Annotated in this window: 45 protein-coding genes, 1 pseudogene and 2 CRISPR repeat arrays (2 of these 48 cut by a window edge); of the genes and pseudogenes, 25 read left to right on the top strand and 21 right to left on the bottom strand. The window is 69.4% G+C overall.

The features are described from left to right. The 5 genes from ABD191_RS04430 to ABD191_RS04450 form a co-directional block, all read left to right on the top strand. Positions 1–462 carry the 3' portion of an alpha/beta fold hydrolase gene (locus ABD191_RS04430; protein ID WP_344077085.1) on the top strand. Its footprint begins 429 nt before the window's first position, so only the last 462 of its 891 coding nucleotides appear in the window; the start codon falls outside the window, past its left edge; its stop codon occupies positions 460–462. A 170-nt stretch (positions 463–632) separates the two neighbouring features. Beyond that, positions 633–1,505 carry an alpha/beta fold hydrolase gene (locus ABD191_RS04435; RefSeq protein ID WP_344077086.1) on the top strand — a complete coding sequence of 291 codons (873 nt, stop codon included), beginning with the start codon at positions 633–635 and terminating at the stop codon, positions 1,503–1,505. 44 nt (positions 1,506–1,549) lie between these two features. Further along, a complete protein-coding gene (locus ABD191_RS04440) occupies positions 1,550–2,380 on the top strand; it encodes a 2-keto-4-pentenoate hydratase (RefSeq protein ID WP_344077088.1) in 831 nt (276 codons plus the stop codon). Beyond that, positions 2,377–3,687 carry a M20 family metallopeptidase gene (locus tag ABD191_RS04445; protein ID WP_344077090.1) on the top strand — a complete coding sequence of 437 codons (1,311 nt, stop codon included), beginning with the start codon at positions 2,377–2,379 and terminating at the stop codon, positions 3,685–3,687. Before ABD191_RS04440 ends, ABD191_RS04445 begins: the two co-directional genes overlap by 4 nt. Before the next feature lie 49 nt (positions 3,688–3,736). Further along, positions 3,737–4,513, top strand: coding sequence for an IclR family transcriptional regulator (locus ABD191_RS04450; protein WP_344077092.1), 777 nt, complete (start codon positions 3,737–3,739; stop codon positions 4,511–4,513). A 123-nt stretch (positions 4,514–4,636) separates the two neighbouring features. Here the strand turns inward: ABD191_RS04450 and dmpG are convergent, their stop codons facing one another. From dmpG to ABD191_RS04470, 5 genes and pseudogenes are all read right to left on the bottom strand, one after another. Continuing rightward, a complete protein-coding gene (dmpG, locus tag ABD191_RS04455; protein ID WP_344077094.1) occupies positions 4,637–5,659 on the bottom strand; it encodes a 4-hydroxy-2-oxovalerate aldolase in 1,023 nt (340 codons plus the stop codon). Beyond that, complete coding sequence (locus tag ABD191_RS04460) at positions 5,656–6,603, bottom strand: acetaldehyde dehydrogenase (acetylating) (RefSeq protein WP_344077096.1); 948 nt, start codon at positions 6,601–6,603, stop codon at positions 5,656–5,658. The genes dmpG and ABD191_RS04460 overlap by 4 nt, the downstream gene beginning before the upstream one ends. Then, on the bottom strand, positions 6,600–7,418 hold the full coding sequence (locus tag ABD191_RS04465; RefSeq protein ID WP_344077099.1) for a 2-keto-4-pentenoate hydratase: 819 nt from the start codon (positions 7,416–7,418) through the stop codon (positions 6,600–6,602). Before ABD191_RS04465 ends, ABD191_RS04460 begins: the two co-directional genes overlap by 4 nt. Positions 7,419–7,521: 103 nt before the next feature. Continuing rightward, complete coding sequence (locus ABD191_RS29200) at positions 7,522–7,968, bottom strand: hemerythrin domain-containing protein (protein ID WP_425560652.1); 447 nt, start codon at positions 7,966–7,968, stop codon at positions 7,522–7,524. Beyond that, positions 7,969–9,813 (bottom strand): annotated as a pseudogene (locus tag ABD191_RS04470) (heavy metal translocating P-type ATPase); the annotation flags it as partial. Positions 9,814–10,202: 389 nt separating this feature from the next. Here ABD191_RS04470 and ABD191_RS04475 point away from each other — a divergent pair. Then, the gene (locus tag ABD191_RS04475; protein ID WP_344077103.1) at positions 10,203–10,547 is read left to right on the top strand and encodes an STAS domain-containing protein; all 345 of its coding nucleotides are present in this window, start codon (positions 10,203–10,205) and stop codon (positions 10,545–10,547) included. 12 nt (positions 10,548–10,559) lie between these two features. On the opposite strand, the gene ABD191_RS04480 is transcribed toward ABD191_RS04475, so the two are convergent. Further along, positions 10,560–11,564, bottom strand: coding sequence for a PP2C family protein-serine/threonine phosphatase (locus ABD191_RS04480; RefSeq protein ID WP_344077105.1), 1,005 nt, complete (start codon positions 11,562–11,564; stop codon positions 10,560–10,562). A 400-nt stretch (positions 11,565–11,964) separates the two neighbouring features. Here ABD191_RS04480 and ABD191_RS04485 point away from each other — a divergent pair, with 400 nt between their 5' ends. Further along, the gene (locus tag ABD191_RS04485) at positions 11,965–12,546 is read left to right on the top strand and encodes a vWA domain-containing protein (protein WP_344077107.1); all 582 of its coding nucleotides are present in this window, start codon (positions 11,965–11,967) and stop codon (positions 12,544–12,546) included. On the opposite strand, the gene ABD191_RS04490 is transcribed toward ABD191_RS04485, so the two are convergent. Beyond that, a complete protein-coding gene (locus tag ABD191_RS04490) occupies positions 12,543–13,724 on the bottom strand; it encodes a hypothetical protein (RefSeq protein WP_344077109.1) in 1,182 nt (393 codons plus the stop codon). The two genes, ABD191_RS04485 and ABD191_RS04490, sit on opposite strands and share 4 nt — an antisense overlap. Before the next feature lie 288 nt (positions 13,725–14,012). Here ABD191_RS04490 and ABD191_RS04495 point away from each other — a divergent pair, with 288 nt between their 5' ends. The 6 genes from ABD191_RS04495 to ABD191_RS04520 are packed head-to-tail and all read left to right on the top strand — an operon-like array spanning position 14,013 to position 21,234. Next, positions 14,013–16,559 carry a hypothetical protein gene (locus ABD191_RS04495; protein WP_344077110.1) on the top strand — a complete coding sequence of 849 codons (2,547 nt, stop codon included), beginning with the start codon at positions 14,013–14,015 and terminating at the stop codon, positions 16,557–16,559. Beyond that, the gene (locus tag ABD191_RS04500) at positions 16,556–16,960 is read left to right on the top strand and encodes a hypothetical protein (protein WP_344077112.1); all 405 of its coding nucleotides are present in this window, start codon (positions 16,556–16,558) and stop codon (positions 16,958–16,960) included. The genes ABD191_RS04495 and ABD191_RS04500 overlap by 4 nt, the downstream gene beginning before the upstream one ends. 29 nt (positions 16,961–16,989) lie before the next feature. Next, positions 16,990–17,547: a hypothetical protein gene (locus ABD191_RS04505; protein ID WP_344077113.1), complete on the top strand. Its 558-nt coding sequence runs from the start codon at positions 16,990–16,992 to the stop codon at positions 17,545–17,547. Beyond that, positions 17,544–19,274 carry an Hsp70 family protein gene (locus ABD191_RS04510; RefSeq protein ID WP_344077115.1) on the top strand — a complete coding sequence of 577 codons (1,731 nt, stop codon included), beginning with the start codon at positions 17,544–17,546 and terminating at the stop codon, positions 19,272–19,274. The genes ABD191_RS04505 and ABD191_RS04510 overlap by 4 nt, the downstream gene beginning before the upstream one ends. 14 nt (positions 19,275–19,288) lie before the next feature. Next, on the top strand, positions 19,289–20,230 hold the full coding sequence (locus tag ABD191_RS04515) for a hypothetical protein (RefSeq protein WP_344077117.1): 942 nt from the start codon (positions 19,289–19,291) through the stop codon (positions 20,228–20,230). Then, positions 20,227–21,234: a hypothetical protein gene (locus tag ABD191_RS04520; protein ID WP_344077119.1), complete on the top strand. Its 1,008-nt coding sequence runs from the start codon at positions 20,227–20,229 to the stop codon at positions 21,232–21,234. Before ABD191_RS04515 ends, ABD191_RS04520 begins: the two co-directional genes overlap by 4 nt. Before the next feature lie 33 nt (positions 21,235–21,267). Here ABD191_RS04520 and ABD191_RS04525 read toward each other — a convergent pair whose 3' ends face one another. From ABD191_RS04525 to ABD191_RS04570, 10 genes are all read right to left on the bottom strand, one after another. Continuing rightward, the gene (locus tag ABD191_RS04525) at positions 21,268–21,840 is read right to left on the bottom strand and encodes a hypothetical protein (RefSeq protein ID WP_344077121.1); all 573 of its coding nucleotides are present in this window, start codon (positions 21,838–21,840) and stop codon (positions 21,268–21,270) included. Then, complete coding sequence (locus ABD191_RS04530) at positions 21,833–23,071, bottom strand: hypothetical protein (protein ID WP_344077123.1); 1,239 nt, start codon at positions 23,069–23,071, stop codon at positions 21,833–21,835. The genes ABD191_RS04525 and ABD191_RS04530 overlap by 8 nt, the downstream gene beginning before the upstream one ends. 4 nt (positions 23,072–23,075) lie before the next feature. After that, a complete protein-coding gene (locus tag ABD191_RS04535; RefSeq protein WP_344077125.1) occupies positions 23,076–25,451 on the bottom strand; it encodes a hypothetical protein in 2,376 nt (791 codons plus the stop codon). Between the two features lie 151 nt (positions 25,452–25,602). Further along, positions 25,603–26,289 (bottom strand): protein DA1, encoded by a 687-nt coding sequence (locus ABD191_RS04540; protein WP_344077126.1) that lies wholly within the window; start codon positions 26,287–26,289, stop codon positions 25,603–25,605. Then, complete coding sequence (locus ABD191_RS04545; RefSeq protein WP_344077127.1) at positions 26,270–27,286, bottom strand: hypothetical protein; 1,017 nt, start codon at positions 27,284–27,286, stop codon at positions 26,270–26,272. The genes ABD191_RS04540 and ABD191_RS04545 overlap by 20 nt, the downstream gene beginning before the upstream one ends. Before the next feature lie 2 nt (positions 27,287–27,288). After that, a complete protein-coding gene (locus ABD191_RS04550; protein WP_344077129.1) occupies positions 27,289–28,383 on the bottom strand; it encodes a protein phosphatase 2C domain-containing protein in 1,095 nt (364 codons plus the stop codon). Beyond that, positions 28,383–29,090 (bottom strand): vWA domain-containing protein, encoded by a 708-nt coding sequence (locus ABD191_RS04555; RefSeq protein WP_344077131.1) that lies wholly within the window; start codon positions 29,088–29,090, stop codon positions 28,383–28,385. The genes ABD191_RS04550 and ABD191_RS04555 overlap by 1 nt, the downstream gene beginning before the upstream one ends. Further along, positions 29,087–30,163: an AAA family ATPase gene (locus tag ABD191_RS04560; RefSeq protein ID WP_344077133.1), complete on the bottom strand. Its 1,077-nt coding sequence runs from the start codon at positions 30,161–30,163 to the stop codon at positions 29,087–29,089. The genes ABD191_RS04555 and ABD191_RS04560 overlap by 4 nt, the downstream gene beginning before the upstream one ends. Further along, positions 30,160–30,474, bottom strand: coding sequence for a hypothetical protein (locus ABD191_RS04565; protein ID WP_344077135.1), 315 nt, complete (start codon positions 30,472–30,474; stop codon positions 30,160–30,162). The genes ABD191_RS04560 and ABD191_RS04565 overlap by 4 nt, the downstream gene beginning before the upstream one ends. A gap of 19 nt (positions 30,475–30,493) precedes the next feature. After that, positions 30,494–31,882 carry a hypothetical protein gene (locus ABD191_RS04570; protein WP_344077137.1) on the bottom strand — a complete coding sequence of 463 codons (1,389 nt, stop codon included), beginning with the start codon at positions 31,880–31,882 and terminating at the stop codon, positions 30,494–30,496. A gap of 109 nt (positions 31,883–31,991) precedes the next feature. Here ABD191_RS04570 and ABD191_RS04575 point away from each other — a divergent pair, with 109 nt between their 5' ends. After that, the gene (locus ABD191_RS04575) at positions 31,992–33,773 is read left to right on the top strand and encodes a hypothetical protein (protein WP_344077139.1); all 1,782 of its coding nucleotides are present in this window, start codon (positions 31,992–31,994) and stop codon (positions 33,771–33,773) included. A gap of 7 nt (positions 33,774–33,780) precedes the next feature. Here the strand turns inward: ABD191_RS04575 and ABD191_RS04580 are convergent, their stop codons facing one another. Further along, on the bottom strand, positions 33,781–34,464 hold the full coding sequence (locus tag ABD191_RS04580) for a CHAT domain-containing protein (protein WP_344077141.1): 684 nt from the start codon (positions 34,462–34,464) through the stop codon (positions 33,781–33,783). Between the two features lie 39 nt (positions 34,465–34,503). On the opposite strand from ABD191_RS04580, the gene ABD191_RS04585 reads away from it, so the two are divergent. Next, positions 34,504–36,114 (top strand): caspase family protein, encoded by a 1,611-nt coding sequence (locus ABD191_RS04585; RefSeq protein WP_344077143.1) that lies wholly within the window; start codon positions 34,504–34,506, stop codon positions 36,112–36,114. A 456-nt stretch (positions 36,115–36,570) separates the two neighbouring features. Here ABD191_RS04585 and ABD191_RS04590 read toward each other — a convergent pair whose 3' ends face one another. Both ABD191_RS04590 and ABD191_RS04595 read right to left on the bottom strand, forming a co-directional pair. Next, positions 36,571–37,773: a trypsin-like serine peptidase gene (locus ABD191_RS04590; protein WP_344077145.1), complete on the bottom strand. Its 1,203-nt coding sequence runs from the start codon at positions 37,771–37,773 to the stop codon at positions 36,571–36,573. A gap of 399 nt (positions 37,774–38,172) precedes the next feature. Further along, positions 38,173–38,690: direct repeats of the CRISPR family, unit length 28 nt; unit sequence GGATCACCCCCGCGTGCGCGGGGAGCAG. Between the two features lie 91 nt (positions 38,691–38,781). Continuing rightward, positions 38,782–42,650: a CRISPR direct-repeat array (repeat unit 28 nt; unit sequence GGATCACCCCCGCGTGCGCGGGGAGCAG). Between the two features lie 286 nt (positions 42,651–42,936). Beyond that, a complete protein-coding gene (locus ABD191_RS04595; RefSeq protein ID WP_344077147.1) occupies positions 42,937–44,973 on the bottom strand; it encodes an N-6 DNA methylase in 2,037 nt (678 codons plus the stop codon). A gap of 90 nt (positions 44,974–45,063) precedes the next feature. Between ABD191_RS04595 and ABD191_RS04600 the strand changes: the two genes are divergently transcribed. Both ABD191_RS04600 and ABD191_RS04605 read left to right on the top strand, forming a co-directional pair. Continuing rightward, positions 45,064–45,234 (top strand): hypothetical protein, encoded by a 171-nt coding sequence (locus tag ABD191_RS04600; protein ID WP_344077149.1) that lies wholly within the window; start codon positions 45,064–45,066, stop codon positions 45,232–45,234. Between the two features lie 77 nt (positions 45,235–45,311). After that, a complete protein-coding gene (locus tag ABD191_RS04605; RefSeq protein ID WP_344077151.1) occupies positions 45,312–45,989 on the top strand; it encodes a hypothetical protein in 678 nt (225 codons plus the stop codon). 3 nt (positions 45,990–45,992) lie between these two features. Here ABD191_RS04605 and ABD191_RS04610 read toward each other — a convergent pair whose 3' ends face one another. Continuing rightward, on the bottom strand, positions 45,993–47,183 hold the full coding sequence (locus tag ABD191_RS04610) for a serine/threonine-protein kinase (protein WP_344077153.1): 1,191 nt from the start codon (positions 47,181–47,183) through the stop codon (positions 45,993–45,995). A 226-nt stretch (positions 47,184–47,409) separates the two neighbouring features. Here ABD191_RS04610 and ABD191_RS04615 point away from each other — a divergent pair, with 226 nt between their 5' ends. From ABD191_RS04615 to cas1e, 8 genes are all read left to right on the top strand, one after another. Then, on the top strand, positions 47,410–49,518 hold the full coding sequence (locus ABD191_RS04615) for a UvrD-helicase domain-containing protein (protein ID WP_344077155.1): 2,109 nt from the start codon (positions 47,410–47,412) through the stop codon (positions 49,516–49,518). Further along, a complete protein-coding gene (gene cas3 / locus ABD191_RS04620; protein WP_344077157.1) occupies positions 49,515–52,340 on the top strand; it encodes a CRISPR-associated helicase Cas3' in 2,826 nt (941 codons plus the stop codon). The genes ABD191_RS04615 and cas3 overlap by 4 nt, the downstream gene beginning before the upstream one ends. Positions 52,341–52,497: 157 nt before the next feature. Continuing rightward, complete coding sequence (gene casA / locus ABD191_RS04625; RefSeq protein ID WP_344077158.1) at positions 52,498–54,150, top strand: type I-E CRISPR-associated protein Cse1/CasA; 1,653 nt, start codon at positions 52,498–52,500, stop codon at positions 54,148–54,150. 56 nt (positions 54,151–54,206) lie between these two features. Then, a complete protein-coding gene (gene casB, locus ABD191_RS04630; RefSeq protein WP_344077160.1) occupies positions 54,207–54,815 on the top strand; it encodes a type I-E CRISPR-associated protein Cse2/CasB in 609 nt (202 codons plus the stop codon). Continuing rightward, entirely contained in the window at positions 54,812–55,930 is a 1,119-nt protein-coding gene (gene cas7e, locus ABD191_RS04635) for a type I-E CRISPR-associated protein Cas7/Cse4/CasC (RefSeq protein WP_344077162.1), read from the top strand. Before casB ends, cas7e begins: the two co-directional genes overlap by 4 nt. Then, positions 55,927–56,628 (top strand): type I-E CRISPR-associated protein Cas5/CasD, encoded by a 702-nt coding sequence (gene cas5e, locus ABD191_RS04640; protein ID WP_344077164.1) that lies wholly within the window; start codon positions 55,927–55,929, stop codon positions 56,626–56,628. Before cas7e ends, cas5e begins: the two co-directional genes overlap by 4 nt. 2 nt (positions 56,629–56,630) lie before the next feature. Next, positions 56,631–57,293, top strand: a complete 663-nt coding sequence (cas6e, locus tag ABD191_RS04645) for a type I-E CRISPR-associated protein Cas6/Cse3/CasE (RefSeq protein WP_344077166.1) — start codon at positions 56,631–56,633, stop codon at positions 57,291–57,293. Then, positions 57,290–57,671: the 5' portion of a type I-E CRISPR-associated endonuclease Cas1e gene (cas1e, locus tag ABD191_RS04650; protein WP_344077167.1), read on the top strand. 572 nt of this gene lie beyond the right edge of the window; 382 of the gene's 954 nt are visible here — the first part of the coding sequence; its start codon is at positions 57,290–57,292; its stop codon lies beyond the right edge, outside the window. The genes cas6e and cas1e overlap by 4 nt, the downstream gene beginning before the upstream one ends.

The raw sequence follows: 57,671 nt of genomic DNA on the forward strand, positions 1-57,671 counted from the left end.
TTCTACGGGCCGCTGGCCCCGCTGCCCGAGCGCGGTCACCGCGGGCGCGCCGCCCGCGACGTGTACTACGGCGGCGAAGGGCCGACCCGGGACAAGATGCGCCAGTTGATCACCCGGCTGGAGTGGTACGACGCCGACCGGCTGCCGGAACAGACGGTTGACATGCGGTACGAGCAGAGCCTCGACCGCGGCGAGCGGGAGCTGGCCGCGATGTCGGACTCGCCGCGCGGTGACTGGCAGGACCTGACCGAGCAGCTCGGCCGCATCCAGGCGCCGACGCTGTTCATCTGGGGCCGCGAGGACGCGTTCCTCACCCCGGACTACCCGCTGATGCTGTCCAGGATGGTGCCGCGCGGCAACCTGCACGTGATGGATCACGTCTCGCACCACCTGCAGGAGGAGCGGCCCCGCGCCTACCACGCCGTCGTCGAGGGCTTCCTGCTCTCGGTAGATCACCCCTGACACCGCAGATACGAGACACCGCAAGGAGAAGACATGACCCCACTACGCGCGCTGCTCATCCTGGCAATCCTCGCGGGCGTCGGCCATGGAGTCGTCCGGGCGGCGCGCCGCAGCAACACCCAGGTGCACCGCATCAACCAGTGACCGACCCACGACCTCCGGGAGAAACCATGGCCACCACCCTCGCAGACACCATCTGGACCGAGCTCGCCGGTGTCGATTTCCAGCTCACCACCGTCGACGCGGGCGGTGTGCCCACGCGGTCGCTGCGGGCGGGAGCCGGCGAGCCGGTGATCTTCCTGCATGGCACCTCAGGGCACCTCGAGGCGTTCATGCGCAATGTCGCGAAGCATGCCGCTCACTACCGTGTCCACGCCATCGACATGCTCGGCCACGGCTACACCGGCAAGCCGGACTATCCCTACGAGATCCCGCGCTACCGCGACCACCTGCTGGCCTATCTCGACGCCCAAGGCATCGCGAAGGCGCACATCGTCGGGGAATCACTCGGCGGATGGGTGGGCGCACGCACCGCGATCGACGAGCCGGGGCGCATCGCGTCGCTGCAGCTGCTCTGCGCCGGCGGTACGGTGGCCAACCCAGCGGTGATGGAGCGGATCCGCAACAGCACCCGCACGGCGGTCACCACCGACGACGTGGCGCTGACCCGCGCCCGCATGCGCCTGCTGATGGCCGATGACGCCGACGCCACCGAGGAACTCGTCGCCGTCCGGCACGCGATCTACCACCAGCCGGAGTTCGTGGGGAACATCGAGAACCTGCTGTGCCTGCAGAACATGGAGACCCGGCTGCGCAACATCCTGCGTCCGGACGACCTGGCCCGCATCGACGTCCCGACCCTGATCGTCTGGGGTCGCAACAACCCGTTCGGCGAGGTCCCGGAGGCCGACGCCATGCACCGCAACATCAAGGGCTCCGAGCTGGTGATCTTCGACGAGTGCGGCCACTGGCCCCAGCACGAGCAGGCCGAGAAGTACAACCAGCTCAGCCTCGACTTCATCGGCCGGAATCGGATCGGCTGATGCGCGGCCACGTACCGCCCACGGACTGAGACGAGAGTCTGCTGATGAGCGACGACCTGAGTCCCCCGCTCGCCCGGGCCGCGGAGCGACTGCGCTACGCGGGCACCATGCACCGCACCTGCGCCCCGGTGCGTCACCTGATCGGGGAGGACAACATTGAGAACGCCTACGCCGTGCAGCAGCACGTGGTGGCCCTGCAGGAGATCAGCGGGGCCCGCGTCGTGGGCCGCAAGCTCGGGTTGACCGCGCGTACGGTCCAGCACCAACTCGGTGTGCACCAGCCGACGATCGGCACGCTGATGGACACCATGCAGATCCCGGACGGCGGTGTGGTGCCGGTGCGGCGGCTGCTGCAGCCGCTGATCGAGGCCGAGGTCGTGTTCCGGCTCGGTGAGGACCTCGACCGGCCGGACGTCAACGCCGAGCGCGCGCGCGGTGCGGTCGCCGAGGTGTTGGCGGCGCTCGAGGTTGTCGACAGCCGGATCGAGCGCTGGGACATCAGCGTGGTCGACACGATCGCGGACAACGCCTCCGCCGGCCTGTTCGTGCTGGCCGCGGCCGGGCAGCCGCTGGGGGACCGCGACCTGCGTGACCTGCAGATGCAGATGCGCCGCAACGGCACGGTGGTATCGACCGGCTCCGGTAGCGACAACTTCCACGGTGACCCGGTCCGTGGCCTGGCCTGGCTCGCCGGGGAGGCGCACCGACGCGGTACGCCGCTGCGGGCCGGACAGGTGGTCCTCGCCGGTGCGCTCGGACCGATGGTCAAGGTCAAGGAGGGCGATTCCTTCAGCGCCGTCATCGGTAGCCTGCCGGAGGTCTCGGTGCACTTCCGGTCCAGCGTGGCGGCCCGCGAGGCGGGTGTGCTGGCGTGAGCGCGGCAGGTCGGACCGGTGAGGAGGCAGTCGCCGCGGTGCTCGCGCAGGTGGAGCGGGACCACCTGCTGGAGGCGGTCCGCGGCCTGGTCGACCGGCCGAGTCCCACCGGGGCGGAGCGCCCGGTCGCCGAGTGGCTGGTTGGGCACCTCGCCGCGGCGGGTGTGGACAGCCATCTGCAGGTCATCGATGACGCGCAGGCCAATGCGGTCGGGGTGCTGCCGGGACCGGCCGACGGCGAATCGGTGCTGCTGTACGCGCCACTGGACACCTACACCACGGGCGATCCCGACCTGGACATCCCGTACGCCGGTCCGCGGATGCGCGAGGACATGCTGCCGCGTGCCACCGTCTACGACGACCTCGTCGTCGGCCTGGCCGCCGGCAACCCGAAAGGGCACGCCGCCTGCGTGCTCGTCGCCGTGGAGGCGATGGCCCGGGCGGGCATCGACCTGCCGGTCACCGTCGTGGCCGGGTTCGGTGCCGGCGGAATGCCTAGTTTCGCCGTTGACGGCATCGGCTCCCCGGGCCGCGCGAACACCGGCCACGGGGTCGGTGCGAGCTTCCTCCTCGAGCGGGGCTTCACGACCGATCACGCGGTCATCGCCAAGCCGGGCTGGACGGTCTCGCACGAGGAGGTCGGGCTCACCTGGGTGGATGTCGACGTGCCGGGCGAGCACAGTTACGTAGGCAGCCGGCACCGGATGCCCTACCGGAACGCGGCGAGCGGGGCGGCCCGGGTGATCGAGGTGCTGGAGGCCTGGTGCGACGAGTACGCCGCCCGGCACGAGGTCGGCACCATGCGCCCGCAGGGCGCCGTGTCATCGGTCCATGGCGGCTTCGAGAGGTTGGCCGCGTCAACAAGCGCGCTGGTCCGGGTGCGGCTCGACATCCGGATGACGCCCGAGCAGAGCGCGCCCGCCGTCGTACGTGAGGTGCGTGCCGCGCTCGCGCCGCTCATGGCCGAACTCGGGGTGCCCCTGGCGGTACGCCAGGTCGCGTCCGTGCCGGGCAGCAGGACCGACCGCGACGCTCCGATCATCCGGTCGGCTGTCGCCGCCTGGGAGTCGGTCGCTGGCCGGCCGCACGAGTTGGTCCGTGAGAACAGTGGCGCGACCGACGCGAACATGATCAGAATGCGGGGTATCCCGACCGCCAGGGTCGGAATGCCGAAGGTCGCGGCGGGCCCGAACGGTCAGCCGGTCGACTTTACCCTGGGTATGAACGTTGTCGATCTTAAAGAGGCACGGCGCCTCGTCGAGTTACTGGTGCGTACTGTGGTCGGCATGGGAGGACTGCCGCGGTGAGCAAAGCTGAACAAAGTGGACGCGGGGGACGTTGCCGTAAGGAAGGGTGATGAGCGTCTCTCAGTCTCGTGGCTACGGTGAAGGGCTGGGGCAGGGGGCCAACAGCGTCCTGGGTAAGGCCCGGCTGATCCTCGAGTCGTTCCAACACGATGACGTCGAGCTGTCGCTTTCCGAGCTGTCTCGACGAACCGGCATCTCCAAGGCATCGGTGCACCGGTTGGCGCAGGAGCTGGTCGACTGGGGAATGCTGGAGCGAACCGGCATCGAGTACCGCCTCGGCATGCGGGCCTTCGAGCTCGGCTCCCGGGTGCCCCGGTTCCGCGTGCTGCGCGACGCTGCCCGCCCGTTCATGGAGCGGTTGCACTTCGCCACCCGCGAGGCGGTGCACCTGGCCGTACTCGACGGGCTCGAGGTTCTCTACCTGGAGAAGGTGGCGACCGCGCAGTCGGCCAAGCCCTCCCGCATTGCCGGCCGGATGCCGGTGCACGCCACCTCGACCGGCAAGGTGATGCTCGCGTTCTCGCCGCCCGAGGTACTGGACGAGGTGGTCAGCGGCGAGCTACGGCGCCTCACCCCCCACACCACTGTCGCGCCGGGGCTGCTGCTCGAACAGATCCGGCGGATCCGCGCCAACGGCTGGGGCGTGGAGCAAGGGGAGATCGTCGCGGGCTACTGCTCGGTGGCGGTGCCGCTGCGCACCGTCAACGGTCTGCTGCTGGGTGCGCTGTCGATCACCGCGCCGACCCACCGGGCGGACGTGACCAAGCTGGCCACCTCCCTGACCGAGGTCAGCCGGCGGTTGTGCTCCGCCAACTTGATCAACTGATCGCTGGTGGCCGTCGTCGTCATCGGCGACCAACCCGGTGCCTCCCGCCGGCGCGGGCCGGCGACCCCGCGCCGCGTGATCGCGGCCGGTGGGCCACGATCACGCTGGCGTCGCGTCGCCGGCTTATGCCGTCGCCGGCCTAGGGGACTTGAGCAGGTCGAGTGCGATGTCGACGATCATGTCCTCCTGGCCACCCACCAGCTGGCGCCGGCCGACCTCGAGCAGGATCGTGCGCACGTCGACGCCGTAGCGTTCCGACGCGGCCTCGGCGTGCCGGAGGAAACTGGAGTAGACCCCGGCGTAGCCCAGGGTGAGCGTCTCCCGGTCCACCCGCACCGGCCGGTCCTGCAACGGCCGGACCAGGTCATCGGCGGCGTCCTGCAGCGCGAACAGGTCGGCCCCGTGCTTCCAGCCCTGCAGGTTGGCGACGGCGACGAATGGCTCGATCGGACAGTTGCCGGCGCCCGCGCCGTGCCCGGCGAGCGAGGCGTCAACGCGGCGGACGCCCTCCTCGACGGCCACAACGGAGTTGGCGACCGAGAGCGAGAGGTTCTCGTGGGCGTGGATGCCCAGCTCGGTGGCTGGATCCAGCGCGTCGCGGTAGGCGCGGATCCGTGCGCGTACGCCGTCCATCGTGAGCCGCCCGCCGGAGTCGGTGACATAGACGCAGTGGGCGCCGTAGGACTCCATCAGCTTCGCCTGCCGGGCGAGGCCGGCGGGATCGTTGAGATGGCTCATCATCAGGAAGCCCGACACGTCCATGCCCAGCTCGCGCGCGGTGGCGATGTGCTGGGCGGCGACGTCGGCCTCGGTGCAGTGGGTCGCCACCCGCACTGACCGGACGCCGAGGGAGTAGGCCTGCTTCAGCTCGGCGATGGTGCCCACGCCCGGTAGCAGCAGGGTGGTCAGCCGGGCCCGGGAGAGGTTGGCGGCAGCGGCCTCGATCCACTCCCAGTCGGTGTTGCTGCCCGGACCGTAGTTGACCGAACTGCCGGCCAGCCCGTCACCGTGGGCGACCTCGATGGCGTCGACGCCGGCGGCGTCGAGCGCGGCCACGATCCGGCCGACGTCCTCGGGGGTGATCCGGTGGCGGATGGCGTGCATGCCGTCGCGCAAGGTGACGTCCTGCAGGAAGATCTCGGTCATGCCGGCGCCTCCGTGAGCTTGCGGGCGATCAGGCGCTCCGCGGTACGCAGCGCCGCGGAGGTCATGATGTCGAGGTTGCCGGCGTAGGCCGGCAGGTAGTGCGCGGCGCCCTCCACTTCGAGGAAGACCGACACCTGATGGCTCAGGCGCGCCTCACCGGCCAGCGTGCGCACCGGCTGGCCCTCGGGGATCGAGGTGATCTGCACCTGCTGCTTGAGCCGGTAGCCCGGCACGTAGGCCGCGACATCGGACACCATCTGCCCGATCGAGGAGCGGATCTTGTCGTGTACGGCCGGATCGTCGGCATCGATCAGGCAGTAGACCGTGTCACGCATGATCAGGGGCGGTTCCGCCGGGTTGAGGATGATGATCGCCTTGCCGCGCGCCGCGCCGCCGACGGTCTCGATCGCGTGGGCGGTCGTCTCGGTGAACTCGTCGATGTTGGCCCGGGTGCCCGGCCCGGCGGACCGTGAGGCGATCGAGGCGATGATCTCGGCGTACGCGACAGGGGTGACGCGGGAGACCGCGGCGACGATCGGGATGGTGGCCTGGCCTCCGCAGGTGACCATGTTGACGTTGGGTGCGTCGAGGTGCTCGTCGAGGTTGACGGCCGGCACCACGAACGGGCCGAGGGCCGCGGGCGTCAGGTCGACGAGACGCTTTCCGTACGGCGCCAGCCGGCTCGCGTTGGCCTCGTGGGCCTTTGCGCTGGTGGCGTCGAAGACGACCTCGATATCCTCGAAGCCGTCCATCGAGATGAGCCCGTCAACGCCGTCATGGGTGGTGGGCACCCTGAGGCGACGGGCGCGGGCCAGGCCGTCGGACTCGGGGTCGATGCCGACCATCGCGCCCATCTCCAGGGTGTCGGAGAGCCGGATTACCTTGATCATCAGGTCCGTGCCGATGTTGCCCGATCCGATGATCGCGACCTTGGTCTTACTCATGCTCGGTCCTCCTGTCCCGAGAAGATGGTGGTGACGCTGCCGAGACCGGTGATCTCGGCAGTCACCCGGGCGCCCGGCTGAACGGGGTACATCGGGCCGAGCGCGCCGGAGAGCACCACCTGGCCGGCGCGGAGCGGCTCGCCGAACTCCCGGGCGGTGCGGGCGAGCCACGCCAGCGCCTCCAGGGGATCGCCGAGGCAGGCGGCGCCGTTGCCGGTGGAGACCACGTCGCCGTCGACGAGCATCCGCATCTCGACCTTGCCCGGCTCGACCTCCGCGAGGGTGCGGCGCTGGGAACCGAGCACGTAGAGCCCGGCCGAGGCGTTGTCGGCGACGGTGTCGGCGAAGGTGATGTCCCATCCCGCGATCCGGCTGTCCACGATCTCCAGCGCCGCGACAACGTGGGAGACAGCCGCCCGTACGTCGGCCACCTCCAGCGGGCCGTCCACCAGGTCGGCACCGAGGACGAAGGCGACCTCCGCCTCCGCCCTCGGTTGCAGGAGCCGCTCGGAGGGCAACTCGGCGCCCGCCGCGAATGCCATGTCGTCGAACAGCACGCCGAAGTCGGGCTGGTTGACGCCGAGCTGGGCCTGGACGGCGGGGGACGTCAGCCCGATCTTGCGTCCGACCACCGTGGCCCCGTCGAAGATGCGCAGGTCCGTCAGTCGCTGTTGCACGGCGTACGCCGTGGCGACGTCGTCGGGGTCGATGAGGTCGGTGAGCGGCGAACAGGGGATGCGGTCACGTAAGGCCGCGCGCAGGCGCTCGACGGCCGCGTCGACCCGTGGCCGGGTGTGTGTATCGCTGGCGTCCATGGTGCATACCGTGGCGATCACGTCCGCATTTTTCGAGCGAAGTGTTCCGCTCGCCAGAACGAATCGGTGGCGCGCCGCGTTGGTGGCGTCGGCCTGGCCGGGCCTACTGGGGTGCCATCGCCGGCATGAGGCTGAACGCGGTCTCCTCCTCCTGCGCGTTGTGCAGCCGCAGGATGGCGTACAGGCCGTAGAGCAGCCCACGCAGCTCGACGATGTCCTCCGGGTCCGAGCCGTCGCCGATCTGGTCGAGCAGGTACCGCAGCCGGGTGATCTGATGTTCGATCTCCGCGTGGGTGCGGCTGATCGCGCCGACCGTCTCCGGCCCGCCCAGCGCACGCGCCACGATGGGGAGCAGCTCCGCCTCGTCGGCGCGTTCGTGTTCCAAAAGATCGGTCTCCAGCCGGTCCTGCAACGTCCGCACGGCTCCCAGATCCCCTGCGGGAATGAGCGCGTCCGCCACGGTGCGGACCTCTTCGACGATCGGTCGGACAGACTGGTGCTGCGCGTAGAGCCGGCGGGCCGTGGCCACGTCCTCGGACGGCAGGACCACTGTGGGAGTACGGGTGGGCAGCAGTGCCCGAAGGGCCAGCGCGATCGCCGCCAGGTCGATCGCCTCCTGCACCAGCGCGCCGACGGCGGGCGGCAGCAGGCCGGCCGCCGCCGCCACCATGGCGACCAGGGACAGGCCCATGCCGACGACGACCGCCTGCACGGCGATCCGGCGGGCGCGGCGGGCAATGATGATCGCGTCAGCGAGCGCGTCGACCCGGTCGGTGGTCAGTACGACGTCGGCGGCCTCGGCGGAGGCGGTGACACCACGCGCGGCCAGCGCCACCCCGACATCGGCCGCGGCCAGCGCCGGCGCGTCGTTGATGCCGTCGCCCACCATGATTGTCGGCCGCTGCTTCTGTTCGGCCCGGACGACCGCGAGCTTGCCTGCCGGGTCGCGTTCGGCGTGCACCGCGTCGACGCCGACGATGCGGCCCACCATCTCGGCCACGTCGGCCCGGTCGCCGGTGAGCAGGACCATCCGGTCGATGCCGGCGGCCCGCAACGCGCGCATCATCCGCGGGGCCTCCGGCCGCAGCGGGTCCTCCAACAGCAGAACACCGGCCGGTACGTCGTTGACCGAGGCGAAGACGGTCAACGACCCGTCCATCGCCGCCCGGCGCCGCGCGTGGCGCACCCAGGGGGTCGCTGGCCCGTCGACGATCCAGGCCGCCTTGCCGAGTCTCACCCGATGCCCGTCGACCACGCCCTCGATGCCGTACCCGTGCCGCTCGACGACCTGCGTCGGCATGCTCAGGGGCAGATCACGGGCCGCGGCGGCGCTCACGATCGCGCTGGCCAGCACATGCGCGGACGACTGGTCGAGAGAGGCCGCGAGGCGCAGCAGCTCGGTGGGATCCGTTGAGCCGGTCGTGATGATGTCGGCGAGCGTGGGCCGGCCCCGCGTCAGCGTTCCGGTCTTGTCGAACAGCAACGCCCGGCCGGCCGCGAGACGCTCCAGGGCCGAGCCCCCCTTGACCACCACGCTCACGCGCGCGGCCCGCGACAGGCCGGACATGATCGCGATCGGCGCGGCGAGCAGCAGCGGGCACGGCGTGGCGACCACGAGGACCGCGACGGCCCGTACCGGGTCGCCCGCGATCAGCCACGCCACCCCGGCGATCGCGAGCGTCAACGGCACGAACGCGACCGCGAACCGGTCGGCGACGCGTACGAACGGCGCATTGTCGGCGCGCGCGTCCTCGACCAGCCGAACGAGTCCCGCGTACGTCGACTCGCCCGCCGTCGCGGTCGCCCGCATCTGCACCGGCGAGCCGGCGTTCACCACACCACTGCGTACGTCTTCGCCCGTACGCCGCTCGACCGGGCGTGCCTCGCCGGTCAGCGCGGACTCGTCCAGAACCGCGGGTCCGAGCAGCCGCCCGTCCACCGGGACGATCTCGCCGGAGCCGACGAGCAACGTGTCGCCCGCGACCACCTCGCCGACAGCGACCTCGACCATGCCCTGCGCGGTGACCCGCCGGGCCACCCGGGGCGCCCGCGCGGCGAGCAGGCTCAACTCCCGCCGCGCCCGCGCCGCCGCGCGGTTCTCCAGCAGTACGCCGCTGGCCAGCATCACCGCGATGACCGCACCCGCGAACGTCTCGTCGACCGCGAGCGCGCCCACGAGCGCCAACCAGGCGATCACGTCCACGCTCGGGCGACGATGTCGTACCGCGTCCGCCAGCGTGACAGTCGAGTAGAGCAACCCCAGCAGCGTCGCCGACACCCATAGCCAGACCGCGACCGGACGGGCACCCGCCGCGAAGGCGGCGACGCCGGCGAGCAGCAGCAGCGTGCACGCCCAGAACAGCACCGGGACCGCGACATCGGCGAGTCGGTGCAGCCATGGTTGACGACGCCGGTCCGTTCCTTCAGGCATCCGGCTCACCTCGTCCCCATCGTCGCGCTACCGGGCCGCTCCATGCCTCCTGCCGTCACCGGTTCCAGGGTCTGCCGCACCATCACGGCACGGCAGCGACCGATGTCCCAACCCCGGGAGGCCAAAGTCCCTCATCCCCATGCTCGCACTAGAGGTAATAGTAAATGCGACAAATAGTTCATATTGCCGCCCTGTCCGGCAGCGCCGAGTTTCTCGATACCACGCCCGGGTACGTTCTGCTGCGCATTGCCGGTCGCCCGCACGATCCCGGCGGCGAACGAGCCGCGGACCCTGTCGGTCCGTAGGGTTATCTCCGGAATTGGTGGAGCATCCGTATCGAGTGGGAGGCTTGTGTGGACCTGACTTTCACAACCCGGCCGGACCGCGGATGTCTCATCGTGCACCTGGACGGGGTGCTCGACCTGGGCAGCGTCCCGCAGGTGCGCCAACACCTGGAGCACGCCCTGAATGACGGCACCCGGATTTTCGTGCTCGACCTCACCGGCGTACGACTCATCGACTCCACCGCGCTCGGCATGATCGTGTGGTTGTGCAAGGAGTTGTCCGGCGACGGCGGCCGCGTCTACGTCGCCGGGGCTCAGCCGCTCGTGCTCAACGTCCTGCAGGTAACCTCAGTGGACAGCCTCGTCCACATCACCGACAGCGTCGCGGAGGCCGAAGCCCACATCTCCGCCTGAGCGCCACAGCGGTCAGCCGGGCAGGCGGCCGCTGGCCCGGACCGAGTCGGCGCCGGAGTAGCTACGCCGTCCCCGCGTGTGCTCGTCGTACCAATCAATGATCAACAGCGTCGCGTCGTCGGCGAGCACCGGACCGGCGACAGCCAGTACCGCGTCGGCCAGTGCGCGGGTCGCCTCCCGTGGATGCAGTGCGGCCACCCGGTACATCTCGGCATGCAGATCCAGTTGCGCCGCCTGGCGCTCCGTCATCCCGTCGGTCACGATCACCAGCCGGTCACCGGCTCGCAGCTGCACATCGGCGCTGACAAATGTGGAGTCGGACAACAGGCCCAGGGGAAAATTCTTCGGCAGCCGCACCGCCTCCACCTGACCGTCGCGGACGAGCAGTGGCGGCAGGTGCCCGGCGTTGATCAACGTGCATACGCCGCTGGCCAGGTCGATCCGGCCGAGGATCGCCGTGATGAACGAGCTACCGGCGGCGGCGTACTCGGCCACCGCGGCGTTCGCGACCTCGGCCTGCTCAACCAGGCTCCGTCCCTGGCGGCGCGAGTTGCGAAGGCTGCCGACGCCCAGCGTGGCGGTCAGCGCGCTCGTGACACCGTGCCCCATCGCGTCCGTCACGCTGAAGTGCAGCAGATCCCGCGCCAGGGAATAGTCGAACGTGTCCCCGCCGATGCTCGCCGCGGGCTCCAGCCACCCCGACAGGGTGAACGCGCCCGCTTCGCAGGTGAACGCTCCCGGCAGCAGCCGGCGCTGGATCTCCGCTGACAGGTTGAACGGCGTGGTGCGCTGACCCCACTCGAACAGATCCGTGTGCCGTCGGTTCGCGATCACCACGAACCCGAGCAGATGCGCGATCCTTCCGATCTCCACCAACGCCCCGGCGTCCGGCTCGACCGGCAGCACCAGCTCCAGCAGCCCGATCGCCTCACCCCGCTCGGTGACCGGCGCCCACACCGTAAAGACGCCGCCACCGTCGAACACGTGCGGCTGCTGCGTACGCAGCGTCTGTTCCATCGGACCGCCGTCCAACGGCACGCCGTGGCGACCTCATCACCACGCCGACGGACGTCGTGCCCCACGTCATGGGCGCCCGTCGCCTGCGCCAGCCGGACCAGCGCCCGGCCCCCGAAATCAGCGATCAGAAACGATGCGGAACGGGCATCGAGGGTGCTCACCAGCTCCCGTGTGACCGCCTCCACGGCGTCCACCGGCGCCGCGTCCTCCACCGCACCGAGCATCGCCGCCATCATCGAGGTGCCCTCGACCGCCACCCGGGCATTATAGGGCGCACGGGACCGGACAGGTTCCCGGTCGCGCGGCCGGCCGATCGCCCCTGGACCCCCATTCCACGGGGAATCGAGGGTGCCCTGTTTGCGACGTGTACGCTCGGATGCCCCCTGCTCGCGGAGGAGCCTTGCGCCAATCGGGCGACACCCTTGTGTACCTGCTGGTCGACACCTCCGGGTCAACCGTGCTGCACGACGTGAACGCCGGGTGCAACCTCGCGCTGCCGGCGATCGTGGAGGCCATTTCCAGTACGTGTGGTCCCGCGGCCCGGCTCTGCATCATCTCGTACGGCACCGGAGCCAGCCTGCGACTTCCGCTGACCGCGGTCGCCGATCTTGTTTCATTGCCCGGGCTGGAGCCCGGAGGGCTCAGTTCGATGGCGGCAGGGCTGCGGCTCGTCGCGGAGACCGCAGCGGCCGATCGCGAGCGGCTCGCGGCCGACGGGCTGCGCTACGCCGACCCGGTGATCGTGATCGTCGTCGATGGACTGCCCACCGACCTCCCCGCCGATGTCCTGCTCGCGCGCGACGCGATCGACACGACGTCCGGTGACCCGCCGCAGGTGCACATCGTGGCCCCGCCCGGCGTCGACGTGCTGGCGCTCAGTGGACTGCGGGCCACCATCCATCTGCTCGATATCGGCGATCCGCGGCGGGTAGCCGATGGTCTGGCGGCCGTTGTCCGCCGGGTGACGAACCGCCGGCACTAGAGCTGCAACCGGTGTGGCGCCCCGAGGACAGGGACGTCGCCGCGAAGCGCCAGGCGCGCCAGCCAGGTGCCGGACTGCTCGGCCATCGCAAGCCACGCCGTGTCAGCGCCCGAGGCGGCGCTGAGCGCGTAGGTGCGTCCGGCCGCTGGCAGAACCGACGGCCGGTCGATCGTGCGCCACGTAATCTCGCCGGCCAGGGCCGCGAGGGCGTCGACGCACAGCAGATACCCGACCGGTGTGCAGGCCACGACCGTCGGACGGTCGGCGAGCCTGACGATCGCCGCCGCTGTCACGTCGGTCGGCGATGGGATCTCCACCCAGCTGGAGATGTCATCGAGCTTCAGGTCCCATCGGGCCACCAGCAATCGGCCCTGGTCGGTGAGGATCACCAGCGAGGCCCGGTGTTCACCGTGCCGCACGACATCCAGGCACCTGAGCCGCTCGCCGGGTCGATGGGGGAACGGCACGTCGGCCGGCTCGTGCGTCGGGAGCCCGTCGCGGACCAGACTGTGACGTAACGTGTCCCGGCTGGTGGTCCACAGGATGTCGAGGTCCCCCAGGTCATCGGCGAGTGCGGCCAGGGGATAGCGCGGCTGCTCGCATGGCACGAGCAGGCGTGATTCGCCATGCGTGAGATCCCGTCCGTGCACGCCGTCGGTGTCCGACCAGAGCGCGGTTGCGGAACCGGCCCGGAAGACCAGCGTCGCGTCACGGGATGACGACGCCGCAGGCGTGGCGATTCGCCGCCACACGGCCGGCGTGCCCGGGCGGGCCGTACGGGCCGTGTGCGTCGCGAACACTCCGGTCGCCGAGACGACGATCGTGGTCGCCTGTCCGTCCGGCCAGATCCCAAGTCGTACCGTGGTCGGCTGGCCAGGCGACTCCGTTGACGTCCCGATCGGCTCGCCCGCGATCGCCGCCCAGTAGTGGGTCACGACCCAGTCGGCGACCTCCGGCCTCATCCCGCCCTCGCTGACGAGTCGGTCCCGCGCCGTCTCGCGCGAGACCGTCGGCACGCCGAGCGCGGCTCCGTGAGCGAGCAATCTGACCGCCCGCGGCTGGTACGGCAGGAGATCCAACAAAGCGCGCGTCAGCCGCTCGGGATCGTGCACGAACGAGGGGTCGATCCTGAGCACCTCGGCGAGCGCCGCTGAGACTTCCTGGTCGTCGTCATCCATCGTGCCGCCATCCTGCCGCGGATCCTCCTGTCCGTCAGCACCCCTCGTACGGGACGGACGTGAGGGGGTACCACGGTGATCAGCGGACTACCGATGGCGCCGACACCCGGCGTGGGGGGGCCGGAACAGCGACCGGCGCCCGCCGGCACGAGCGAGCCGCCGGCGCCATGGTGTCGGGCCTGCGGTGTCACCGTCGCCGTGGCGGATACGACCGCTTCCTGCAGGGCGTGCCAGACGCCATTGCACGGGCCGGACTCAGGCGCACCGCGCATCGGACGCGTGGTCAACATGGGCAAGCGGCTCCTGCCGAAGACCGGTGTCGTGGTGGACGAGCGGCCGGACGCCGTGAGCGTGCTGGGCAAAGGCGGCACGGTTACGCTGGTGCCGCCGGCACAACTCGACGCGTTTCCTCAGGTCATCGTGCCGTCGCCGCCGGTGTTCGGAGCGGCCGGTCGGCTCTGGGCGGTGAGCCTGGCCCGGCAGAGCGGTGCCGTCAAGGGCGGCTGGGCGGTCGATACGGTCGACGCGGCGGCGATGACCTGGGCCAGCTCGAGTCTTGGTGCGCGGCGGGCCGCGGCCCTCGACCTCATCGCGCTCGGGCTCGGCACCAGGGCGGCCGAACTGCAGCTGTCCGCGTCGGAGCTCACCTGGTACCGCTCGTGGCACGCGGCGGCGGCCGGTGACCTGCATACCCTGGTCAGCTGTCTGGAGTCGCTGCCGCCTGACGGTTACGCGGCACGCGTCCTCCTGCTCGCCCGGCTGGCGGCACCGCTGCAGGCCGATCCCGCGCTGGCGCAGCGGGCCTGCGTCCTGCTCAGGCCTTTCGTCGCGACCTCGACGGACGCCGAGGCTCTCCACGCGGCGCTGCGTAACGCGCCGGCGGCGAACACGATCGAGTTGACCCAGTCGTTCGCCGGTCTGGTGGAGCGTGCCGGCGCCATGGCCGCCGGCACGCTGACCGCGGTGCCGTCGGCCATCAGCGGGTCGCAGCGACTACCGGCCCTCCCGCCGATACCGGTGCCCGCGTTGCGTTCCCTCGACGCGTACCTGGCCGGCATGGCCGGCATGTCGCTCAACGCGGCCGTGCCATTTCTGGCCGCACTGCCCGCCGAACTGCTCGACGAGCTGATCGACCGCGGGGCGCTGACCCGGCTACCGGCCGGCGGCGGGCCGCTGCCGGCATCGCTCACCGCCTACGTACGCGCACGCACCGAACCGGGTAGCGCCAGCGTCGAGGAGCTACAGGCGATCGGGTTCACCGCCGAACGTGCCCGCCGCGCCTTCCTGGCCGGCGACGACGCGACCCTGCGGGAGCTGCCCGCCGACGACCCCGACGCGCGCCATTACCGTGCTCTTCGCGAGTTCGTCCGCACCGGGCACATCACGGACCCGGACGCGCTGCGGCCGGATGCCCGCGCGGTGCTGCAACTCGTGGAGAGGTTGCGCGAGGAGCCCGGCGAGATTCCTGACGAGATCGCTGCCGACGCGTCGTGCTGGCCACTGCTGAGGGATCCGGCCCTCCGGGGTGATCTTGTGATCGGCGCCGAGCAGCGGGCGAAGTATCCGGAGCTCGGCGCCTGGATCGACCTGTGTCAGCTTCAGCGGCTGGTCTTCGAAGCCCGGTGGGGCGAGGTGATCGCCGCCGGCCGACGGCTCGTCCACACCACGCGCCTGGAACGAGTCAGCGATGAGGCGCAGAACATGGTCGCGTACGCCGAGTGGCAGCAGGGCTCCGCCGGCGAGGCGCTGCGCGTCCTGAACGAGGCTCTCTCCGGGCAGTTCACCAACGGCCTCGTCGTCAACGCCGCGCTGGTCGCCGCCGAGCAGGGCTGCCTGCCCGCGCTGCCGTACCTGACCCAGGCGATGCGCCTGGCCACCGATCCGCGCGTGCGGCAGGGCGCCGTCTCGCGTGCCGTCAGCCTCTGGCTGGCCGACGACACGGTGCCGGACTATCCCGAGCCGCTCGCCCTGCTGGTGCGCGAGGCACTCGCCCAGCCGCAGGCCGACGACGACTTCTACGCGACGATCCTGAACGTACTGGCTGCCCACGATCATGACTGGCTCGCCAAGGGCACTCTGCGACCGCACGAAGCCACCCAACAGGACGCCCTGCGGTACTTCATCACCAAGGCCCGGATGATCACCGACGGCTACGACGACCAGATCGAGGACGTCGCTCGCGTCTTGGCGAACCTGTGGAAGGCGACACCCCACCCGCCCTGGCTGGAGCGTGAGCGCACCTGGATCGCCGGCCTCCTCATGGAGGTGGTGCACACCGAGTTCGGTAAGGCCGCGGGGGTGGCCGGCACGATCGACGTCCTCATCGACGGCGGGGTGCTGACCCTGAAGGAGGAACTCGTCCTGGGCATCCAGGCCGGGGCACACGTGTGCTTCCGGATCAGCGACGACGGCAACGAGATCGCCGAACACGCCGAGCAACAGCTCATCTTCGAGCGTGCCCGCAGGTTTCGGGCGCGCCAGGGTGAACTCACCGACGCGGAGCGGACCTACGTCGCCGGTGAGACCGCCCGATGCGTCTGCATGGCCATGCTGGCGTTCGCGATCAGTGCCGAACGCGCCTGGCAGGCATTCGCCGAGCAGTGGGACCAGCTCGTACAACGCGAGCGCTGGGATCACCAGAACCGGTACGCGATCGTGCAGTTGGAGCGTCGGGCCCTGGACGAGTTCGAGCGGTACATCGTGCGGTGCCGCGCGTACCTCAACGCCCTGCGGGACTTCACGCTCGACGAACCGCTCGTCGAGCAGCGCGACCTGGTCGCCGCACGTGCCAACGAATGGGCGACCGAGACCGCCCGACTGCGATCGATGCTGTGAGGGATGCCGTGACCTATCGCAATCCGTACATCATCCTCGGCATTCCGTTCGGGTCCTCCCGCGAGGATGCCAACGTCGCCTTCGCGCGCAAAGCCCGCGCCCTGCGCCGGCTGGGCCCGGCCGGCCGACCCCAGATGCTCGACCTCACCTGGGCGCTCAACCAGGTCGACGAGGGCATCAGCCATCCCGAAGCGGCGATGGAGATCTATCGCATCCCCGCCGATCCCGATGCCTTCACCGTGACCGGCAACGGCGTGCTGGCCCCGCCGGCAGAGACCCTGCCGCGCCGGTACGGCCCTGGTGACGCGGCGCTCGACGCGCTGCGGCGGGCCGCCGCAATCGAGTACCTCCGCTACCTGGTGCTGCTGCGCGCGTCGCAGATCCACGCACCCGCGCCATGACTGCACAACCCGACCGCAGGAGGACTGTCTTGTTCAGCCGCAGGAAAGAGATCATCGAACAGCTCGCCGCGATCAGTAAGGCGCTCGACCTGCTGGACCGCCGCGTCGAGAAGATGGAGACGGTGATCATTGTGCGGGAGCCGTCGTCAGCGGCCGCCGCCGAAGCCTACGACGGACTGCGTAAGCAGGTGGTGAACGCGGTCTCCGACCGTCTCAACCACCTGTCGCAGCTCGTGCAGCTCGACGTGGCGCTCAACGCCGGCGCCGGAGCCGACCAGCTGGCAAAGCTCGTCGACGCATGGTTCGAGCAGGCGGCACTGCTGCGGGTCGACGACCCGCGGCACCCGCGACGCGACACGTTGTTCGAGCTCGTCGCCGATCATGGCGGCGCGTACGAGGTCCTGGAACCCGCCTACGTGGACATCATGACCGGCCGGGTGATCCGGCTCGGCCGGGCGCGCCGATCGCCGGTCGCCGACGTGTCACCCACACCTGACGTTCAGCCCGAACCCGCTGACGACCGTGCCCGGCACCGTGACACCACACCGGCCGTGACTGAGGGCGCGCCGCAAGGTGGTGTGGCATGACCAGCTCGAACGACGCGTACGGCATCGACTTCGGCACGACGAACAGCGTGCTGGCCCGTGCGACCGCGAAGACCGTTGAGGCGGTGCAGTTGGACACGCCGCCGGCCGACTGGCACCAAGCCGGCTTCGATCGCGTGCTGCCGTCGGTCATCGGCATTGTCGACGGCCGTCCGCCGGTCTTCGGCTGGGAGGCGAAGCGGCTCGGCAGTGGCCGCCTTGAGGCGGTCAAACGTCTCTTCGCCACAGACGACACGGTGACGATCGGCAACGAACAGCTCAAGGTCGAGGAGGCCGCGGCCATCTTCTTCCGCCACATTCAGGCGAAGGCCGCAGGGGCGGGCTTCACCAGCCGGCTGGACCAGGCCGTGGTGACCATCCCGGCCAACAGCCGGGGCCTCGCCCGGTACCGCACGAAGCTCTCCGCGGGACTGGCCGGTATCGAGGTCATGGCTCTGATCAACGAGCCGACAGCGGCGGCGATGGCGCATGCCCGCGCCATCCGTCAGAACCAGCGCATCCTCGTCTTCGACTGGGGCGGCGGCACGCTGGATGTCACCGTCCTGCAGTCCTTCGAGGGTACCTTCATCGAGCAGTCCTCGAAGGGCATCCAGCGCCTCGGCGGCCTGGACATCGACACCGCGTTTCTCGCCTCCGTCCTGCCGCGCATCCCCGGCCACGACAGCTGGACGGAAGAAGACCGCAACCGCTTCCGGCTCAACCTCGAGCTAGCCAAGATCAATCTGTCGTCGGCCACGGTCACGCAGGTGCCGCTGCCCGACGGACGGGGCATGTTCGAGGTGACCCGGGCGCAGTTCGAGGAGGCGGTCCGGCCGCTGATCCAGCGCACCAGAGAGCCCGTGGACATCTGCCTGCGGGAAAGCCCGGGACGCATCGACCACCTCGTCATGGTCGGCGGCAGCTCGAAGATGCCGGTCATCCAGAAGTTCGTCGCCGAGATCGTCGGTACGGGCATCAGCGACGGCGTCGACCCCATGACCGCCATCGGCGAAGGCGCCGCGATCGCCGCCGGCATTCTCCGTGGCACCATCACCGACCTCGACTTCCACGTCGGCACCGAGCACGCGCTCGGCACCATCGTCCACAACGACACCTCCCCGAAGGACGGCGAGTTCTCGGTCCTCATCCGCCGTAACACCAAGTACCCGGCCAGCGCGACCGACTCGTACACGCCTGCGGTCGACTTCCAGGAGGAGGTCAACATTGAGGTGATCGAGGGCGATCCGGCCAAGCCGATCACGCACGAGGACAATGTCGTGCTGAAGCAGTGGTCGATCAAGCTGCCTGACAAGCGCCTCAAAGCCGACGCAGCCTTCGACATCACCTACGAGTACGACGTCGACGGCATCCTGCATGTGCTGGTCAAGGACCAGCGGACCAGCGCCGTCATCATGGACGAGGAGCTGGCGTTCGGCGCGGGGCAGGACCGCTCCCAGCTGCCCGGCATGCGCCGCCGGGTCGACGGCCTCATGGACCGCCCCGGTGGGGGAGGCGGCACCACGCTGGAAGAGTCGCCGTCAACCCTGTCGTCCACCTCGCGTGCCGCGCTGAAGAACGCCCGGGACAAGGTGATGCCGTTCGTCGCTGACGCCGACCGGCAACGTCTCGAGCTGCTCGTGAACGCCTTGGAGAACTGCGAGCCAGAGGGTGAGGAGGCCGCAGCCGCAGCCCTCGAGCGAGAACTGCGGCATCACGCATACCTCCTGTGAAAGGGGGTGGGGAGGTGAGCGAGCCGGTGCCGGCGCGGGTGGACCAGCCGATCGAGCGGGCGGCGTATGTTCCGCCGCCCGCGACGTTGCCGATGCCGGCGGCGGTTGCGGAGCACCCACCGCCGGAGCACCCAACGCCGGAGCTGCCGGTACTGGAGTTGGTGCGGCCGGCGTCGGCGCAACCGGCGCCCCCGGTCACGGGGGCTGCGTCGACTGTCCTTGTTCCGGCGGGCGCCGCGTCCAGGAAGGGAGCCCGGCGGCTCGCCACGATCGGCGCCGTCGTGCTGGTGCTGCTCATCGGCCTTGGCATCGGGATCGGCCTCCGGCGGGCGTCCGACGATCGGCCTGAGGCGGCGACCGTTGCGGGGCCACCGGCCGAGACAGCGACGCTGGCGAGCCGGTCGCCGATCCCGTCGGTCGCGATCGCGACGACCGTGCCGGCTCCACCACCACCAGCACCGACGGCGGCGGCCTCCGACCGGCCGGTCACCCCGGAGCAGGCTCTCACCTTGACCGACCAGCAGGCCATGGACGAGCTGCACCTGGAGATGAACGAGTCCGCATCCCAGGTCGCCGGCCTGGTCGGCACGTGGGTGCCGCAGGTGTCGAGCAAGTGCGTCGGCATCAGTGTCGACATCGGCCCGGACTGGGTCGCCGACGGTGTCGACGAGACCGTACACGTCACGCTGCAACAGATCGTGGCGTTCCACATCAGCCTGCACAACCGGTTCGGCGCGGTGACGCTGCTGCCCACCCAGGCCGGCATACCGAGAAACCAGGCCACTTCGGGACCGTGCGCCGGAGAAACGACCTGGATGAGTATCGTGCCGCAGCGGTTCGCCGACGCCGACGGCGCCAACGCATGGTGCGACGTCAACGTGCCACCGGTCCGGGAGTGCGCCGCCCGCTACGTCGCCGGCCCGGGGGAACGTTCGAAGCTGCGATTGCGGCCATGATGGCGGCCGCCCCGGCGTCCGAGGGACCTCAACTGATCGTGGCGGAAGGCCAGCTCGGGACTCGGACCCGACTCGCCGCCGGCGCCAACGGCATTGTGTGGAAACTCGATCAGTACCGGCTGCCCGGCGACCCCCGCCCACTCGTCTTCAAACAGTTTCAGGGTGCCGCGCTCGCCACCACCCTGCCCGGCCTGCAGACCGTCGTCAACAAGCGGCTCCAGCTTCCGCCAGACCGCCGCGAGGTGCTCGACCAGCTCGCCGCGTGGCCGCTGTGCGCGGTCGTCGGTTCCGGGAACGCCCCTGTCGGCGTGCTCATGCACCTCATCGACGACAGTTTCTTCACGGACTTCGTGCTGCCATCGGGCAGCGCCGGACGCGGGCCCCGCGAGGCCCAGCACCTGATCTTCGCCGCGGAGGCCGCCCGCCGTACCGGCGTCGACGTCCCCGCCGACCGGGACCTGCATTCTCGCCTGCTCATCTGCGCGCACCTGGCCTACGCCATGATGATCATTCACGATGCCGGCCTCGTCTACGGCGACGTCTCCCTTCGCAACATCCTCTACCGCCTGCATCCCATGCCGGCGATCATGCTCGTGGACTGCGACGCGATCCGGGTGCGGGGCAGTGGCGCCGTCGTCACCCAGCAGAACAGCCCGGACTGGGACGCGCCGGAGCCCGGCCCGCAAAGCCAATACAGTGACCGGTACAAAGTCGCGCTCTTCATTCTGCGCTGCCTGACGCCAGGCCGCGGTTCCTCCACCAACCGCGACCCGGCCGCCGCCGCGTCCGTTCTCGACGCACGCGGCCGTTATCTCATGCAGACCGCTCTCACCGCGCCGCCACCGGACCGCCCCACAGCCCGCGAGTGGTCCTCGTACCTCCGCGACCGCACCGGCCAGCCGCCGTTGTTCGAACGATCGCCCGTCCTCCGCCCATCCGGCCGGCAGGGGCGGCGCCCGACCGGCTGGACCAAGCACCCCAACGGCCTCTGGGTCCCGTCCTGACCGGGCCGGCGTCGATCGTCGGCCGTGCTCGGTTCAGCTGTCCTTCTTCGCCGGCTTTTTCGTGGGGGTGGGCTTGGCTGGCTTGCGGGGTGGTGCTTCATCTGGCGTGCGGTCGCTGAACACCGTGGACGTCTGCTGCCACCAGACGGTGATCGGACGGGTGCAGGTGTCGGTCGTGGCCGGGCAACTGGTGAAGTTGCCCCATAGGACGGTGACGAGCAGCGCGGCCAGCATCAGCCATCTGCGGGTGCTTCTGTCCTCGAAGAAGCCGGCGAGCCCGGCAGCGCTGAGCCGGCGGCCTGCGAGCACAGTGTGTTCCACCGCGTCGCCGTACGCGAAGGCAAGTCCCCACGGGCTGCGGCCGGCCCGCCGCAGGAGCATTGTCGTCAGGTACTCCGGCAGCAGGAGCAGCAGCCCGGCCACGGTCGCGAGGCCGCCGCCGAGCAGTCGCAGGATGCGGTCGACGACGGGGAGAAGCCGTATCAGCACGCCGAAGGCGATCAGCAGCAACGCGATGAGCAGCGGGAGGGCGATGACGTCCCGCCAGCGTGCGGACGGAATCCAGGACACCAGCCAGTGGGCGGCGTCGAGCCCGTGCTCAAACATCGTCGGGCTCTGCCGCGTCGGTCGCGTCGGTCACTTCGGCGTTCTGCTTGGCGCTGATCGCGTCCATGCCGACCTCGACGGTGGTGTTGAGGGAGAAGACGCCGGTGTTGGGACGGGACATCATGCCGGCCACCACCCGGATCAGGTCCTGGCTCACGCCCTCCAGGTCTGCGCCGATGATGAGATTCTTCTCGATCATGTCGGCGAGGATCTTCGCCTGACGTTCCTCGGCGAGGGCCTTGTTGTTGATGATCATCTGGACGATCTCCTTGGTGTCGTCCGGATGCCGGCCGAGGTGCAGGGCGAGCACGGCCGCGTCGCCGCGCTGGATGGCGTCCATGAACAGCGTCGTGCGCTCACGTTCCCGCGCATCCTCGAGCTGGGCCTGCTCGCGCTCCATGGCGAGCTGCCTTTCCCGCTCCCGCCACTCGAACTCGGCCTTCCACTCGGCCTGCTGCTGATCGAATCGCGCCTGCCAGCTCTGCTCCTCACGGCGCCGGCGTTCCTCGCGCTCCTCGCGCTCGATCTGCTGGCGCCGCTCGAACTCTTCCTCCAGACGCTTGGCTTCTCGTTCGAACTGGTTCTTCAGCCTGGTGCGCTCGAGCTCCTGCGCGGCCTTCATCTGAGCGAGTTCGTCGTCGTAGCGCTGCTGTGTGGTGTCGTGGCGGTGCTGTGCGTTCAGCACTTCCGTGCGGCCCTCGACATCGCGGATCTTCTCCAGTTGGGCGCGTCCGGCGCCGTCGAGGCTCACCTCGGGAGAGACTGACTCGATCCACAGGCAGTTCCGGACGTCGCGGGCGTCCTGGCGGGTCAATACCTGCCGGATGCACTGCTCGAAGTCGAGGGTCTGGTCGATGCGGAACTGGCGGCCGAGTTCCTTGATGCGGTCGCGCACGACCGCGACGATGAGGCCCGCCCCGTCGTCAAGGCCCAGCCGCGCGACCTCCGCGGCGTTGCGCACCTGCCACCGGATCTCCAGGTGAAGCTGGAAACTGTACTTCTCGTCGTGCGTCTTGACGGGCATGTCGACGGGCGTGATCTTCGTCGTCATGTCGATCTCGTACTGAGTCGTGTGCGGGGCGAACATGCGCTCGCCCACGGTGCGCTGCCCGGTGATCGCCTCGAACCGTCCGCCGGAGGTCTCGACAACCACCTGCACCCCGGCGTGGGTGGGGATCCGGCTGCCGAACGTGAAGCGCTGCAACGGCGTCTTGGAGAGAATGAGTCCCACAGGGCTACCTTTCGTCGCGTTGGGGCTTGTCGGACAGCGCCGCGAGCACTGCCTCGCCCGTCCTGGGAGCGATGGCATCGTGGCCGGCGCGCCACCCGCGGGCCTGCTGGTGCACCACGGTGCGGGCCCGGGTGTCGTCCCGCGTTGCCGATGCGAGCAGGCAGGCCAACGCCTGCCGCCCGCGACTGTCCGGGTCGACGGCCTCAGCCCAGGCCTCGAGGACGTTTATCGCGTTGGTGTGCGAGATCGGGTGCACGAGCGCCGTCTTCCAGAGCCCTCCGACCACGTCGGCGATCTCGGCGTGCTGTTCGGCCAGCCACAGCAGGCCCGGCCACGCCGTCGCGTCGGGCCGATCGTCGACCGGGTTCACCAGCCTGACGTCAATGGCGACGCTGAGGAACGCGAAGTATGCGGCGAACAGGCGGAAGCGCTGGTCGTTGGCGCGTTCCTGCGGTGTGCTGTCGCGACGCGCACGCGACGATCCATCCGGCGGATCGAGCGCCGGATTCGTCATCCAGTACCGCAGCTGACGCAGAATCGTCACGGCCGATACTTCGTCAGCCTGAACGATCAGCGAGGCGATGCTACTCGCCACCACCTGCGCGTGATCGGCGTTCCCGGCGACCAGGTGCGCGAACGCGTCGAGTGCCTCGTCGAGGACGGCGAGGCCGAACGAGCCGTACGCGCGCGCGGCCGTGTTGCGCAGCGGCGCCTCGGACACATCAAGATGCCATTCATAGACCATCAGCCGTGTCGCGTTGCTGACGGCGGGGTCGCAGGCCGGTGCCATCAACGCGAGTGCCGCGGCCTGCCGGTCCAGGACGTTCGTGCTCAACGCCCAGGGCAGGATGACGTACCGGCGCACGTAGTCGAACGCCTGCACCGCGAAGACGCCGACCGCCCGCGCGGCACCCCGCCGGGCCGGGGCCACCGGATGTCGGGCGAGCATGCGCAGCCACTGCAGCAGGGCCTCTCGCGTCTGCGGATACTCGGTCCAGACCCGCTTCAGGATGCTGTCCGACAAGCTCTGGTCGATGAAGGTCACGACCTCCATCGGAGTGACGCCGTACCGGGTCGACACGGGACGGTTGCTCACCCGTGCGAGCACGGCGTCCAGGCGCTTGGAGCGCCGGGTGTGGAACGGATCGGGCGATGCCTCGCGCTGCGCCTCCGGTACCGGCGGCGTCAAGGTCCGTTCCAGGTCGACCGCCGCGTCGGAGACGATCTCGTACGAGAAACCGGGCAGCGTCGCCAGCGAGATCGCGAAGCACCGGTCGCCGTAGTCCAGGTCGTCGAACCAGGCCTCGAAGCTGGCATCGGCGACGCGCTTGAGCCGGTCGCGGATGCGGTCAAGGTCGAAGTCGCCCGCCTGCTCGGCGTCGGCGAGCACCCGGGCGAACGCGGCCGCGCGGGCGGCACGATCATCCCGGTCGGCCCACTCCGCGACCATTCGGACGACCGCCTCGTGCCCGACGATCTCCTCGGTGCGTTGCGCGCCGGACTGATGGAGACGCAGCCGGTGACGCAGGTGAGCGGTGAGTACGGCCACCGCCGTGGGCGGATCGGCCAGTACGGCGGTGTATTCCTGTTCCAGCAGCCCGGCCGGGATGCGTAGCGCCGGATCGACCGTGAGGACCATCCGGCTCCCGCGGTTCGCGAGTTCCTCACACAGCCGGGTGACCTCGAACTCCGTCAGCTCCTCGACGGTCGCGCGGGTCGCGTTGCGCAGGAGGTAACCGGCGCCGGTCTCTAACTTGTCGCCCGAGATCCGCCGCAGCGCCGCGTCGGGCGCCAGCTCCTTGACAACGGTGATCTGGTTGTCGAGCAGCAGACGGATCGCCGCGGTGCCGCCGCCCCGGCTGCCGGCCACCCGCAGGATCAGCAGGCGCTGCTTCATCGACACCTGTTCGAAGCCGCCCGGCGGCACGAACGCGTGCCGCACCTCCTCCAGCGTCGGCCGCCTGACCGTCAGGGGTGCCGGCTCCCGCTCACGCGACCCGCCGCTGAGGTAGTACGTATGGTGATTGTTGATCTTGTCGCCGATGATGGCATCCCGGTCGGCTTTGATTTCGCCGATCCGGTTGCTGGCGGTCATCACGCCCGGCTCGCCGTACGACTCGGCGGTATCGTCTCCCACGTCTGCCTGCAGACCGCGCGCGAGCGCGTCAGAGAGCTGCTGGTCACTCTGAACGTCCGCGGCGGCGGATTCCTCGCTCATGGCACCTCCACGCGGACCGGCGCGGCAGTCGACGCCGAGGTGATGACCGCGGCGATCATCACGTCGTATCGGGTGTGTTGGTCGGGGCAAACGCCCTGGAGCGCGGGGTCTGCGTCGGACGCCCGGGTCAACCACATGCGCATCGCATCCCTCCTGCTTCACCTGTCCTCTGACGGACACGAGGGACGCGGGCCGGGGCAGGGACGCGGCACCATGGTTCGGCCTCACGACCACCCTGACGGGATCGGTGGCGCGATAAGTGTGATGCGGAGCGATGACGGCGGTCGGGCCGTGGTGCCTGCGGTTGCTGCGGTCATGGCAGCCGGCCGTGGTGGCGCATGGTGCTCAGCACCGTCGTGAGGCCGTGGCGGGCGACCGCGTCGCGCACGGTGCGAAACCCAGCGCCGTAATCCGGGTCAGGGTCGGTCTCCATGGACTGACGGACCAGTGCCGCCCGTGGGTCGTCCTGCCGGCGCAGCCAGGAGAACGCGGTCAACTGGCACAGTCCTTCGCAGAGTGGCGAGGCCAGGTTGTCGGGAAAGCGATGCTGGGCCAGCCAGGCGTGCATCGCCTCGTGGCAGACCGCGGCGCCGAACCACATCAGCGGCAGGCCGGCGACGACGGTGAGGCGCAGGACCCGATCGCCTGAGCTGATCGTGAGTCCGGACGTGTCCCAGGGGCCGGCGAGGTCCCGCATGACATCCCGGGATACCAGCTCGACCTGGACAGGGGTGGACAGTCGGATGCCGAGGCCGTGCAGGCCATCGCGGATAGCCGGCAGCACCTCGCGCACCCGGCCCTGGTCGAGGACCCTGGTCGCGGCGCAGCCGGGGCAGTAGCGCTCCGACCCTGACGCTGCGGCCGGGGAGCCGCAGGTACGGCACCTCGGCGCCGACTCGTGGCTGACGCAGAAGACCTCGCCAAGAGCGTTGATCAGCCACTGGCGGCCGACGTTGTCACCGCAGAACGTGCAGACCTGTTCAGGTGCGGACCCAGACACCGTCGTCACCCTTCAGCCAACCGGGGGTGTTCTGGACCGGGATGCGCTGCCCGCCATCTTTCGGCTTGACGACGCCCGTACTTTGGCGGGACGGCAGCGGCTGCAGGCCGATCTCCTGCCGCAGGTACGACAGCCACTCCCGGGCCAACGGCCGGTCGCTCGGCGGACCGGTCAACGCCATTCGCATCAGCCGCCGGCCCTCCGGCTTCAGGACGGCGGCCGCGCTCGCCGGGTCACGGTTCAGCGAGGCGTTGCGGCCGGGCAGCAGGCAGCGAAGCACGAAAAGCGCCAGCTTGTACCGGTCACTCGCCTGCGTCTGTTGACCGCCTTCCGGGGCGTCCCAGTCGGGACTGTTCTGTTGCTTGTTCACCGCCGCGCTGCCCTTGACCCGCGCCGCGTCGCAGTCCACCAGCAGCACCGACGGCTTCGGACGCAACCGGTAGAGCACATTGCGGGACGACAGGTCGCCGTAGACCAGGTTGGCTCCGTGCATGAGTGACATGGCCAGCGCCATGCGCTCGCACACGGTGAACCGCGCGGCGAGGTCACGGTCAGCCGGCACGTCGACACTGTTTCGCCGGGCCACAGCCGGGTCGAAGATGAGGTGCTGGACCTCCCTGGGAACCATCGCCCGCCGGCCCGACGGCAGCCGCATGTTCTCCATGAAGTCACTGTCGATCAGCCGCATGAGCACGCCGAGCGGCGTACCCGACCTGTCGACCACGACCCGCAGCGGCCATACCGTCAGTTCGTCGAAAACGGTCAGCTGCCGCGGCGTCAGCCGCAGCCGGGCCTGCACGATGGAGGCGAGGCCGGCCAGCGACACACCCACCGCGGCCTGACCCTGGTACTGCTTGTAGACCAGCGGGCCCGGGGCGCTGGCGAGCTGGAAACCGGTCAGTCGCCAGATCGCCCCGTTGGCGCCGCTGTTGAGTCGGTCACGACGGCCCAGCCGGCCCTCGTCGACAGTCACCTGGTCGTAGTCGCCGCCGGTCACGACTACGTCCGCGGCCAGATCGCGACCACCGTCCGGTCGTCGTCGTAACTCTTGCGGCCGAAGGCCACCTGCTCGGCGAAGCGGAACACGCTCGGCGGCGTTCGCCACGCCTGTGCCAGCGCCTCGGCGACCTCCCCGTCGGCCGGGCCGAGCGGGTCGCCGACCCCGTCACTCATCAACAGCAACCTGGCATCCCCGGGAATGGACCCACAGCCCTGCGGCAGCTTGGCCGGGTCGTCCGGCAGCCGTGGCAGCGCGTGCACCGACGACTTGGCGACCTCCTGGCCGGCGTTCTTGACCTCGGTCATGCAATGCCAGTTGTTCGCGGGGTCGATACGCCATATCGGCGAATCACCCATCCAGGCGTACGTCATATACCGGTCCTGGTCCGGCGCCGGCGAGATCTCCACGACGGCGATCGTCGCCGTCGTCGCCATGGCGTCACAGACATCTTTCGGCGTCGGATTGACGGTGCCCTCGTCGGCGAGCATCTTCTGCCCGACGGTGACGATCCGTGTCGCCAGCCATGTGAAGACCCGGTACCAGTCGACGCGTACACCGTGGTCGACCTCTTCGAGTTCCTCGAGTACCCGGGCCGGAGCATGGCGGGCCACCAGTTGCGCCGCCCGATGCGACAGCCGGCCGGCCGATACGCCGTCGGCGACCACCGCGATGAGCCACCGCCCGTTCTGGGTCACCGCGAAGCCGTAGGAGTCCTGTCGCGGCCCGCCATTCTGCCGATGTGACAAACCGCGAACGCTCGCCGCGAGCAGGTGCACCGCGCCGACCGTACCGCCGTCGGCCATCGTGTCGGGACCTTCGGCAGCCTGGCCAAGGACCGGCTCGACCTCGGTGAACGCCCGCCCCGCATTGCCGATGGACCAGCGGCCGTCCTGGCCCAGGTCGTCCGCCGCCGATGCCGCGGCCCCCTGCGGCGCGGCCGCCGCCCGACCATGACCGGGGCCGGGCGCCGGTCGTGGCGAGGCCGTGGTCCTGGCGAGGGGAGGATCGTGCCAAGGGTTGTCCGTCGAGCCGAACGCCTCGGCGACGGCGACCGCATCCTGCTGCCCATCCGGGATGGAGTGCTGTTGAGACATCAGTTGAGCCAGTCGTCTTCGACGTCGAGGTCCGAGGACACCTGATCGGCGCTGGGCAGGATGAAGCCGGAGTTGCCCTGGATCGCGCTCTGCCCTGACGCGAGAACCGAGGAGATCAGTACCTCGGCCATCGCCTTGATCGCGGCTGCCGCGTCACCGCCGGCCTTCATCATGTACAGCTTCGACTTGGTCAATGGATGGACCAGTTCCCGCATGACGTCGCGGTCGGCCGTCTCGACACCGCACGGCACGACGACCGGGTGGTACCGGAACCCCTTGCCGGTGGACGAGTCCCACTCCGTCAACGCCTCGAAGTCACTCTTCCAGTCGTCACCAGGCTCGCCGTCGCTGAGGAAGAACACTGCCGGTCGGTGCACCTTGTAGCCGTCGGCTTTCAGTTGCGCGACGTCGCTCTCCAACTGCTTGCGCAGCAGCTTGAACGCCGCACCGTACGACGTGCCACCCCGCACCGACAGGCCCGGCAACTGCGTGGCCGTCGACACGTCACACAGCGGCAGCACCACGCGGGCGTCGTCCGAGAAATCGATCATCCCGAAGCGCACCTTGTCGTTCAGGATCGGGTTCTTCGCCAGTGCGTCAGCGACCTCCGGCAGGATGTTGTTGGCCATGTCGAGCTTGGCGCCGGCCATCGAATAACTGACGTCTATCACCAGATAGAACGGGAGCAGGACGCCGTTCTCGGTCATGTCAGTTCTCCTTTACTTGTTTCGGGAACGGGTTCTTGCTGCGGCTTCGGGACGTGCGTTGACGGCGTTCCCGGACGGGAGCGGCCGTTGACCAGTTCCTCGATGATTCGCTCGCGCTGTTCGTCCGTCATCTCGGGATAGAACAAGACGGATGCCACCAAGCGGCGGTGGTCGTTCTCAACCTCCCAGAGCCGCGCGCGGTGCACGCGAAGCTCCCGCCGCATGACGGCCGCGGCGCTCGACAGCAGAGCGAAAAGTGTGGCGGAGCCGGCGATGCCGGTGATGCTCCGGGTGGTCAGATGACCGAAGAAGCCGAAGGCGGCAGCCCCGATTGCCACGACGATGAACGCGATACACAACGTCGCGTACATGTTGACGCGGATGCGTTCCTGACGTTCCGCGGGCTCGTAGAAGCTGGTGATCCGCTCAACCTGCGCGACCTCGGTGGCGTCCTTCAATCGGCTGGCCAACGCGGCGAACTCGTCATCCCAGCGCTTCACCCGGGCGTCGTGCGCGTCGATCTGCTGTGTCGTCAATTTCTCGAGGTCGGTCTGGAGTTCGCGTAGTGATCGGCGAAACTCGGCGGTGCGGATCTCGTCGGTGTTTCGATGCCGAGCCAGGGCGTCGTCAACGCGCTTCAACTTGCGGTCGAACTGTGCCCCGGCCAGCGTCAGGATCTCCTGCTGGGCCAACAGGGTGAGGCGGATCAGACGTTCCTGCTCTGCGCAGTGCGGTTCGATCACCACCGCCAGTGCGGCAATGTCATCGAGAAGGCGGCCTATCCGTTCGTCGAGAACAGTGAATCGGTAGGTCAGGTCCTTGACCGTGGCCGCGGCTGTGCAGAGGTCGAGTTGCGGCTCGAGTTTGTCCAGCAGCGCCGCCCAGCCGTCGTCCGCGTCGTTCGGTGCGGTCGCCTGCATCTTGCGTACCCTGCTGAAGAGCACCTTCACCACCCCGACGGTGGGCGCGTGACTCATCCGCTCGGCATGGGAAATTCGGGCGAGGGCGCCGGCGAGCAGGTCGTCCGCCTCGGCGACGCGCTTGAGGCTGTCCTCGGACAGGATCGGCGTCATTGCGTGATCCGATTGACCAGCCGCGTGACCTCGTCCCTGAGCGGGGGAGCGGCAGCTGTCGTCGCGCACAGGGCGACGGCGGCGCGCGTGAGGCGGTTCTGGTCATGCGGACGGGCTGTGCACGCGACACGCAGCGCTTCCAGAGCGCGGTGGGCGGCAGCGGGGTCGGGCAGCAACGCGGCGTGCTGGTCGATGGTGGCGGCCAGCTTGGTCAGTTCGTCGTCCGTGCTCACCGTCGTGTTGGTCTGGGTGTTGTGGTCGCCCATCTGAATGTTGGTCGCGTTGACCGAGCCGATGCGGTACTCACTCATGGCATGACTCCCAGGATTCCTAGTTCAAGGCCCAAGGGGCCGGATCGTTCTGCGGCGGAGTGTTGTTCTGGACGTTGCCCGAGCCGACCTGCGCGTGTTGCGCGTTGACCGCACCGATCTCGTAGGTGTGGTTGTTGACGATGTTCGTCTGTTTCTGATGGAAATCGGCCGTGTCGACACCGTGCTGATCGAGGAAGTCCTCGATGGCGTTGAGAACCCGCCGTTGTAGGGCGTTAAGGTGCATGGATTCATCGGTGTAGGCGAACAGGAACACCCGTTCGTCGTTGGCCGCCGCGGCGCGGATGCTCAGCCCCGCGCCCCGGCTGACCGGCCGGTGCTTGCGGATCGCGCGGTGTGCCTCGGCGAGGTCCTTTCGGCGCCGGCGGGCGGCCCGCCGTTCCCACTTCACCTCGTGCCACATCCTTCGCGGCGCGCTGGTCGCGCCGAGCGCGTCACGTGCCGACCGGAAGATCATCTCTGCGGCGCCGGTGGGCATGTGGTCGATGGTGGTCAGTTCGGCGCGTAGCGGTAGCAGAACGAAGGCATGGCACTCGATGAACAGGTCGCCGCTGACCATCGCGGCGCGTAGGTAGAGATTGACGACCAGTTCGCCGCCCCACGACGTCTTCTCCACACACAGGTACGTGCGGATGTCGGGCCGGGGCTTCTCGATGCCGAGCCGTACCGCGTTTGAGGGCACCGTGGCGGCGGGGCGGCCGAACTGGTTCGGCAGCAGGCCGGGCACCGCGTCGGCGGAGTGACTCGCCACGAAGAGCCGGTTGTGCGCCTCAACGCCGGGCACCCCCGCCGTGCGGACCGCCAAGGTGACCGCCTTGTGCAGGTCGGCCGGCGTGAATGGCAGCACGGTGCGCTTGTTGCCGTTTGAGTCGGTGGCGGGCTTGGTCGCGTCGAGGCTCATCTGCCAGCCGTCCCGAAGCCGTCGGCCCAACGCCACGAACGTGTTGCCGCCCTCGAAGATGACGACATTACTGGCGTTCAGCGCGTCCAGGCGGTCCTCGTCGCGCGCCGGCAGTGGCGGCGCCAGATCGCGGAGCTGCGCCACCGGCGAGACCATCGCGCCGAGCGTGCGGTAGAGGGACAGCCGGTCGAAGAACACCGCCAGGTGGACGCCGGCCACGGCGATGATCAGTGCGAGGAGCAACAGAGTGGCCGACCGCACCGAGACCGCCACGAGCAGCATCATCAGGGCGCTGCCCAGTGCGGCGGCCATCGACCGCCGCAGTTGAGTGACACGGGCCCGGGCGGAACGGGCGTGCCGCCCCAGCGCGACCAGGTCGACGCCGCATGCCGGGGACGCGGCTCGCACCGACGGCTCGATCAGCTCGGCGAGCACGTACCCGGCGAAGCTGGGCGAGAGATGCGCGGACGAGCACAGGTACCGGTCCACGGCGACACTGTCGCCGCGGTTCCCCTGAGATACGCGTTTCGTCACGCCCGGATCTGACGGACAGCCCGTCGAGCGGTCCGTCAGAAGCGACGCGAAGGGAGGTGGTCGAGTGTCACGCGAGGGATTCGACGAGTTCGGCAACCCGCGGGGACGCGCCTTCGACCTGGGTGGCGGTGATGAGGGCCGGGTGCGGGGCGAGAACATCCTCTTCTACAGCAGCCTGTACCCCTACGACACGTTCGCCGAAGCGGAGATGCGCACCCTGATGGCCGAGCGGGGACTCGGGTTCGATGTGGTGCATGGCCCCTACTCGGGAGGGTGCACGCTGACCGGGGACATGCTCAGCAGGTACTCCCAGCTGTGGTACGTGTCCGGCGACGAGGAGACGCTGAGCGCCCAGCAGGTGCAGATGATCGTCAAGTACGTGCGCGCCGGCAACGGTCTGGCGATCTGGGCAGACAACGAGCCGTTCTACGCCGACGCCAACCTGCTTGCCGGAGCGCTGATCGGCACCCGGTTCTCCGGCAACGAGCCGGGGGACCGGGTGATGGTGCCCGGCCCCGTCGGCACCCTGGGCCGGTTCGTCGAACACCAGCTGACGCAGGGCGTCAACAACCTCTACGAGGGCAACACCATCTGCACCATCGCACCCGCGACCGGGGTGACCCTGCTGGGGCTGAGCCACGACGGCCAATCCTGCCTCGGCTGTTACGAGCGGGAAGGCCACCGCGTCGTGCTCGACGCCGGGTTCACCAAGTTGTACCGGGGCCTGTTCGAGAAGAGCGCCGGGCTCGGCCGCTACCTGTCCAACATCGCGTTCTGGCTGGCCCGGGGCAGTCGCGGAGTCAGCTACCAGTTGCTGACGCCCGGCCGTGAACGCATCGAGACGTTCACCAAGGGCGAGCCGCCCAAGGGCTACAGGTTCACGGTCGACGGTCCGGCCGAGGTCACGTGCATCCTGCAATGGGACGGCAAGGCCACGCTGGGGCTCGGCGTACGCGGGCCCGACGGCGCCCTGGCCGCCCGCCAGTCGTCGCCGCGCAGCCCGGTGCGTCTGAGCGTGACGGCCCGCACAGCGGGCACGTGGGTCGCGGAGGTGGAAGGTGTCGACGTCCAGGCCGATCGTGTCCCCTACGTTGTCACGCTCTCCACCGAGGGTGCCGGCACGTCCGGCGACGACCGTACGGCGCAGGTCATCCCGGTCTACTTCATCTGCGACGTGTCCGCGGCCGCCGCCGGCGACCTCGCCGACATCAGCGCGGTGCTCCGGCACATCCAGCGCGACCTGGCGAAAGCTGATACGGCGGTGAAGATCGGCGTGATCACCTTTGCCGGCCGCGCCCGCACGGTGATGCCGCTGGCTTCACCGTCCATGGCCACCACGCCCACACTGGCGCCCGGCGGCGACGGCCGCTCGTACGGGGCCGCCCTGCGCGAGTTCGAGCGGACGTTCGCCCGCGACCGGGCCGAGCTCGTCGCGGCCGGCGCGAAGATCTTCCGGCCCTGTGTGTTCTTCCTGACCCACGGCGAACCCGACGACGCGGACTTCGCCACCGCGATGCGCTCCACGCTGGGCTACGACCCGGCCACCAGGCAGGGCAACCGGGCCTACCCGCTGATCATCCCGATCGGTCTGCGGCGCGTCGCCGAGAGCACCCTCGCCAGGCTCGCCTACCCCGACTTCGGTGAGGCCGAGAAGCGGGGCCGCTGGTTCCTCGCCGAACCTGAGGCCGCCACCCGGCAGACGCTCAAGGGCGTCGCGGACGCCATCCGCACCGCCCTGCGCGACGCCCACGCGCTCGGCGTTGGCGGAGCGCGGACGTTCGTGCCACCGGCCTCGATCCCCGGAACGCGCGTCGGCACGGCACAGGGTGCGCCGGCGCGACGTTGAGGTCCGGCTACGTGACGGCCGTCCGGCACCGGCTCGCCGGACTCCCGACCAGCACCAGCGCGTCGGCGCCGGCCCGGTCGCCGAGATCCAGCTGGATGCGGGCATCGGTGAACGCCTCGTCGAAGCTGCGGCCGTTGGCGACGGCGGTGTGGAAGGCGCCGGCGAACTCGATAGCCAATGCGTCGGCGATGGCGCGGGACGTCCCCACGACGCACGGACCGTTGGCGGCGATCGCCTCGGCGAGGGGTCGCGTGAAGCAACCGTTGAGCACAACGCATCGGATCGTGGCGCTATGGCTGGCGAACAGGTCGGCCAGTGCCCGCGCGGGAACATCGAGCGGACGGCCGTTCCCGTCGGCGAAGACCAGCGAACCGGTCTCGGTGCCGTGCGTGCCGACGTGCACGACGACCGGGCGGTGGCGCTGCAGGTTCGGGCCCACCTCGTCGTAGCGGGCAGCCGGGACCTGGACAACGTCGAGATGGTCGCGATAGTCGCCCGCCCGGACGGCCCGGAGGATGGCGCGGGACTCCTCGTCCAGGCGCAACCCGTCCGTGCCGAACGGGTTCGCGAACACCGCGAGGATCACACCGCGGGGGTGCGCCGGCTCGGCACCGGAGTAGTTGAACTGGGAGTTGTGATCCCCGACCTGCACGTTGTCCGCGCGTTCGATGTTCGTGTGGAATGTCGACACGTCGTTGTCTGACGGACCGCCCGTCCGTCAGACAACGACGTGGGAGAGGTCTATGCGTTGCTGGTCGGCATCGAGCGCTACCACGATGCCGGCCTGCCGCGACTGTACGGCTGCCGCGCCGACATCGCCGACGCGAAGGGTGCGCTGGCCGCCCGTACACGTCGCTTGAACATCATGGAGCTGTACGACGACGAGGCGACCCGCGTAGCCATCGTCAACGGGTTCCGCACCCACCTCGCCCAGGCCACGAGCCGCGACACGGCGGTGTTCTGGTTCAGCGGTCATGGCTCCTTCACCAGGGTGCCGCGCGAACTGTGGCACCTGGAGCCCGACGGTCGCACGATGCAGACCCTGGTCTGCGCCGACAGCCGCGTCGACGGTCGGCCCGACCTGCTCGACAAGGAGCTCGGGCTCCTGCTTGACGAGGTCGCCGATAGCGGCTGCCACGTCCTCGTCGTGCTCGACAGCTGTCACTCGCAGGGTGCGACACGCGGCAGCGACAGCCGCGTAAGAGCCGCGACACCGTCCACACTCGACACCACCGGCCGAGTGCTGGCGAACCTCGTCGCCCACTACGCGCGCCTTCCCGCCGGCGCGCCGCCGCACCGTCACGTCACGCTGTCGGCCTGCCGGTCCTTTGAAACCGCCATGGAGCAGCCACTCGACGGCACACCACGCGGCGTTTTCAGCTGGGCGCTCGCGCGGGCACTGCGCCGGAGTCCCGCCGGGGCGACCTATCGCGAACTCCTGGCGCTGACCCGCACCGAAATGGAAGGTGTGGAGGCTTCCCAACGGCCGCAACTGGAACCGGCCACCTCGGGCGGCCAGCCGATCCTCGGTGGCCCGGCCGGCCCGGACCGGCTGATGATGCGATGGGGCCGCGACGGCTGGCAGGTCGAGTGCGGTGCCGCCCACGGCGCCGCAGCCGGCACGAGGATGACCGTCGCGGACCGGGGAATGGGCCGCGAGGTCCGGCTGACCGGAGCGGCCACCGGACACAGCCTGGTCGAGCCGATCGGTTGGCGGCCCGACCGTCACCGCGTCTACCCGGTCTGGGTCACCGCCGCACCGCTGGCCCCGGTGACCGTCGCCGGTATGCCACTGCCGGAAAGCCCGGCCGTGACGGTGGCCGACGACGCTGAGCTGACCATCATCCCCGGACCGCGACTCGTCGACGGCGACGGCACAGCCCTCCATCGCTGGCCACCCGGCACCCGTGCCACCCGGATCGCTCGCGATGTCGCGCACATCGCCCGCTGGCGACAGGTATGGCAGCTGGAGAACTTTGCCTCCACGTTGCGCGACCAGGTCCACATCGAGCTGGTGGGCACGCGGATCCGGCTGCGTAACCACAGCGCGAGAGGGCTGCACTGCGTGTTACTCGCGCTCACGGACGATTTCGCCATCAGCGCCGCGCTGTTCCCCGGGGCCACCATCGCCCCCTACAGCGTCGCCGCGGCCGCCGAGGGTGCGCCGGTCGAACCACGGGGCGGGCGCACCTGGCTCAAGCTCATCGTGACCACCGACGACCTGGACGTCACCGCGTACGAGCTGCCCCCGATTCACGAGGCGTGGCGCGACCTGCGTGGTGTCACCACCATGCCCACGAGTGATTGGTGGGCCACCGGACTTGAGCTACCGCAGCCATGATCGCCCGGGCGGTCCCGGTGTCGCTCACGCACTGAGGCCGAGCAGCTCGGTGCGGACCCGGTGACTGTCCGGATGACCGCGGCCGAAGCCGTCGGACCAGCCCGATCCACAACCCCAGCCCATCAAAGGAAACATGACCCTGGCCGTCATCTCGCGGCGGGCCGTCCACGCGATGCTCGTGTTGGCGTCGCTGGCCCTGCTGCTCTACACCATCGGCGCCCCCATGACGGAAGGAAGCTAGGAGCCATCATGAGAGTCCGCATCCTGGTGGCGCTGGTCTCGCTCGCCACCCTGCTCTACACGGTCGGCGCACCGCACGAGCACGGGGGCTGAGGAGTGCCGTGCACGATCGGCGCGCCTGATCCCTTCGCGTCGACATGCGGCGCGGGAAGCGGTGGTGGTGCCCGCACCGCGACGCCCTGTCCGGGCCTCACACGACCGGAGTGGCTGGAGGTGTCAGTCGAGCCACCGGGAGATGGTCGTCGCGATATCCACCGCGCGCTTGTCCCGCGTCTCGACGCTCCCGGTTGACAGGTGAAGCTCGTAGACCGTGATCTGATAGTCGCGGGCGTCCAAGTTGGACACCGTGCGGTACGTGGTCTCGTACGTCACGCCGCGCATCTTCGTGTACGGGATGGCCAGCCGGTGGCCGTACATGTCATAAATGCTCATCTGGCGCGTCGTCAGGATCACCGACGCCGGGAATCCCTGCACCAGCTTCACGATGAACTCGACATAGACGAAGTCCTTGTCGAACCGCAACCCGATCACCCGCTCGCTGGCGGCGAGGCGGTGCTTCGAGCGCGACAGGTTGACCCGGACCGGCGGCACGTCCTGCACCGGCCGGCAACCGAACGTCCGCAGGTTGCGGGCGACCCGGTCGGGCAGGTCCACCGGCGGGTCCGCGAACTCGTGATCCTCCAATGTCAGCACGTTGATGGTGTCGAGAGGCTCCGTGCTGATGCCGAGCCAGCCACAGACCTTCTTGAGTTCCCCGGCAGGGAGCGCGTCGAACAGCTCCGCCAGCAGGGTCCCGGTCAGGACGCCTGGACCATCACCGGGGTAGTGGTCACTCACGACGCCGATGACGTAGCCATCGACGAAGATCGGCGCCCCGGACATCCCGTCCCAGGGTCTGCTCACCACCTGGCCCGGCGGATCGACCGCCACCTCGACCGTCCTGGTACGAGCATTGGAGAGCGTCATGATCTGACCGTCGCGCCTGACCAGCTCGCGGAAGGCTGACGTGTCGCGCCCGGCCGCGCCCTCGGGCCTGGTCCGCAATTTGAACGACGGGAAGCCGGCCACGCCGCACGTCACCTTCCGGTCGACGCGGCTGATCCGCCCGATCCGCGCGGGCGTCCCAACCCGGACACTCTTGCCGCTGATCCGTACGACTCCGATGTCGATGCCGAAGGTGTCCCAGCCGGACCACCATGTCGAGGATTCCACGCGCCGGGGCTCACTCGTCGCGCCGACGAAGAACTCCACGGAGACGCTGACCGCACCGTCGAGCGCATGTCCCGCGGTGAGGACCGTATCCGAGTTGATCAGGTAGCCGGACGCCCGGAATTCTTCGTTGTCCGAGCGCACGACCCGGATCAGCGCCACCCGGTGCTGTTCGATCCAGCCGCTGGGCTCCTTGCGCTGAGCCGTCACTCTTCACCTGCCCGAGTTCGGCTCTGCGCGATGACGCCGTCATCCGGACTGTTCCGGCCATCCGCCAACGCGTGCTCCTGAGTCGTCTCCACTGCCGCTCGCCAGACAGCACGTTAGGACGAAGCGGTGCGGCGGCGGAATCGTCGGACCCGGCGGCAGAGCCGCCTGAACGGGCATCAATGAGCCTTTCCGTGCGACCGGGAGAGTGGAGGTTGGCCGGGTACATGGTTGATCTCTGTTCGTAAGCTCGTCGTCGAAGAGGAACAGTAGGTGTCGGCGGATCAGTCCCGCGTGTCCGGGAAACGGCCGTAGTCCTCCGTGAGCTACTGCTTCCACATCGGATGACCCCGCGTGCGCGGGGAGCAGGCCCACGTGGCGGACGTCTGGCGGCTCATCCGAGGATCACCCCCGCGTGCGCGGGGAGCAGAACTCCGTGGGTTTCCCCATCCGCAACATCGGGGGATCACCCTCGCGTGCGCGGGGAGCAGAAATTGCCGACCTTGATAAAGACAGCCCCCAACGGATCACCCCCGCGTGCGCGGGGAGCAGCCGCCGTACTTGCCTGCCAGCTGCGCGGCGACCGGATCACCCCTGCGTGCGCGGGGAGCAGACGATCGTGGTCAGCACGAACGGGCACGGCAGGGGATCACCCCCGCGTGCGCGGGGAGCAGGGTGGCCGGGCTCTGGCATCGCCGTGGAGGCCAGGATCACCCCCGCGTGCGCGGGGAGCAGGAGTTGGGTCAGATTGAGCTACCGGCTACTCATAGGATCACCCCTGCGTGCGCGGGGAGCAGCTGTCGAGGACGCGATCGATCCCCCGCCAGACCGGATCACCCCCGCGTGCGCGGGGAGCAGACGCTCACCGTCGACATGACCCACGCGGCCCACGGATCACCCCCGCGTGTGCGGGGAGCAGCCCTGAGGCGCTGCTATCCCTGCTTCTGCGACCGGATCACCCCGCGGGCGCCGGGAGCAGGCTTTGATTTCGGGTCTCACGAGCGCGCCCTGGGATCACCCCCGCGTGCGCGGGGAGCAGGCGGGCACGTCAAGCCGTAGGCGCAGGTACCGCGGATCACCCCCGCGTGCGCGGGGAGCAGGATGACCCCCGAGCAGCGCGACATCGTCGCCGAGGATCACCCCCGCGTGCGCGGGGAGCAGTCCCCCTTGCTTCCCATTCCGTCGTGCTGACCGGGATCATCCCCGCGTGCGCGGGGAGCAGCCGACAGTGCCGCCCAGGCGAGATGCACGGTGGGGATCACCCCGCGTGCGCGGGGAGCAGCCGCGGCACGAGGTGTGGACTTTGAGCTGATCGGGATCACCCCCGCGTGCGCGGGGAGCAGAAGTGACTGAGCACGTGCCCGACGAACGTGGACGGATCACCCCCGCGTGCGCGGGGAGCAGGCCGCCGAGCTAGCCGAACGGTACAACCTCGAAGGATCACCCCCGCGTGCGCGGGGAGCAGTACTCGGCCGCCCCGTCCGGCCCGGCCGCAGACGGATCACCCCCGCGTGCGCGGGGAGCAGGAGGGCACCACGGTGCGCGGGCTGTTTGGCCGAGGATCACCCCCGCGTGCGCGGGGAGCAGCACGTCGAGGTAGGTCGGCTCACCGTCGGTCCAGGATCACCCCCGCGTGCGCGGGGAGCAGTACTAGCATCGCGCGCACGCATGTTAGGAGAGAGGATCACCCCCGCGTGCGCGGGGAGCAGAGTCACCCACCCAGCAGACTCTAGCTGATGGAAGGATCACCCCCGCGTGCGCGGGGAGCAGACCGTCCGGCCAGGTTTAGGCGCGTGAATAACCGGATCACCCCCGCGTGCGCGGGGAGCAGGACGACCCGCCCGGCCGGCTGACCCGCATCGAGGGATCACCCCCGCGTGCGCGGGGAGCAGGCACCTGGACAGGTCGCGGTCGCCGCGTGCGTCGGATCACCCCCGCGTGCGCGGGGAGCAGACGATGACCGCCCGGGGGGTCTCGCTGTACTCCGGATCACCCCCGCGTGCGCGGGGAGCAGTGATCCTGGGTCGCTATCCGTCGGCGCGATGAAGGATCACCCCCGCGTGCGCGGGGAGCAGGACGACCGCGACGAACGTGACGCCTGTGAGCCCGGATCACCCCCGCGTGCGCGGGGAGCAGAGTTCGGCCCCTTTGAGTTTCGGCCCGGCGCGAGGATCACCCCCGCGTGCGCGGGGAGCAGACGATCGCCACGGACGCATCCCTTGGGAATCACGGATCACCCCCGCGTGCGCGGGGAGCAGGTCTCCCATCCCGGCTTCTGCGCGAAGTCCTTGGGATCACCCCCGCGTGCGCGGGGAGCAGATCCCCGCGTACGGGTACGAGCGGGGGTTGTGGGGATCACCCCCGCGTGCGCGGGGAGCAGGAAAAACCCCAGGATGACCAGCGCGGACGGCCAGGATCACCCCCGCGTGCGCGGGGAGCAGCGAGCCGGGGTGGTGGTCACAGTGGCTGACGGCGGATCACCCCCGCGTGCGCGGGGAGCAGCCATCCGGCGTGCCCGGCGTCCAACCCGATCGTGGATCACCCCCGCGTGCGCGGGGAGCAGATGATCCACGACGCGGCGGGTTTCGTCGATGTGGGATCACCCCCGCGTGCGCGGGGAGCAGGCAAGGTTGGTCCGGGGATGTCTTGGGTGGCGGGGATCACCCCCGCGTGCGCGGGGAGCAGGAGGAGCGAGAGCAGGTCGTGCTGTGGCGGAACGGATCACCCCCGCGTGCGCGGGGAGCAGTTGCCCTGGTCGCGCTGGTTGCGCTCACGGCGCGGATCACCCCCGCGTGCGCGGGGAGCAGCGCCGGTGGGCGAGGTCGCCGACGATGCCGCTGGGATCACCCCCGCGTGCGCGGGGAGCAGATCAGAGCGGTCAGGATCTCGACGGCGGCGCCGGGATCACCCCCGCGTGCGCGGGGAGCAGCAAGGTCGGCAACCAGGTGTCCTACGTCGCAGAGGATCACCCCCGCGTGCGCGGGGAGCAGGCGTGTCGATCCACACCACTGCCCTGATTCGCAGGATCACCCCCGCGTGCGCGGGGAGCAGCGGCAACGCGGAGCCGGTTTTCCTGACATCCGAGGATCACCCCCGCGTGCGCGGGGAGCAGAGGACCGTTGGAGCGTTAGGACTGTTTTCTGCAGGATCACCCCCGCGTGCGCGGGGAGCAGTCGGCCGCGCCTGCCTTGATGGTCCCTGGCCCCGGATCACCCCCGCGTGCGCGGGGAGCAGGAGCGCGGGTGGCCGTAGCGGGCGTCAGCCCGGGGATCACCCCCGCGTGCGCGGGGAGCAGCGCACCGACGATGCGGAACGCGCACTCGCCGGAGGATCACCCCCGCGTGCGCGGGGAGCAGTAGTCGCCGACTACCGGCGGCGGTTGCATGAGCGGATCACCCCCGCGTGCGCGGGGAGCAGTTACGCAGTCTGAATCGCGCGCGCCCGGACGCGGGATCACCCCCGCGTGCGCGGGGAGCAGACGCCCTCGGCGTTGATGACGATGCCGCGTACGGGATCACCCCCGCGTGCGCGGGGAGCAGACGCCAACGAGGGGATGCGCGACGGCCAGCACCGGATCACCCCCGCGTGCGCGGGGAGCAGGCCAGCTTCGAGCTGAACAACCGCGACGGCCGGGGATCACCCCCGCGTGCGCGGGGAGCAGCTGCTGTCCGCCGGCGAGCTGTGGGCCGGTTCGGGATCACCCCCGCGTGCGCGGGGAGCAGAAGCGGATCGCGCCGCGCACCGTAGCGATCGGCGGATCACCCCCGCGTGCGCGGGGAGCAGCCGACGCCGTCGGTGACGAGGACGCCGCGAACGGGATCACCCCCGCGTGCGCGGGGAGCAGGCGCGCCCGTTCTCCCACCGGTTGAGCGTCGACGGATCACCCCCGCGTGCGCGGGGAGCAGAGGATCGCGGCAGAGGCCTCCGCCTGGGTCTTCGGATCACCCCCGCGTGCGCGGGGAGCAGTTCAACCGGTCCCGGATCCGGGGCGTGCGGCTGGGATCACCCCCGCGTGCGCGGGGAGCAGGGCACGGCGGGATACAACGCCCTACGCAAGGCGGGATCACCCCCGCGTGCGCGGGGAGCAGTTACGCAGTCTGAATCGCGCGCGCCCGGACGCGGGATCACCCCCGCGTGCGCGGGGAGCAGGTCGTGAACGCGAGCGGCATGTCGCTGCCGCAGGGATCACCCCCGCGTGCGCGGGGAGCAGTTGTGCCAACGGGGGACGGGCTGGCCACACTGGGGATCACCCCCGCGTGCGCGGGGAGCAGGAGTAGATGCCCACGTGGCTGTTCGGCCGGCCGGGATCACCCCGCGTGCGCGGGGAGCAGGTGATGTTTACACGTTAGCTGTTATCCGGAACCGGATCACCCCCGCGTGCGCGGGGAGCAGGCACCCGGGTCCATCCCGGCCGTGCCCAGGACCGGATCACCCCCGCGTGCGCGGGGAGCAGGGAACGGACCGTCTCGGCCGCGTCAGCAGGTAGGGATCACCCCCGCGTGCGCGGGGAGCAGGTCATACCCGCTCGACGCGAGAAGCTCCTGAACGGATCACCCCCGCGTGCGCGGGGAGCAGTCGAGAACGCTCTCGATTTTGATGGCTTCGGGAGGATCACCCCCGCGTGCGCGGGGAGCAGATCGTCGCCACGATCGAGCGCGCCGCTGTGGTCGGATCACCCCCGCGTGCGCGGGGAGCAGCGATCCACCCGCGCCTGCTCGACGCCGACCAGCGGATCACCCCCGCGTGCGCGGGGAGCAGCCAGGGGCGGGCCAGGGTGGCCGGATCGCGCAGGGATCACCCCCGCGTGCGCGGGGAGCAGATCATTCCGGCCGCTTCCCGCGCAGCCCCTTGCGGATCACCCCCGCGTGCGCGGGGAGCAGACTTGTTGACGTGCAGCGTTGAAGATCAGTTGTGCTGATTTTCTTCACTTTGCTTGACCATTATTGAAGTCATGAAGCCTGTGAGTCCAGATTGCATGATCTGCCGATCGTAGCGGCTTGCCGTGTGGTGGTCGGACCGATTGTCGTGCGGTATCGGGCGTGTGCTCCTGGCGAACCTGTCCGCCTCAGGTCGGTTGGCCGTCGGAAGCGGCAGTGAGAACGGAACTGACGCACCGCACCCCCACTAGACTGGCCATATTGGAACTTTGCACCAGTTGTCGAGGTATTACTCCGCTGGGGTGAGAGTACCTGCGTTGAGGCCGGCTCGGATTTCCCGTGCCACTGTTGCGCCGAGTTTGGCGGCTGCGCCGAGACTTGACTGAAACTCAGCAAGCGTGCGAAAGGTTCGACCGTAGAGTTGCTGTTCGTGCAGTGACAGTACGGGAATGGTGAAGCGCCGGAGGTCCAGGCGTGTCGCGCTGTTGCCGGTCATGGAGGAGCGACTCGCGGGTCGCGTGCCGACGGCGCACGACAACACGCCTGCTACAAACCACGGGTCCAATCGCGTCGGGTCAACGGACATCACCTGCACGCCGGGCTCAAGGTGGACCTGCTCATGGTGGTCCGGGACCACCTGGAAACTGACTTCCTGCCCGACCACGGACGTAACGATGTCGCCGGGCCGTGCCTGGACTGCGGTTTCCAGGGGATCGGTCTCGGCCACCTCGATGGTGGATACACCGGTCAGACGTGTAGGCGTGGCGATGCGCCGTATCGTTATGCTGCCGGATTTGACCAGATCGGAGAGGCTTGCCTGTGGCGCGGCACCGAGGCTCGTGGCGCTGACCGGCTGTACGTTGGGCAGCGCCCGTGCCAGCGCGCTGAGCCTGCGTTCGAGCTCGCCGATCCGTGCCATCGTCTGCGCTGAGTCGCCGGGCTGTTCGCCCGGTCCGGGGAGATGCCGTTGCGGAGTGAGGTCGACCCGCTCGTCGACGAGTTCGATAGGCGCGATGACGCGGTGCAGGCCGGGAACTTCCTGGTAGTCGCCGGACTCGAACTCGCGCCACACCTTGCCTACCAGCGCTGCCGGGGGATTGTGGTGGGAGGCATCGAGGAACAGAATCCGGGCGTCGTGGGCATGAGCACCGTCGGGCTGGGTGAGTACCCAGACCTGCAGTCCGATGCCGGCTGGTGCCATGAGACCTGCGGGGAGGGCGACCACGGCGCGGAGCGCGCCGCGGCGGACCAGTTCGGCGCGGATGCGCCGTCCGGCGGGGCGCGCGGCGGCGGCGGGGGGCATGAGGACCACTGCCGTGCCGCCGGGCGCGAGGTGGGAGAGAGCGTGCTGGACCCAGGCGAGTTCCGGCTCGGTGCGAGGTGGCAACCCGAACGCCCAGCGGGCGTCATAGGCGAGCTGGTCGTGTCCCCACTCGTGGATGCCGAACGGGAAGTTGGCCACCACGACGTCGGCGCGTAGCTCGGGAACTGCGTCGGCGAGCAGGCTGTCCCCCACGTGTACGGCCGGAGCCGGCGCGGCCTGGTGGCCGGCCCGCTGAGCGCGCCGATGGACGAACCACAGTCGGATCAAAGCGATCAAGGCGTACTGGGTTTTGATTTCCTGCCCGTAGCAGTGGGTGGTCGTGCCAGCCTCCACCGCCTTGTGCGCCGCCATTCGCAGGATGGAACCGGTGCCGCAGGTGAAGTCGAACGTTTGCCGGCCGACGCCTGTGAGCGTCAGCATCACCTCGGCCACGCTGTCCGGGGTGCCGGCGAGGCCCGACATGGATTGTGCCGACGAGACGTACTGGTTGTGCAGGTACTCGAAAGCCGTCTCGGGATCCTTCTCGCCCGCTAGTTGCTCGACCGCCTGCACCACGTTCTTGAGTTGGTCTCTCCATTCGTCGGGCAGGACCGCGCGCAGTCGGGCGGCGAGGTCGCGGTCCAGGGTCCGCAGTCGGGTCACTAGCTGTCTTGGTGTGAGTAGTGCATCACCGTTGGCGGGTAGCTCGGATCGGACAAGCAGGTATGCGCCCGCGACGCTGAGCGCGTCGCCGATCTGGGCCGCCGGCTGGTATGTCTCGATGTGTCGCCACGTCCATTGTTCCGTGCTCGCGTGGCGCAGCTTGCCCTGACGCCGCAGCCACTGATCGACCTCGCGCGCGTCGAAGTACGGACTTGCCGGGGTGCCGCCAACCGGGGCCGGAAAATCCGCGTACCTGCGACGCCAGTTGCTCACTGCCGCCCGGCCGACGCCTGCCAGGCGAGCGATGCCGCTCGCGGTCAATGTGGCGTCCCCGATGACAGTACTTGGCTCCTCGGTCACGCGTGAACTCTAGCATGACGGATCAATCTGTAGACCGTGTTCACAAACCATGCTATCTTCACGCCGTACACAATCGACAGGGAGGGTGCAATGGGACGGCGCGGGCGCAGCACGACGATCGGCAAGTTCGCCAAGCTCCATCAGGACCGCCGCGTTTCTGAGATCCGCGTGTTCGGCGAGTATCTGCGGGATGAGCAGCGAGCTAGGAAGCAGGCTCAGCCGGCCGGCGCGGCGGACGACAGAATCGCCGCTCTGACCTGAGGCTGGCCAACCGCCCCGCGAGCGGACCATCCGGTCCGCTCTGCCCGACGACCGCTGAAGGAGGACCATGAACACAGTTGCTCAGTTCCGACCAGTTACCGGCGTCGCCGTTCGAGCCGGTGGGGTATCTCACCGCGGGGGCGCGGCGGTTCGGTAGTCACACGCGGGAGCCACACCAGTCGGTCTACCGACGGGTTCGCTTCGACCGGGAACTCGCCACGAGCATCGCGGACGCCTACCTGAGCGCGCCGGTGTGCGAGGAGCGTGCGTACGCCGCATACGCCGCGTTCTGCAGGGAGACGGTGCAGCAGTTTCACTTTCTCGTGGGTCGGCCTGAGTTCGGCGGCCTCGGAGTGACCGTCCGAGTGGTCGATGACGACCCGTACCCCGACGTCAGCGCCATGGTGGCCGACATCCGGAGGCGCCAGCTGCGGGTCTTTTCCACTGCCGCGAGCGAGAATCCCCATCCCTATCTGAGCGATGGGGAGAACGACATGTTCCGGGCGGTCCATGACGCATTCGGTCACGCCGCAAGCGGTCGGGGCTTCGATCCGCACGGCGAGGAGGCGGCCTGGCTCAAGCACTCCACTATGTACTCGCGCTTGGCCCGCCGGGCGCTGACGACCGAGACCCGCGGTCAGACGTGTGCCCTCGTCCTCCGCAGTCCCGATGGCCGGTTCCCGCGGCAGAAGGCGGCGTTGCTGCCGGCGCGGTTCAGCGATCCCCGGTCGGTACGCGTGAGCCGGTCGCCGTAGCGGTCAGCTCCTGTCGCCGAGCTGCTGGCGTAGATCGGCGATCTCCTGGCGAAGTTCGCGCACCGTGGCGTGGTCCGGTCCGACGGCCTGAATCTGTCGGGTCAGCACGGTTTCGAGCTGGCGCAGTGCCCGGTCGTGCTCATCCATCTGCAGGTGGGCGCGTGCGGCCTGGCGCCGCCACTCGAAAACCTTCGGATCATGCTCGCCGTGCTGCTGCGCGTACCGTTCCGCGAGCTGTCGCCACTGACGAGCCGCCGCCCGCGCCTGCCCGCCCGCAAGCAGCCGAGACGCCTCGTCCGCCTCGTGCTCGTAGCTGTTCATGCGCGGTCGGGGTGGCTCGATGTGGTGAGCCGGCGCTGGCGTCTGGCCGACGATCGCGGCCGCATACGCCCGCACCGCGTTCACGCCTTCATCAATGACGCCAGGGATGGGCGGCCGTGGGCTGGCGTAGGGGGTCAGGATCGTGTGAACTTCGGTCGCACTGCTCGGCCGCTTGCCGGGGTCGATCGACATGAGGTGATGTACGAGGTCGTCCAAGGCCGCTGGTAGATCCGGCCGAAGCGCGGCTGGTCGTGGAGGCTCATCGAATATCTGGCGGTGCGCGGTGGTGATCGTGGTGGTTCCGCCGAACGGCTCCTGCCCGGTGATCAGGTGATAGAGCGTGGCACCTAACGCATAGAGATCGGCCCGGTGATCCGTGGGTTGGGCGTTGATCTGTTCCGGGGCCATGTAGCCGACGGTGCCAGGACTCTCGCTGGTCTTGGTGATCCTGGAGTACCGCTCGTCCTGCGGCATAACCGCAAGGCCGAAGTCGAGCACCTTGACCGCGCCGCTCGCCTCGATCATGACGTTGCTCGGCTTGATGTCCCGATGCACAAGACCCAGCTCATGTGCCGCGATGAGCACGGCGCTGATCTGTGCGCCGATGGACGCGACCCAGGCCACCGGCAACTGCTCCTGCTCGGCCGCCAGATCCGCCAGCGTGAGCCCGTCGATCTTTTCCAGCACCAGGTACGGCCGGGTGCCCTGCAGATCCAGATCAAAGATGCGAGGTACGCCAGGATGGCTGAGCTTCGCGGTGAGCAGCGCCTCCCGTCGGAACCTGCGCAGGAGGTCCACATCGGAGACGGCGAGGACCTTCACGATCACCGGCCGGTCCAACACCGTGTCCCGCGCCGTCCAGACCTCGGCCATGCCGCTCCGCGACACCGGAGAGTGGCCTACCCGGTACCGGTCCTTGAGTGTCACGCCCGCAACCACGCGTCCAGCGTAGCCAGGCCACTTCGTCCGAATGGGCGAGGTGTTTGGGGGAGGACTCCTCATCCGCTCGTTCGTGAATGAATACAAAAAACGTCTAGCTTGTAAACACGGTTCACGTATACCATCCACAGTCGACATCGCGGGAAGGGCGGGGACAACCATGGGCGAGCTGGCCATCGACATCGCCTTCCTCAAGCGCTACGCCAAGTTGCAGCCGCCCGTGCGCCGGGCTGTCGACGCGGCTATCACGAAGTTCGCGGAGCACACACACGCCGGGCTGCACCTGGAGAAGCTGTCCGGGGCCCGGGATCCCAACGTGCGCACGATCAAGATCAACGACTTCTACCGCGGCGTCGTGCTCGCCCTGGGCGGGGCCCGGTACGTTCTGTGCGAGGTCCTACCCCACGACGACGCGTCAGCCTACGCGGTGAGCCGCAAGTTCGGGGTCAACCAGGCGCTGGGCGTGCTCGAAGTCCGTGACCAGGCTGGCATCGAGGAACTCGAGCGAAAGTGGCCCACCACTCCCGCATCAGCGGACGGCATTTTCGACAGCGTGGCGACGCGGGATCTGCTGCGCCTCGGAGTGGACGAGGACCTGATCCCCCTTCTTCGGCGGATCAGCAGCGACCAACAGTTGGACAGCCTGACCCGGCTGCTCCCACCGGCGCAGGCCCAGGTACTGACAGGGCTTGCGGCGGGCATCGGCTTTGACGAGGTCTTCAACGAGATCGCTGACCGCATTGTCTCCGGAGCGGATCCCGACGACCTGGCCGCTGCGGCGCGGCGCACCTCGGACCGGATCGCTTTCGTCGACAGCCCGGTCGAGCTAGCCGCGATCCTGGCGAAGCCGTTCGACGCGTGGCGGGTCTTTCTGCATCCAACCCAGCGCTCCCTGGCCTACCGCGAGACGTTCAACGGCCCCGCGCTCATCACGGGCAGCGCCGGGACCGGCAAGACCGTCACCGGTCTGCACCGGGCCGTCTTCCTCGCTGGCCGTCTGCCCGACGACGGCTCTCGGGTGCTGCTGACCACGTTCACCCGGGCGCTCGCCGACGCCCTCGGCAGGCAGCTGTACCGGCTGACCGACGACCCGGCGGTGCGGTCCCGCATCGACGTGATCAGCATCGACAAACTGGCGTACGAGATCGTGGCGGGTAATCGAAAGATCACGGTCGCCGATGACGACTCGCTCTCGCGCATGTGGGCGGCTGCCGCACAGGCCGCGCCAACGACGCTCAACCGAGCCGGGCAGGTGACCCGGCGCAGTGCCGCCTTCCTGCGGCGGGAATGGGAACAGGTCATCCTGGCGCAGCAGCTGACCACCATGGAGGCCTACCGCGACGCGCCTCGCAAGGGCCGGGGCGACGGGCTGCGCGCCCCCCAGCGCGAGCGGATCTGGACGGCGATCCACGGCGTCGTCGCCCAGCTAGCCGCGCAACGGTCGCGCACGCACCTGCAGATCGCCGACGAGGCGGCGGGGCTTGCGGCTCGCTCACCCGCCCGCTACCGGCACGTCGTGGTGGACGAGGGACAGGACCTTCACCCTGCTCAGTGGCGGCTGCTTCGGGCCCTGGTGGCGCCGGGACCTAACGACATGTTCCTGCTCGCCGACCCATACCAGCGGATCTACGACAGCCAGGTCTCACTGGCCCGGCTCGGCATCGAGGTCCGGGGCCGAACCCACCGGTTGACCGTCAACTACCGCACCACCCACGAGATCCTGCAGATGTCGGTAAAGGTCCTCGCGGGGGAGCCGACCATCGGCCTGGATGACGAGGCCGACACCCTGCGGGGATACCACTCTGACAACCACGGCGGCGCGCCGGAGGTGGCCGAGCACAACGACCGAAGTGGCGAGCTGGACGCTCTGGTCGATCGCATCGATGACTGGTTGGACCAGGGTGTTGAACCCCACGCCATTGGCGTGGCCGCTCGAACCGGGAAGCTCGTCTCCGACATTTCGAAGGTGCTGACGGGCGCGGGCATCGACGTCGCGGACGACAAGCGTGGCATCGACGGCGTGCGGGTCGCCACCATGCACCGGATGAAAGGACTGGAGTTCCAGTGTCTCGCGGTCGTCGGCCTTGACGCCGGCGTGCTGCCCGCGCCCAACGCCGTCACCTCGGTGACGGAGGACCCGCACGCGCACCGGGAGGATCTGCAGCGGGAGCGTTGCCTGCTCTTCGTCGCCATGACGCGGGCGCGTGACGTCCTTTATCTGTCGCATGCCGGCGCGCCCAGCACGCTACTGCCGGGCGGCGCCTCATGACCGCCCCGACGTTGAGCGGGCAAGCGTTGAGCGAGGCGGCCCGCAGTGTGTGGGGCAAGACCGACCGGAAGGGCACCTCGCCAGTCGGCTGGCTGCCGCTATGGCGGCACCTGGCGGACTCGGCGGCCGTCGCGGGTCAGCTCTGGGACAGCTGGGTGAGCCCGGCCGTGCGCCGGTTGCTCGCTGACCAGTTGCCCGGAGGAGATGCCGACGCCCGCACGTTAGCGGTCTGGTTGGCCGGAATCCACGACATCGGCAAGGCCACACCGGCCTTCGCGATCCAGGCACCGGCACTGGCCGAGCGGATGCGCGATCGAGGGCTGGCCTTCAACCGTGGGCAGATCCAGGTCGACCGCCGCCACGCCCGACACGATGTCGCGGGCCACGTCGTTCTCGCCGAGTGGTTGCGCGACCAGGGCTGGCCGGACCCTGACCCGTACGCCGTGGTCGTCGGCGGGCACCACGGCACCCCGCCGACCGACGAAGGGCTGCTGGCCGTCCTCACACACCCCCACCTGTTGGGAAACGATCCATGGGCGGAGGTCCAACGCGAACTGTTGGTCTGGATGACTGAGCGCAGCGGGGCGGGCGAGCGGCTGACCGAATGGCGCCACGCGTCGCTGACCCAGCCGGCGCAGGCCGCGCTCACCGGGCTGGTCATCGTCGCCGACTGGATCGCGAGCAACGAGGAGCTTTTCCCGTACACACTGGACCGCCCGGACAGCGACCGGCTGCGGACCGGCTGGGAGACACTCGACCTGCCCGCGCCGTGGGTACCCGTGACACCACCGACCCAGGTGGATGAGCTGTTCACCGCACGCTTCGACCTGCCCGACGGGGCATCGCCGAGGCCGGTCCAACGCGCCGTTGTCGGGCTCGCCTCCGTCATGCCCGTACCAGGGATGATGATTGTCGAAGCTGCCATGGGGGAGGGCAAGACCGAGGCCGCGCTCGCCGCGGTGGAGATCCTCGCTCAACGCAGCGGGGCGTCCGGGTGCTACTTCGCACTGCCCACCCGGGCCACGAGCGACGCCATGTTCTCGCGGTTGTTGTCCTGGCTGCGCCGGCTGCCGGACGCCTGGACCGACCGGGGTCATCGGGACGTGCGGCTGGCCCATGGCAAGGCGGCGTTCAATCCCGAGTACGACCGCCTGCGTTACGCGTCGCTGCCCAGCGCCATCGCGCAGGACGCCGGTGGCGCGGACATCGGCGTGCATACCTGGCTGGCCGGGCCGAAGCGGACGATGCTGTCGAGCTTCGTGGTGGGGACCATCGATCAGCTACTGTTCGCTGCCCTGCGTAGCCGTCATCTGGTGCTGCGCCACCTGGGCCTGGCTGGCAAGGTTGTCGTGATCGACGAGGCGCACGCCTACGACGTCTACATGAGCACGTTTCTCGATCGGGCACTCGAGTGGCTCGGCGCGTACGGGGCGCCGGTCGTCGTACTGTCCGCGACGCTGCCCGCGCGGCGCCGCGCCGAGATGATGGCGGCGTACGACAACGGGCGCCTCGGCCGGCTCACCCGAAGGGAACGCAGGAAACTCGCGACCGACCCGTATGCGGCGGTCCGCGACGACCTCCGTTACCCGCTGGTGACGGTGTGCAACGCGGAACGCGGCGCTACAGCCACCAGCTGTGACGAGTCCGGCCGGGGCGTGGCGGTCAGCCTGCACCGGCTGGACGACGACCCGGCCGCGCTGGCCGAGTTGCTGCGGGAGCGGCTGTCCGAAGGCGGCTGCGCGCTGGTCGTGCGCAACACCGTGGCGCGCGTTCAGCAGACCGCGGCCGCGCTGCGCGAGGCGCTCGGACCGGAGTTTCCCGTGTCCGTGGCGCACTCCCGGTTCATGGCGGTCGACCGCGCGGCCAAGGACCGCTGGCTGCGCGAGACGTTCGGGCCGCCCGGCGACGCCGAACGGCCGACCCGGCACATCGTGGTCGCCAGTCAGGTGGCTGAGCAGTCGCTGGACATTGACTTCGACCTGCTCGTCACCGACCTGGCCCCGGTGGACCTCGTCCTGCAACGGTTGGGCCGGCTGCACCGCCACCCGCGCGCTGACCGCCCGACCGGGGTGGCCGCGCCGGCCGCGTGGATCACGGGCGCGGACTGGTCGGCCGACCCGCCTCAGCCGGTGTCAGGGTCGCAGCGGGTGTACCACCGGTACGTGCTGCTGCGCGGCGCGGCCGTGCTCCTGCCGCACCTCGACGGCGCACCGCTGCGGCTGCCGGCCGACATCGCGCCGCTGACCCAGACGGCGTACAGCGATGAGCCGGTCGGCCCCCCGACCTGGCAGCCGGCCCTGGCGGAGGCGCGGGAGCGCTACGAAGACGAGCAGGCGACCAAGGAGGTCAACGCAAGGAGCTACCGGCTCGGCGAGGTGGCCGAGCCGGGAACACCGCTCATCAACTGGCTCGCGGGCGGCACGGACGCCAAGGACGACCGCATGGCACAGGGCCACGTCCGGGACAGTGACGCCGAGTCGCTCGAGGTGCTTCTTCTGGTACGGGCGCCTGACGGGCTCGTCCTACCCCCATGGATCGCGGGGGGTGGCGTACCCGTCCCCACTGCTGACGTCCCGCCCGGTTCGTTGCCACGGAGGATTGCCCGATGCGCCCTCCCACTGCCCCGGATGATGACCGCTCCCGAGGTCATCGATGAGGTGATCGGAGAGCTCGAGCGTCGCATCGACCTGACCGCTTGGCAGAGCAACCACTGGTTGGCTGGCGAGTTGTTGCTTGATGTCGACGGTGACGGTCGTGCTCGGGTCGGCCCCTTCGATCTTCAGTACGACGTCCACGAAGGTCTCCATGTTGTCCGAAGTTGACTACAAGGCATCCCCGCCTACGCGGGGAACATTTGCGCGATCGGGGCACGACCCACAGTGCCTTTCGGATCATCCCTTAGGAGGGATTGGGTGGTGCAGCTCGACCAACCTTACCTTTGTTGCGGATGTACGATGTGGACAATAACGGAGGTGTGAGGTGGAGTCAAAGGAACTGCACAACCCCTGTTTTTCGTTGCTCAGCGAGGATTGGCTGCCGGTGCTGGACGACGCCGGAAGGCGGCGCGAGGTCTCATTACTCGGCCTGTTCGAGCAGGCAGAGGACCTTCGAATGATCGCCTGCGAGCTGCCTACGCAGACGTTCGCCATCCTGCGGTTGGCCCTCGCCGTCCTGCACCGGGCGACGGACGGGCCGGCAGGCGAGGCTGCCTGGCAGCGTTTGTGGCGTTCGCCCGGCCTGCCGACCGCAGACGTCGCTGACTATCTCGGGGAGTTCCGCGACCGCTTCGACCTGCTGCACCCAACGCACCCGTTCTACCAGGTGGCCGATCTACGGACGGGCAAGGGCAGCGCGTTCGGCCTGGAGCGGCTGATCGCTGATGTGCCTGCCGGCCTTCCGTTTCTGACCACTCGCGCTGGCACAGGCATGAAGTCGATCAGCCCTGCCGAGGCTGCACGATGGTTGGTGCACTGCCAGGCGTATGACACGTCCGGGATCAAGACCGGTGCGGTGGGGGACGCGCGACTCAAGGGCGGCAAGGTGTACCCGCTTGGTGTGGGTCCACTTGGTTCGCTCGGCGGCGTCCACCTCGAAGGGGCGAACCTCCGGGAGACGTTGCTCCTCAACCTCATTCCGGTTGCTCCCAACTGGCGGAGCGAAGATTCCCGGGACATGCCGGCGTGGGAGCGCGAGCAGCTGTCCGTGGGTGAGGAGCACCCGAAGACTCGTGGTCCGTACGGAGTGCTCGGCCTATATACCTGGCAGGCGCGGCGGATCCGGCTGTTCGGCGACCGGGATGGCATCACCGGCGCGATGATCTCCTACGGTGACCCGATCGACTGGCAGGACCGCCAGAACATGGAGCCGATGAGTGTGTGGGGCCGCAGCGGACCGCGCGAGAAGCAGCAGAAGCGGATTCCGGTCTACCTGCCCCGGCCCCATGACCACACCCGGTCGCTGTGGCGCGGCCTCCAGACGCTGCTGCCATCCGCCGTACCTCCAGGGGGAGAGCCGGCACAACGCTTGTCCCCACTGGTCATCCGCTGGCTGGCCCGGTTGACGCTCAACCGAACCGTAGATCATCAGTTCCGGGTACGTCCACGCGCCACGAGCGTTACGTACGGCACGCAGCAGGCCGTCATCGACGAGGTGTTCACCGACTCCCTGACCATGAACGCGCTCCTCCTGGTGGAGGACTCGCCGCTGCGCAACACCGCGGTTGATGCCGCCGCGGACGCGGAGGCCGCGGTGCGGGAGTTGCGCAGCCTTGCGGCCGACCTCGTCCGTGCCGCGGGTGGCACGGCCGATACGAGCGGTGAGGCCGAGCGCGCTGCCGAGCGCGGCTATGCGCTGCTGGACAGGGCGTTCCGCGACTGGCTGGCCAGCCTGGGCCCGGACAGCGACCCCGTGGCCGAGCGTGAGTCGTGGCAGCGGCTGGTGAAGCGGGCCATCGCTCGTATCGGTGCGGATCTGGTCGCCGCCGCCGGCCCGACAGCGTGGGTGGGCCGGACCGTCGTCGACCGCAACGGCCGTGCGGTGCATTACTCGAGTTCGCAGGCCGAAGCGTGGTTCCGTTCCGGCCTTGCCAAGGCGCTGCCCATGGCCACCACCACAGAGGGGGTACCAGCATGACCACGGTCGCGGCTGATCAGCCGACACGTACGACATGGTCTCGTCGCCGAGGAGACGTGGGCGGTCATGTCGCCGGTGTCATTGGCGCACTACAGAGCAGGTTCCTGCGCGAGGCGCCTGATCCGGAGGCGGTCGGTGCCCTGGCCCGCCTGCGCCGTGGTATCGGACGAGAGCCAGGCTCCGACTACACGTTGGAGCGGTACCTCGGGGTCCCGGAAGCTCTCGTTCAGTTCGTTCCGGACGACCGGCCCGCAGACGTGGAGTACGCGGTCCACGATGCGGTGAGCCTGTACGCGCTGCACCAGCAGTCTCAGCGCAAGCCGATGCACCTTGATGGCGACGGCCTGGGGCGGGCGGTGTCGAGCCTGCTCAACAAGACCGATGGGCCCGAGGGGGTTCGCCGGCGCTTCGCCGCGCTTGGTACCGCGAGCACGTACCAGGAAGTCATCTATCACCTGCGCGGCCTGACGACCATGCTGCGCGGACACGCCGTCCCGCTCGATTACGGCCTGCTCGCCGAGGACCTGCTGGACCTGCGGAAGCCGTACGGAGCGGCCAAGGTTCGCGCGGCCTGGGGCCGGGAGTTCTTCCGCAGCCGCCGCACGGTCGAGGCCGACAACAGTGCAACACCCGCGAATGACAGCCAGGAGGAGAACGGATCATGACCCGTACCATCGTCGACGTCTACGCGCTGCAGACTGTGCCACCGAGCAACCTCAACCGGGACGACACCGGCTCGCCCAAGACCGCCATGTACGGCGGGGTACGCCGCGCTCGGGTCTCCAGCCAGGCGTGGAAGCGCGCAATTCGGCTCGCCTTTGAAGGCGTGCTGGCCGATGACCAGCTGGGCGAGCGGACCCTGCAGGTGGGCGAGTCGCTGGCGATGCGGATCCGGGCACTCGACCCGGGTGTGTCCGCGGAGGAGGCTTCGAGCCTGGCCGCCGACGTCTTTGCCACCTTGGGCTTCGGCAAGGCGGACAAGAAGAAGGGCGCCAAAGACTTCGAGTCCAAGTATCTGCTGTTCCTCAGCCACCGGCAGCTGGACAACCTGGCCGGTGAGGCGATCGGGGCGCACCGCGGAGCGCCGCTGGACAAGGCGAAGCTCAAGGCGCTGGCCAACACTGAGCACTCAGTGGACATCGCCATGTTCGGTCGGATGGTCGCCGACATGACCGACATCAACGTCGACGCCGCCTGCCAGGTCGCCCACGCGATCAGCGTGCACGCCGTAGAGACGGAGTTCGACTACTTCACCGCCGTCGACGACCGCAAGGAGGATGCCGACCAGGCTGGTGCGGGCATGATCGGCACCGTCGAGTTCAACTCCGCCACGCTGTACCGCTACGCCACGGTCGATGTCGACGCGCTGCACCGCACTCTTGGGGACGGTGCGGCGACCCGGGCCGCTGTGGAGGCCTTCCTCACCGCGTTCGTGCGGAGCATGCCCACCGGCAAGCAGAACACCTTCGCCAACCGCACGCTGCCTGACGCGGTGTTGGTCCGGATCCGGGACACCCAGCCGATCAACCTGGTCGGCGCGTTCGAGACGCCGGTTCGGGAGAAGGTCGGCGCCGGCCGGATCGCGGCGGCAGCGGCTGCCCTGGCGCAGTACACCGGTGCCGTCGAGTCCGCCTACGGCGAGCGCCCGGTGAGCAGCTGGGTCACCCAGGTGGGGGAGCAGACCGCGGTGCTGGCGGACCTCGGCAAAGCCGTCACGATCGACGAGCTGGTCGCCGGCGTCGGTGAGCAGGTCGCCGCGGCGCTCGGGCAGGCAGCATGACGGTCCTGCTGCTGCGGCTCGCCGGCCCTCTGCAATCGTGGGGGTCATCGAGCCGGTTCGCTCGCCGAGGCACGGAGGCCGCGCCCACAAAGAGCGGGGTACTCGGCATGCTGGCCGCAGCGAAGGGCATGCGTCGCACCGATCCGCTTACCGAGCTTCTACGGTTGGAGTTCGGCGTACGTATCGACCAGCCCGGCCAGATCATGCGCGACTTCCAGACCGCGCGCACGCTGGACGGACGCGACAGTATGCCGCTGACGTACCGGTTCTACCTGTCCGACGCCGTCTTCCTCGCTGCGGTCAGCGGTGAGGAAGAGCTGCTACGCGGCTTGGCGGAGGCGCTGGAACGGCCACAGTTCCCGCTCTATCTCGGTCGCCGCTCGTGCCCACCCGCCGGCCGGATCAGCCTCGGCGTCCACGGTGAGAGTCTCGACGAGGCGCTGACCGGATGGCCGTGGCTCGCCGCGGACTGGTACAAGCGGCGGGCCTCCCGATCGGTGCGGCTTGAGATCATCCGGGACGTCCGCCCGGGGGAGCTGAGCAGCGAAGTGCTGCCCGACGAACCGGTCAGCTTCGATCCCGCCCGCCGTGAGTACAGCTGGCGGTCGGTCGTGCGTGCGCACGTGGACGTCGACAACGACGATCCCGACCGGGCCGGCGTCACCGAACACGACCCGCTGAGTCTGCTGGGAGGCTGAGCATGTTCCTCACCCGGTTCCGCTTCAACCCGGCCCGCCGCGGCGCCCGGAAGCTCCTTACCTCGCCACAGGCCATGCATGCGGCTGTCCGGGCCGGGTTCGCCGACCCCGATGATCACCAACGCGGTGACGCCCGCACCCTGTGGCGACTGGACTCGTCGGGCCCCGGGGCCGTGCACCTGTTCATAGTCAGCCCCGGTCGGCCCGACCTGACACACCTGGTGGAGCAGGCCGGGTGGCCGACCACGGACACGTGGGTTGTCCGGGAGTACGACGGACTGTTGGACTCGCTCGAGGCAGGCCAGCGGTGGGCTTTCCGACTCACGGCCAACCCGACCCACAGCGGCCGCAAGTCCGCCGATGCGAAGGAGACGCAGCGCTTCGGGTACCTGCGCCAGGAGGAACAGGTGCGTTGGCTCCTGGGTCGGGCCGGCAAGCTCGGATTCGTCGTGGCGCCGCAGGCTGACGGAGCGCCGAACGTGGTCGTAGGTCGCCGTGAGACGGTCACCTTCAAACGGGGGATGGGAACGGTCACCCTCACCACGGCCACCTTCGACGGCGTACTGCAGGTCACTGACGGGGACGCTTTCCGCCGCGCCCTGACCGGGGGCATCGGCCCCGCCAAGGCGTACGGCTGCGGCCTGCTCACCCTCGCTCGGGAATGAAGATCCCTGGCGTACCTCCGGCCGAGATCCCCGATCTCGTACGCGCAGAGGACCGGATCAGCTTTCTGTACCTGGAACGCTGCGTCATCCACCGAGACAGCAACGCTGTCACAGCGACCGACGACCGCGGCGTCATGCACATACCGGCGGCAACGGTAGGGGTCCTGCTACTCGGTCCGGGCACCAGCATCACCCATCAGGCCATCGCCCTGCTCGCCGACCACGGCGCCACCGTGGCCTGGGTCGGTGAGCGGGGCGTGCGCTACTACGCACACGGCCGCTCGCTCGCGTCCTCCAGCCGGCTGCTCATCGCTCAAGCGAACGCTGTCAGCAACCGCGACCGGCGACTCGCCGTCGCCCGAGCCATGTACGCCATGC

It is taken from the genome of Luedemannella helvata, assembly GCF_039528415.1.
In the GTDB taxonomy this organism is placed as follows: domain Bacteria; phylum Actinomycetota; class Actinomycetes; order Mycobacteriales; family Micromonosporaceae; genus Luedemannella; species Luedemannella helvata.

What these genes read in the sequence shown, in the direction of transcription:
- dmpG (WP_344077094.1), bottom strand. Translation starts at nt 5,659, where the DNA reads ATGACCGAGATCTTCCTGCAGGACGTCACCTTGCGCGACGGCATGCAC.
- ABD191_RS04615 (WP_344077155.1), top strand. Translation starts at nt 47,410, where the DNA reads ATGGGCGAGCTGGCCATCGACATCGCCTTCCTCAAGCGCTACGCCAAG.
- ABD191_RS04610 (WP_344077153.1), bottom strand. Translation starts at nt 47,183, where the DNA reads ATGGCCGAGGTCTGGACGGCGCGGGACACGGTGTTGGACCGGCCGGTG.
- ABD191_RS04490 (WP_344077109.1), bottom strand. Translation starts at nt 13,724, where the DNA reads ATGGATGACGACGACCAGGAAGTCTCAGCGGCGCTCGCCGAGGTGCTC.
- ABD191_RS04550 (WP_344077129.1), bottom strand. Translation starts at nt 28,383, where the DNA reads ATGTCTCAACAGCACTCCATCCCGGATGGGCAGCAGGATGCGGTCGCC.
- cas5e (WP_344077164.1), top strand. Translation starts at nt 55,927, where the DNA reads ATGACGGTCCTGCTGCTGCGGCTCGCCGGCCCTCTGCAATCGTGGGGG.
- ABD191_RS04565 (WP_344077135.1), bottom strand. Translation starts at nt 30,474, where the DNA reads ATGAGTGAGTACCGCATCGGCTCGGTCAACGCGACCAACATTCAGATG.
- ABD191_RS04560 (WP_344077133.1), bottom strand. Translation starts at nt 30,163, where the DNA reads ATGACGCCGATCCTGTCCGAGGACAGCCTCAAGCGCGTCGCCGAGGCG.
- cas3 (WP_344077157.1), top strand. Translation starts at nt 49,515, where the DNA reads ATGACCGCCCCGACGTTGAGCGGGCAAGCGTTGAGCGAGGCGGCCCGC.
- cas6e (WP_344077166.1), top strand. Translation starts at nt 56,631, where the DNA reads ATGTTCCTCACCCGGTTCCGCTTCAACCCGGCCCGCCGCGGCGCCCGG.
- ABD191_RS04460 (WP_344077096.1), bottom strand. Translation starts at nt 6,603, where the DNA reads ATGAGTAAGACCAAGGTCGCGATCATCGGATCGGGCAACATCGGCACG.
- ABD191_RS04510 (WP_344077115.1), top strand. Translation starts at nt 17,544, where the DNA reads ATGACCAGCTCGAACGACGCGTACGGCATCGACTTCGGCACGACGAAC.
- ABD191_RS04520 (WP_344077119.1), top strand. Translation starts at nt 20,227, where the DNA reads ATGATGGCGGCCGCCCCGGCGTCCGAGGGACCTCAACTGATCGTGGCG.
- ABD191_RS04525 (WP_344077121.1), bottom strand. Translation starts at nt 21,840, where the DNA reads ATGTTTGAGCACGGGCTCGACGCCGCCCACTGGCTGGTGTCCTGGATT.
- ABD191_RS04465 (WP_344077099.1), bottom strand. Translation starts at nt 7,418, where the DNA reads ATGGACGCCAGCGATACACACACCCGGCCACGGGTCGACGCGGCCGTC.
- ABD191_RS04435 (WP_344077086.1), top strand. Translation starts at nt 633, where the DNA reads ATGGCCACCACCCTCGCAGACACCATCTGGACCGAGCTCGCCGGTGTC.
- ABD191_RS04555 (WP_344077131.1), bottom strand. Translation starts at nt 29,090, where the DNA reads ATGACCGAGAACGGCGTCCTGCTCCCGTTCTATCTGGTGATAGACGTC.
- ABD191_RS04450 (WP_344077092.1), top strand. Translation starts at nt 3,737, where the DNA reads ATGAGCGTCTCTCAGTCTCGTGGCTACGGTGAAGGGCTGGGGCAGGGG.
- cas7e (WP_344077162.1), top strand. Translation starts at nt 54,812, where the DNA reads ATGACCCGTACCATCGTCGACGTCTACGCGCTGCAGACTGTGCCACCG.
- ABD191_RS04480 (WP_344077105.1), bottom strand. Translation starts at nt 11,564, where the DNA reads ATGGAACAGACGCTGCGTACGCAGCAGCCGCACGTGTTCGACGGTGGC.
- ABD191_RS04600 (WP_344077149.1), top strand. Translation starts at nt 45,064, where the DNA reads ATGGGACGGCGCGGGCGCAGCACGACGATCGGCAAGTTCGCCAAGCTC.
- ABD191_RS04495 (WP_344077110.1), top strand. Translation starts at nt 14,013, where the DNA reads ATGGGCAAGCGGCTCCTGCCGAAGACCGGTGTCGTGGTGGACGAGCGG.
- ABD191_RS04440 (WP_344077088.1), top strand. Translation starts at nt 1,550, where the DNA reads ATGAGCGACGACCTGAGTCCCCCGCTCGCCCGGGCCGCGGAGCGACTG.